We start from the raw sequence: 57671 nt of genomic DNA, 5'->3' as shown, positions 1-57671 counted from the left end.
CTAATGGGCGGTATTAAGCGTATTGCAGATGTTGCAGGTAAATTAGTACCGTTAATGACTTTATTCTATATCACGGCAGGCTTAGCGGTATTAGTGGTCTATGCAGACCAAATTCCGGCTGCATTTCAATTAATTGTTCACAGTGCTTTTAACCCCGTTGCTGCTCAAGGTGGTTTTGCAGGTGCGGCTGTTTGGGCTGCGATTCGTTTTGGTGTCGCCCGTGGTGTATTTTCAAATGAAGCTGGCTTAGGTAGTGCGCCTATCGCCCATGCCGCAGCACAAACTAATGAACCTGTTAAACAGGGGTTAGTTGCAATGCTAGGTACATTCATTGATACCATCATTGTCTGTTCTATTACAGGCTTGGCAATTATCGTTTCTGGCGCTTGGACATCAGGCGAAAATGGCGCGGCATTAACATCATTTGCCTTTTCTCATGCATTGCCTATGGGTAATTATATTGTTGCTATCGCTCTGGCTGTATTTGCATTTACCACTATCCTAGGCTGGAGTTTTTACAGTGAAAAATGTATGCAGTACTTGTTTGGTGACAAGGTAGTAAAACCGTTTAGATTAGTGTGGACTCTCGTCGTACCTATTGGCGCAGTGAGCTCTCTTGAATTTATCTGGTTATTGGCGGACACGCTGAACGCTATGATGGCAATTCCAAACTTGATTGCGCTCGCATTATTGAGCCCTGTGGTATTTGCCCTAACACGTGAGTACTTTGCTAAGCAAAAAGCGCAAGCTTTAGAAAACTAATTAACCTCTAGCTAGTTTGATGTTATGGCATACACAGGGGAGTGTATGCCTTTACTTTTAAAGGGATATTAAATGATAAAACTCAATAGAAAAGCGATACAAACCTTCAGCGGATTACTTATTGGAGCAGCACTTCTAAGTGGTTGCAATGGCGTGTCATTTAGAACCAATGCAGATCAATATATTACCTATCAAGCAGTAGCCTCTACTGTTGAGGTATATCAACCGAGCGAACTTTATAACCACGACAACGAACCATTAGGTGAAGTGGTGACAACATTTTGCGCCAGCACCCGCGAACAAATAGAATTTGGTGCGCCTAGTTTGAATACTTTGCAAAAAGAACTGAAAGTTCAAACGAAAGAAAGAGGCGGTAATGCGCTTATTATTGCTGACTGCGGTGAAATGATTTATCCAGCTTGTTCTATTTATTTAGAATGCAGTGGACTTGCTTATTTTTTAAAATCGTAATGATTAAAAGTGCAGCTAGCTTAATTAACTCACTTATAAAAATCTCGAGCAATAAGTGAGTTAATTGATTCAAAAAAACTCATCATCAAGATTTTTTCGTAATTCTGCCTGTTCTAAATAATCATCTAGACGTCGTTTAACCTGCCTTTTACGTTCAATTATTTCTGCTGAACGTTTGTTTCTAGGCGTGACCATAGCTTCAATTTCAGTGTCATTGGGAATGGTTTCAGTAATATTGGCCATCATTCTACCCTCTATGTCATTGTTAACTGACGATGCTGAGCCTGTGCTCAAACAAGTGTGAAAAGCGAAAGGTAAATCTGCCCTGAGTGTCACAGGTTACTTGGTGCCAGCAACGTCAATGTTTAGTAAAACGATAAAGTTGGGCTAATAGACATAAGCGAAAACATCAAATTAGCGACATAATTTGAATGTAGCAGCTATTTAAATATTTGCTTAGTTGTAGAATTGAAAACTTTTATTTTTGTCATTAAAAACGCCACTCAAATGAGTGGCGTTTTTTGTGCTTAACATGCTTAAATCAAGCTTTCATAATTTTGAAAGCGTTAATTAAGTCTTATAATCCAAAGCTATATGAGTAACCTAGTACAATTTTAGCATCATCTTCGTCTAAGTCAGTATCTGATGCAGTAAATGAAACTGTACCGTAATCAGTATCTGCACTGAGTGAAACATTGTATTCTGAGTAGCTATCTGTACCGAACCAGCTTGTGATGACATCACCATCTGAGTAACCGTAATGCACGCCCAGTGATAACTTTTCAGTTAATGGGAAGGTTAGGTTAGCTTGCGCATACATCATGTCTTTTGAATCTAATGGTTCAGCAGCGATATCATCTCCGCCATTCACTGTATGAGAGTATGAAACATCTAACCATTTCCATGCTAGACCAACAGTCACTTCACCAAAATCTACGCTACCAGGAGAGTCTGGGTATGCGTAATAAAGATAATTGATGTCATAGCTTAAGTCTTCTGTGATATTGCCACCGTAACCTGCGTAAATATCCAGCTCGTATGAGGTGCCGTCACCAAAGTCGACATTTGAAGCCCAACCGCCAACATAAAAACCAGAGTCTGCAGCATAATCAATGCCACCTTGAACTGCAGCGCCATTATCTGTTTGGCTCACACCACGCCATAGGTAGTTAGATGTCGCACCAATATTACCTGTAACTTCAGCTAATGCTGATCCACTGAGTAATAAACCTGTTGATAGCGCAATAGCTTTATATAACGATTTTTTCATTTTTCATTCCCTCAAGTTTTTCTTATTCATTGCACCTATTGCTTGCTCATCGGGCAGCTTGGTTCAATGTTGATTTTATCTGTATGAGGTGTTGCTAATGGTGTGCCATGTTTAAAAATTCATTAATATCATGAGGTTGGTGTATTTTGCACCGACTTGTAGCAAAAATGTTGCATTAAAATGAGGCGGAGGCGCACTTTTGTTGTGCGTTATTACAGCAGGATTCAGTAGGTAGCATTAAGTTTGAGGCATAAAAAAACCTCCAAGTAGGAGGTTTTATAATTCAAGCTGTTAAATTAATTAACGCTATCTTTTAGTGTTTTACCAGCTTTGAATTTTGGTACAGTCGCTTCAGCGATTTGAATTTCTTTGCCGGTCTGTGGGTTACGGCCAGTACGTGCTGCACGAACTGAGGTTTCAAAAGAACCAAAACCTACGATAGAAATTTTGTCACCACTTTTCATGGCTTCAGTAACAGCTTCTTCAAAAGACTTTAGTGCGCGACCAGCTTCAGCTTTAGTTAACTCAGCATTTTCTGCAATTTTTGCAATTAATTCACTTTTGTTCATGTTGATATTCTCTGCTTTCCATAGATGTGTTTATTTAAAACTAGATTAACATGCCATAAGCCATGGGGCTTTGAAAGCCTTTTATCTGATAAATGTGTAGCTATAAGGCATTTAAACGACATTTTAGGGATAAATTACCTGATTGAGCTACTTCAAAGGCGTATATGACTAGTCAATTATGTCAGTCAGCTTAAATAGCTAAAGCTAAATATTATTCCTCTAACAGTTGATACAAGAGTTGTTTAACAAGTTTGGGTTCAAAAGGCTTATCACACAAAGCGTTAACTCCGGCACTAGAGACATTGCTTAAATGAGTATCATTGGCCTCAGAGGAAACCATTAAAATGGGAATATGTGATTGCTGACTTTCGTTGCGAATGTATTGTGTCAAGGCTAAACCATCAACACTTGGCATATTGTAATCGGTGATGACCAAATCGAACATTTGCTGTTGCATTAATTCAATAGCCTGAGCGCCATCTTCTGCTTCACTGATAACTCTGATACCTAAGTTACCAATGGTACGTTTAATGACGTTACGGGCCATGCGGCTATCATCAACCACCAAAGTACGAATATCTTGGACATCAAAATGGCTCAAATCCAGCTCATCATTACTGATTAAGTCAATGGTTGAGTTCAGTGCGGTAGCGAGATGATCAGCATCAAAGGGTTTGGGTAAGATTGCAACGACACCTGATTGTCTAAATATCTCTAATTGTTCACGGCGGCATTCGCTAGAAACCAGCATAAATTGAATATCTTGGTAAGCTTTATTCTGTTTAATGAAGCTTAAAAGTTCGGTTGCTTCACCGTCTTCAAAATGTAATGCACTGACAATGAGATCTGGCGTATGGCGGGCGATAATCTCTTTTGCTTCAGTAATACTCGAAGCGGTTTGAATGCTATTAACGCCTTCTTGATTTAATCTGGCTGTGATAATTTTACGTTGAACATCAGAAGGTTCTAACAGCAAAATGGATAACTCACTGGGTGATAAATGGCTCATTTTTATTACTTCTTATTATTTGAATTGAGTCTTATAACGCCTATTTTAACTTAAGCTTGGTCCTGAATACACATCTGCGCAGTTTTCCACTAACAAACTTGCTGCAAGTATTCTTTGGTTTTTTTACTTAATGCGACCCAATACTGAAACCCAAGAATGATAAAGACTGACAATGCAATTGCTGAAATGGGAATGTTGATGCCATTAAATTCAACTTTTACATCCTCTGGGGTAATTTGATAGGCGATGACAGCAGTGGTTGTTAACGCTAATGCGGCAAGGGTTTGGATTCCAAGATAAATTTTAAATACCATTCCCGCCCAGTGACTACGTTTTATTAGCCCAAAAAGGACAGGAATAACACCAATAGTAAATAGGTCTATACCTTGAATGGAGTAAGAACGCAGTAACGCTAAAATAGAAAGCAATACGTAAAATGCCATCAAAATGATAAGCCTGCGCGGCGGTTTAATGCTGATTGTGCTGAGTTTATTCATAACGATTAGATATAGGCTGTAAGGTTTTAGATTTTATGTGGTGTAGAATAGCGCGAGTAGACTCTGTTTTGTGAGTTGTTTGAAAAGAATTTAGGAAAATTAAAATGACAGACGCAGAATTTTGGTCTCTAGTGACTCGAAGTGCACCACAACAATCCGAGCAAGAGTGCCACGATGCCTTAAAAGAGAAACTGGCTTTGCTTGATGATGAGTCATTGGCGGCATTTGATAAAATGTTTGGTCAACAGATGCGCCGCAGTTACAGTTGGGCAATCTGGGGGGCTGCATACATCATAACTGGTTGTGATTCAGATTATGCCTTTGCTGAGTTTAGAGGGTTCATACTGTCATTAGGTGAGCAGTGGTACAACAAAATCATTGCTGAACCTGACACTTTAGGTGAGTTAGCTTTGTGGCCAACTAAAGACGGCTCTGCTTACCCGTTTATTGAAGATTATGATTTAGTTGCAGGTCAGCTTTATGAAGATAGAACAGGTGATGAATTACCGTTTGTTCCTTCTGGTCAGCATACTCCTCAAGGTAAAAAGTTTAGTACCAAGAAAAAGGATTTGAGAAAAAACTATCCTAAATTAAGTGATCGTTTTCCGTTTTAGTGAACGATTGCTAAAGAATCATCTTTAATGAAGCATCTCTTATGAGTCAGCCTTAATGATTTACCCATAAAAAATGCAGCCACTGCTTAATCAGTGACTGCATTTTTTATGGTATTTGTATTCTATCTGATTAGCCTTCGCAAACCTCAGATTGGCTATCAAAGTCCATTCCACGTTGTTCGCATTTCTGGTCTAAAAACTTACTTTCAGCCGTTTTCATTTGCTTGTCGAAGTCTTGATTCAGTTCTGCAGAGTATTCTTGCTCTGCTGAAGCCATATGTTGCTCCATTAACTGGTGATGTTCTTTAATCGCTTGCTCGCCTTGAGCATCAACATCAAATTGATAAGCGAAACTTGAAGATGAAACGACTAGGGCAACGAAGAAGGTCGCGGCTAAAGAAAGTTTTTTAGTCATGCCGGCAGTAGAAAAAGTCTTTTGAGTTGCGATGTTGTTCATATTATTACTCCAGTAGTACACGTAGGTTAGTATTTGCGCTAATTCCTTGAGCGATAATGTGCAGTGACGCTAACAGATTTTTGTTTATCTGCTGCCTTGTTTGGCTCTGTGCGTTTGCTTGGGATGTATATTAGCGAAAGCTTGCTGAATAGAAACTGAACAGGTATTGGTGTTATTTCAACCATTAATTGTTTACCTTGCATGTAAATGGGGCGATTTCCTACAGCAAACCTAAACACTTTACGTTAAGCTGATATACAGGTTAGGGTTTTATACTAATGGCATAAATTAGGTTTGAGTTATATACAGCCAGGAGACGACATATGAAAATTAAACATCTACTTATTGCAGGCGCATTAATGTGTAATGTAGCGATTGCAGACGAAGAAGTGGTCCCAAATCCAGTCACTGAGGAAGGGGTAGTTAAAGTCGAATGGCAAGAGCCTAAAAATTATCGAGACTTGAAAACTGCGACAGAAGTTAAGTCGCGTTTTCAGCAGCGCTTTTTTGATACCATCACTGAAAATTTGAATAAAGAAGCTGAAAAGTTTCTTAAACCGAATCAGAAGCTTGAGATGCAAGTTTCGGATGTTGATTTAGCGGGGGATTTACGTCCTACATTTGGCGCAACAACGGCTAACGAGCTTCGTATCGTGAAGGATTTATATCCGCCAAGAATGACTTTTACCTACAGCATCACTGAAGGTGATAAAGTGATTATGGCAGGTGACGAGAAGTTAGTTGATATGAACTTTATGTATGGAACTAGCTCAAAGCGAAATCAAAAGCCATTTCAGTATGAGTCAGACATGCTAAAAGACTGGTTAAAGAAAACGGTTGAACCAAAGCTTTAACAGCTAACTCTTAGGCTTATCTATTTGATGGTTCAAGCGTTAAGCATTAAGCATTAAGTTCATCGTAGCAACAACACCTAAACGGCTTATTCATTAAGCCGTTTTTTGTTGGCTATGATTTAAGGCGTAAAAGCCATTTTTAGCAAACTTTGCTTGTTTCTTCGCTTCAGCGCTAAGCATTGATAACTCATGATCCGTTGTATTCACAGTGACTTCAGGTGATAAAACGCCAACACAAAGGGATATCAGTGGATGGTCAACCATATTGTCTTGTCGATCTTTGGCATGTATCGTTTGTGCTAGCCAATGTTCTTCACTGTAAAATGCGCGTTTACTATGCTCAAATTGTTCAATAATTGCTTGGCTATGATTTATTGCCTCAAAGCAGGTACAAATCATCACAAAATCATCCCCGCCCACATGCCCAACGAAGCAGCGTTCATGCTGATGTTGAGTTAATAGATTCGCCACTTCCATTATGACTTCATCACCACGTGAAAAACCGTAAATATCGTTATAAGGTTTAAAATGACATAAGTCGAAGTAAGCTAAGTAGAAGGATTTTTTCTGGGCTCGTAAGCGTTTTAACTCTTCTTGAATTGGCACGTTTCCAGGTAGGTTGCTGAGGGGATTGGCATGCCTTGCGACTTTAATTCGGTGTTCAGTAATACGTTGCAATAGGTCTTTGGTATGTCCTATTCCTATCAATTTATCATGGCGCAAAATAATAAATTGCTGCGCTACAGTGGTTGAATGCTCTGATGTCAGTAACTGGCTGACAGTCGATAACGGCTCACAGGCATCAATTTGTAGTACTTGTTTATCCATTACCGCATTTGCAGGGTGGTTTTCATGTAGTGCTCTGCCGTAGGGAGTACTAAATAATTCCAAGATATGATTTCGGCTGACAATACCTTGAGCTTGTCCGTTATCAGCAATAACAATGGCTTGTAACGCTGGCTGGTTAATAAATTGCTCACTAAGTTGCTTTAGTTTCGTATCTGGTGTGGCAATATTGGCTGGGACGCATAAGCTCTCAGCTGTTTCGCAGTATCGATTTTGCGGAGCCATCGGAATGGAAACCAATTCTGAATCCATATAGGTATTAGGTTTTGCATTGGGACGCCCCAGTAAGTAGCCTTGGCAATATGTGACACCGAGTTGCTTAAGCATCGTCAGTTCTGCTGGGGTTTCGATGCCTTCGGCAATAACTTTGCAGGTTAAATTTTGGCATAACTCGACGATTGAGCGGACAAACTCTTGCTTGACTGCGGTGCTATCAATTTGATGAATGAAGTGACGATCAATTTTGACATAATCCGGTGATAATTCTGACCATAAACGTAAACCTGAATAGCCAGCGCCTAAGTCATCAATTGCAGTTAAAAACCCCTGATTTCGATAATGATTTAAGCAATCTTTGAGTAAATCGATATCGTCAGCAGGGTATTGCTCAGACAACTCAATTACGACATCTTCTGGTCGCAACCCCATTTGATTTATCAGCTGTAAGGTTAAGCCTTTTGGATGCTCAGGGTCGAGTAATGCTTTTGGAGAAATATTGATAAAAAGCTTACCGTTAAGCTTACTGGTTTTAAAAGCATTGATAGAAATGCTGCGACAAAGGGTTTCTAACTCGCTGAGTTTTCCATGATGCTCTGCGGTTTTGAATAATGGAACGGGTGAATAAAGTGTGCTGTGTTCAGGGCCGCGGCTTAAAGCTTCAAAGCCATGAACCTTTTGATTGCCAATATTAAAAATAGGCTGAAAAATGGCTTTAATAGATTGCTTATTTATAATCTTAGTCAGTTCTTTTTCTAGATCTATAACGCTCATTCTATCAATCCCATCAAAAAGTAATTGGGTCAGTCTATTGCAGAAAAATGACAGAATTATGTCGGCTATGCTGAGTAAGTTATTAAAATCAGAGTATTAACTTGAAAAGTGTTCATGGTGAAATAAAGTCTTCAAGTGTGAATATGGGCGACTAAAAGTTTTTGAGTGTTTTGTATGAGTGATTTGTGCGGAGTATTTTGTTTCAGATGATAAAGCTGTCGATAAAACTAAAACGCAGCCAGAAGGCTGCGTTACGTGAATATGCTTAGTTGGCTTATTTAGTATTTTGCTTAAACAAATGCAGGGTTTGCAGTAAAGCACCAATTTTTTTCACGTGGGCTTCCAGCGCTTCAGGTGGAATATGGGTTAGGCCTTGTAGCTCTTCTAACTCATTCGCAAGTTCCTGAACATAGGGTAAAAAGCGGTTGCTTTTTTGGCTAAAGCCTTGTTCTTCTGTGAAAATTGCCACAAACTTGCCATGGCCAGCTTGACGCAACTCATCGAGTCTTTTATCGGCATCAATGGCTTGGCGGTATCCTGTTTGTAGACTTTCTTTTAATTGATGGATAACTTGGGTATACGGCATGATAGCCTCATTTAACATCATAATATTAAGCTAAATTATAAGGGGCTGGCATGGTACTAACAAGTCAAATACCGTTAAAAATCGCAATGATGCTGCAGTTTTACAGCAAAAAAGTATCCGCACTGGTGGTTTTATCATTGTTAGTTGGTGGTAGTGTCTTTGCCGCAGATTCAGATAAACCACCATTTTTTAAAGCAAACTACCAAGGCAAAGAAGTCTACTTATTAGGTTCTATTCATATTGGTAAAGCTGATTTTTATCCTTTACCACTGCAGATTGAGCAAGCTTTTGTGGAGTCTGATGCCTTAGTGATTGAAGCGGATGTGACTAGAGCTAATGTGCAACAGCTTCTGCAAGAGTATGGTTTTGCCAAAGCAAAACAGCCAGATATTGCCCGCTTATATCCAGTGTTTTGTGGCCAGAATCAAACCATGTGTGATGGATTAAAGCCTTTAGCTACTTGGCTACAAGCAAATCAAATTGGGGTATGGCGATTTGCTGCTTTAGGCTTAACACCTGAAGCGGGGGTCGATGTGACTTTTATAGCTCGGGATCCTGCAAAACCATTACTTGAACTAGAAAGCGTGGAATTTCAGTTTGACCTCATTTCTTCTTTTTCAGATAAAACCCAAGCGCAATTATTGGATGAAGCGATCAATGCAACCGATGACGAAATGCTAAAACTTGTTTCGGCGTGGCGTAGCGGCGACCATCAAGCCATTGCAGATATTATGGAGCACCAAGCAGAAGATTCTGATGAGTTACTCGACAAATTACTTTGGCAGCGAAACCATACTATGACGCAGCGAATTGTTGATATGTTAGCCCAAACCGATTACCAAAAACTGTTTGTGATCGTCGGTGCTGGCCATGTTGTTGGTCAGCAAGCCCTGCCAGAGTTGTTACAAAAATCAGGGCTAAGCGTGGTTGATTGTTGGGAAATGAGGTGTAATGCGTATTAGGAATGTGAATTTAATTCTTGATTAATTAGCAATGTTAGTCATTTTTTGACTGATGTTACCAATCTAGATGTATAATAATGCCAATGAAACAATTTATGACGCAGTGTTTAGGTTAGCTAAATACTGCGTTTTCCGTTATTTACAGAAAAGGTAACTCATTTGAGTAACGATTACGCTATAGAATTAGCTTCGATGCCATCTTTGTTGTCATTATATCGAAAGATATTACTGACCCGTAAGCCCGGTTGGGATGAACAACCTTTGCCGAATGTGAAAGTACAGGCTAAAGGGATTGAAGTCGCTGGCAAGAAAATCAACCAGTATGCTGAAGTGTGCGAGTTTGATTTTGACGGTAAAATTCTGCCGCCAACCTTCTTGTATGTGCTTGCATTTAGATTGCACGCCACGATTTTTACCGATAAAGCGATTACCTTTCCGCTGCTCGGAATGATCCATTTAAAGAACAGTATCAGCTTATATCGCCCAATTGGTGCAGATGAAGTGTTTGATGTGCATTGTGAGCTGACTTCAAGTCAAACGACAGATGCCGGTCTTGAATTCGAACTTGTTTCTAAAATTTATGTTGGTGATGAACTCGTTTGGGAAGCGTTATCAACTTACCTTTATCGTATCGAGTCAAAAGGGCGTAGAGCAAGACCACCACGGGCATCTGATATGGCATGGGAAGATGTCCAAACGTGGACATTACCGGAAGACTTAGGCCGTAAATATGCCAAAGCATCTGGAGATTATAATTTAATCCACTTACATCCTGTAGTGTCTAAACGTTTTGGGTTTGAACGTGTGTTGGCTCATGGCATGTGGTCTAAAGCACGATCGCTAGCGGCACTCATGCAATTTATTGGTCATCGTCCTTTCAAAGTCGAGGTTGAATTTAAATTGCCGGTATTTATGCCTTCGCAAGTGACATTTGCTTTTGAAAGTATGGAAAATGGTAAGCGCTTTGAAATGCGCGATATCAAAGGTCGTCGCCCACACTTACTCGGTAACATGACTTACCTTGATTAGTTGAAAGCGATTAACTGGCAAGAGTTAAATAAAACTAATTAAAAAGCCCGAGTGAATTCACTCGGGCTTTTTGTTGCAGTAGTCAAAATATTTATAAGACTAGTTACAGAGCTAGTCCGCTGCTTTCTCGTGGTAAATATGTACATCGCGCTGTGGGAATGGAATGCTCACACCTTGTGCGTCAAACTGCATTTTCACTTCGCGAGTAATGTCCCAATAAACGTCCCAATAATCGATTGGGTCTGCCCAAGGGCGAACAATAAAGTCAACTGATGACTCACCTAGTAGGTGTAACTTTATCATCGGCTCAGGGAATTGCTTCACTTTAGGGTGGGCCATAACAATATCAGTAAGAATCTTTTCAGCTTTAGGAATATCATCACCGTAACCAATCCCAAATGTCATATCCACACGGCGTTCTCGCTCTACGGTGATATTATTAATGGTATCACCCCAAATTTTGTTGTTTGGAACAATTAATCGTTGATTATCTAAGGTTTTAACTGTGGTTGACACTAAGCTCATGTGACTTACTCGTCCTGTGACACCCGCAGCATTTATCAAGTCGCCGACATCGAAAGGACGGTAGACTAAGATCATCATGCCAGACGCAAAGTTTGATAAGGTGTCTTGCAATGCAAAACCAATAATTACACCAGCAATACCGAAACCAGCCAATAATGGTGCTAACTCAAACCCAAGCTGTGATAGCGCAATCAGCAAACCCAGCACATAAATAACGTTACCTGAGATTGAGGTAAAGAAATCTTGCAGTAGCATACTGAAATTTAATTTAGATGAATTAACGGCTTTGCGAACGACCTTACGAACTAGCTTAGCGACTAAGCTTGCTAAAAATAAAATGATTAAAAAGATGATCACTTTAAACGTAATACCTGCGCCATTCTCTAATGCTTGGTTTTTAGCAATAGTCATCCATTCTTCAATTAGGCTTGACGCTACATCAAAATTAAGTACATCTTGAGTGATATCTCCTGAAACACTAAATAGGGTTTGTTTAATCTGCGTGGTATCTTCGCCTAATGATTCCATCATATTAACAGCAACATTTAAGCTTTCTGTGTGCATGGCTAGGCGATCTTTAAGCAAATTGACTTCACTTTTTTGCTCTGCGGTAATATCGGCTCCTGCATCAGATGCATCGGCTATGGCAATTTTTAACTGTGCCTGAGTATAGGTTACTAAACTTTCAAAATAATCAGCGCGGAGTAGTACTTCTGCTTTCAATGCAGCTTCAGCATTGTCGACATTAATGTTAAGGGTCTTGCCCCAATTAATGGTTTCGAGTTCAGCTTCAAGAAAATGATCGCGGTCTTCTTCTCGCTTGATGATTTTCTGCATAATTGACGCATCATTATCACCGCCTAATTGAAGCTTTAATTCATTGACTCTTTCGTCAAGGTACTGACCAACTTTATCAAGAAACACCAATTGTTTGTTTACCTGTGGTACTAGGTATCCAACATCTGGATCAGGTTGATTTACGAGGGTCGCCAATTCTTCACGTAATAAATTGGTTTTGTTTCGGATACGATATTCGCTGACGTCTTTTAATTCACCTTTAGCGGTTTTGAGCCAGATAATATCGGTATCAATCTTTTGTTGTAATTGTTGAATTTTATTATCGGTTGCTGGGCTGACTTCAGCTGCATAACTGGCACCAGAAAAGCTAATTACACTGAAAAAACAGCAAATAATAAACAGAATTCTTGGCATGGTAAAACTTCCTGTCAATATAGTAGAAATCTAATGATAAGTTATTGCGGGAAGTTTGACGATAATTTGCTAGACTTACGCACTTTTTATTTTTCGGTAGATTTAATATGGCTGTTTTGCAATGCGCTCATTGTCACAAACCCATTTCAGTGACTAAAATTACAGGAACTCGTGGCAAAGGGTTTTCTGCGCATATACAGTGTTACCACTGTCAGGCATGGTTAGGGCGCCACGGAATATTAACAGTGCTAAAAGTGATAGGGTTTTATACGGCTTTGATTGCAGCTATTACAGGATATTTTGTGGCAGGACTTGCTAATATCATTACCCCTGTGATTATGCTATCGCTGATATTAACAGGGGTAACGCATTTGATGGATCATCTTCTTGTGATAGAAGCACCTGAGGAAGATGCTTAAATCAAAAGGGCTTAAATAACAGACCCATCAATTGAATATTAGTCAACAACTTGTACTTGGTTTTCTAAAGCTGCTTCAACGTAATAAATACCGCCAAGTACAACAACACCAATGATCACCATGGTTAAAATAATACCGATGTTGTCTTTGAGCAAATTCATCATAGTTAAATCCTCTATTTAGGCTGTATAAGTTGCTATATATGGCTAATATTTTAGCTTTTTCAGCTTAAGCTAATCTTAAATAGCATAATCTTGTTCGGCTTAAGTTGCTATTGTAAGTCACAAATTTTTGTAAAAAGTGATTTGTAACATTCTATTGGTTGCTTTTTTTTAAATATTTTTTAATATAAGCACGATTTTTAAAACTAATTGAGATGTGTGCATTGATTAATTCGACGCGAATAAGACAAGGAATAGCAGTTTGGCTTTCAGCCATGCTGGTGCTTTTGTCGTTTGCGGTATCTGCACATGACTCAAGCCATCATGATGAAGGGGCAAGTACACACTGTACTTTATGCTTTCATCAACATCAGTTAAATAAAACACTTCCTAGTACTGAATTCAAACTTGCAGTAGCTAAACAAACCTTTGAGTCTGAAGTTGAGTTTATTGTTGTTTCATACAGCGTACATCAGGTCGTTTATCACAGTCGCGCCCCTCCTGTTTTCTCCTAATCAACATATTTTTAATAATTATTATGCTCATTAAACACGGCCGTTTATTGGTTTACGTGTGAGCAATTGATTCGACTATCAAAATGGATAGCCGAATACTTGTTGTATTTTGGAGATAAAATGTCTTATTTAAACAAACGCCTTTCATTGGTTGCCGCTGCGTGCGCTATCGTTTCATCACATGCGATTGCAGAAGATTCAAGTTTAACTAACCCTAATATCAGTGCTGTGCTTGATGGTTTTTATCAATCTGGCGATCGTGGCTTAGGCGGCCGTGAAGAAGGATTTGGTTTAGGTGAAACTGAACTGGCCATCAGTGCCAATATAGATGACATGTTTTACGGTAAAGTGACCGCAATATTAGAAAGCCACGATGGCGAAACTGAAATTGAACTTGAAGAAGCCTTTATTCAAACCATGGGTCTACCAGCTGGTTTAGGTATTCGTGCAGGTCGTTTCTTATCTGATGTGGGTTACTTAAATAACCAGCATTTACACACAGATGCATTCGTAGACCGTCCCGGTGCTTACCGTGCCTTTATGGGTGGCCATTATTTTGATGACGGTGTGCGTTTAACTTATGTTGCGCCAACTGATCTATATTGGACAATGGGTGTTGAAGCGTTCAAAGGTGACAAGATGCGCGCCGAAGATGAGCATGGCGAGCGCGATTTCGACACGGTAGGTGTTTATTCAGCTTTCACTAAATTTGGTGGTGATATTGGCTTATCAAGTTCATGGCAGGTGGGCTTAAGCTACTTACGTAACTCAAATGGTCAAGGTGTTGTAGAAGGCGAAGATGAGCACGAAGAACATACTGATGACGACCACGATCATGAAGGTCATACTCATAGTGCATCCTACACGGGTGAAAACACTTACATCGCCGACTTCGTCTACAAATGGGCTCCAAATGGTAACTATAAATACCAACACTTAACAGTGAGCGGTGAGTACTTCCGTGTGAATGATATCTTCTCATTTGAAGAGGAACATGATCATGAAGAGCATGATGCTCACGGTGAAGAAAGTAATAATGACTACCATGAAGGTTGGTACTTAAGCAGTGTTTACCAGTTCTCTCCTAATTGGTCAGCGGGTTTACGTTACGGTGAAGTTGATACATTCGAAGCTCATGGCGATCATTTAGATGCGCAAAAGCTTAAAGAAACCGAGCTTAGTTTAGCGTGGCATCACAGTCACTTCTCAACAGTACGTCTACAATATACTAATCAGAAGGGTACCAACTTTGATGGTTTTGAAGACGATAACATCGTCACTCTTCAGTATGTTATGACATTAGGAGCTCACGGTGCGCATCAATTCTAAGAAACTTATCGCCATAGGTGCTTTATGCAGTGCCTTTTTGGCAGGCTCTGCAAATGCAAAATTAAATGTGTTTGCATGTGAGCCTGAGTACGCTGCGTTAGCACAAGAGCTAGCACCCGATGCGAAAGTGTATTCGGCGACGAGTGCTCTACAAGACCCGCATCAAGTACAAGCTAGACCAAGCTTGATTGCCAAAATGCGTCAAGCAGACCTTGTTGTTTGTGCTGGTGCAGACCTTGAAGTAGGTTGGCTGCCGATGCTGCAAATGAAAGCATCGAATAATAAGGTGCGTTCAACAGATGCTGGTTTGTTTTATGCGGCAGAACACATTGAAACACTCGATCAACTTGAGCAAGTTGATCGCTCAATGGGGGATGTGCACGCTAAAGGTAATCCACACTTGCATTTTGATCCTCGAAGACTCTTGCAAGTCGCAGGTGCGTTATCGGCCAAGATGAGTCAACTCGATCCCGATTCGGCGGCGAGTTATCAAGCAAACCTTGCTGCATTTACTGAAAAGTGGCAAAAAGCGATTCCTCTGTGGGAAGAAAAAGCAGCAGGGCTTAAAGGTAAGAAAGTGATTGCTTACCACTCAAGCTTTCGTTACTTGTTTAACTGGCTAGGAATGGAGCAAGTTGCTGATTTAGAACCTAAACCTGGGATCCCACCTAGCAGTAGCCATTTAGCTAAGCTTGTTAGCCGTAGCCAAGAAGGTGATGTGATGGCGATATTATACACTTCATATCAAGATGAGCGCGGAGCAAATTGGCTTGGTGAAAGAACTGATTTGCCTGTGTTGATGTTACCGATGTCTGTGGGCGGTAATGATGATAGCAAGGATCTATTTAGCCTCTATGATAGCGTGCTTACGTTACTCACTGAGGTGAAATAGCTTATGCTAGATCTTGAGCTGCTTCCAATACTGTTCCCCGCATTTGTTGCGGGGATACTGGTGCTGTCTACGCATGTGGTATTAGGCCGTCAAGTGCTCAAGCGCGGAATAATCTTCATCGATTTAGCGATAGCACAAGTGGCGGCTTTAGGCGCGATTGTATCGCATATGGATCATAGCATTGAGGAGTTACCTTTCTCGCATGTATGGATGCCAGCATTGTTCGCTATAGCGGGAGCTGGCTTTATTGCTTGGCTTTCAAAACGCTTTGCTGATGAGCTTGAAGCGATCATTGGTTGCTTTTATGTGCTTAGTGCTGTGGCAGCTATGCTGCTGCTGTCAAATGATCCTCATGGAGCAGAGTTATTAAAGCAATTAATGTCGGGTCAAATATTATGGGTTAATTGGTCTCAGCTTGTGTTGCCAGCCATAGTCTCTGCTGCGATATTGCTACTTGTGGTGTTTAGACCACAAGTACTTGATGGTTCTGGGTTCTACTTCTTGTTCGCGATAGTGATTACACTATCAGTTGAGCTTGTTGGTGTGTATTTAGTCTTTAGTACTTTGATATTGCCAGCGCTTGCATTGAACAAGTATTTAGGCAAAGGGCAACTTGCTCTTGCTTATGTGGTTGGATTTGTTGGATACCTTGCAGGGCTTATACTCTCGGCCAGTTATGATCTGCCTAGCGGTGCGGCCATTGTGGCAGCGTTAGCTTTCAGTGCCATTACTATGCGGACAATTTTGTCATTTAATCAGTCTAAAGCGGTTGATTAATGGCTTATTGCAAAGCGTAGTGGTGTCGTGTTGAGCGGCCAGGTTACAGAATTAATGGTGCGTTAATGTTAACGCACCATTCTTTTATCTGGGCTAGTGTATAATATTTTAAGCTTACAAATGTAAACTGAAATTAAACAAACCATTGAGTCCAGCAACTGTGCTGGCTATACTGTCGCCACTTTCTTCGCAGGAGTCTGCTTGTGCTGTTAATTGCTCGTTCAATTATTCTTGCAGTGTTATTAACACTGGCGTTTTTTTTCGCAATAATTCTTTGTCTTGTTAGACCTATGCATCGTGATAATGTCCATGTTATCGCTAGAATTTTTTCTTCAGTTGCACCCATTCTTGGCATAAAGGTGATCACCCGTCATGCCACTGAAGAAACTCAAAAAGAACCAAAAATATATTTAGCTAACCATCAAAACAACTTTGATTTGTTTACTCATACATCTGCAGTGCCTAAAGCAACGGTGAGCCTAGGTAAGAAAAGTTTGGCGTGGATGCCGCTGTTTGGGCAAATATATTGGCTGTCGGGTAATATTTTAATCGACCGTAAAAATCGCCATAGTGCTTTTGATACGATGGCTAAAACCGTTGAAAAAATGAAAAATAAGTTACTTTCAGTGTGGATTTTCCCTGAAGGAACACGTTCTAGAGGGCGTGGCTTATTACCTTTTAAAGTCGGCGCTTTTCATACTGCTATTGCTGCCAAGGCATCTATTGTTCCTGTGCTGGCCTCTTGTCAAAATCACATTAAATTAAATCGTTGGAATAACGGTGTGGTGATTGTGGAAATGATGGCACCAATGTCTACTGAAAATGTTGATAAAGCGGATGTTAAAAAGCTCTGTGCAAAAGTGCATGAAGCCATGTCAGCACGTTTGGCGGAATTAAATCAAGAAGCATCGGCATTAATGGCTAAACCTCAGTAGATTTATCACGTATAATTAGCGATTAGCCGCATTATTTTGTTAACGGAGTTACTCCATGTCTATTGAAGGTCTATTAAAAGAGCAGTTTGCTGAGAATCGTGAAATTATTCAAGCTTTGCTTGATGATGGTTCGCAAGCCGATGCCGAATACACTATTGAGCATCACTTTTCTTCGACTAATTTTGACCGTTTAGAAAAAGCGGCGGTTGATGCATTTAAACTTGGTTTTGAAGTGAATGATGCCGAAGAAATGGAGCTCGAAGATGGCTCAATTATTTTCTGTTTTGATGCGATTGCTAACCATGCGCTTGAAGCTGACTTATTAGATAAAGCTTGTGAGCAATTAATGATTTTAGCGCAAAAGCAAAAAGTGGATTATGACGGTTGGGGGACATTCTTTGTCGGTGATGAAGAAGACCTTGATGACGAAGAAGGTGAAGAAGAGGAGTTTTAAGCGACTCTCTTAGCACCTCATCTCAAAAGATAATAAAAAGCCCACTCATATGAGTGGGCTTTTTATTTCTGCACAGGGCCATTTCATATTGTTTAGCACTAATCTTTGTATATCGACGTTTGGTTACGACCATTCTCTTTTGAAAGGTACAAGGCCTTGTCAGCACCAGATAACCAACTCGAACTTGTTTTGACGTCCTCAGTTAAGGCATTGACTCCAATACTAATCGTCACCTTAATTATTTGATTCTTGTATACCACTTGAGAAGCTTCGATTTTTTTACGTAAGCGCTCAGTAAAGTATTTTGATTCGTCAGCGTTTGTATTGGTCAGCACTACCGCAAACTCTTCACCGCCATAACGGCCAGCAAAGTCGGTTTCACGTAATGATTGCTTTAATATGTGGGCAATACTCTGAATCACTTTATCGCCTGCTGGATGACCGTATTTATCATTAACTTGTTTGAAATTATCGATATCAATCATGATCATGCTGCCGCTTTCCCCATAACGCGCAAAGCGTTCGTACTCTTTCTCAAAGCACTCTTGCCAGTGGCGACGATTGAACAGTTGAGTCAGGCTATCGGTTTGGCTGAGCTTTTCTAATTGCTCATTAGCAGCTTTTAGTTGGAGTTTGTTGATGGCGACATCTGTGACGTCATAAACAATGATGCTGATATGTGTAATATTGCCAGTGAGCGAAGCCAGTGGCAGCAAAGTGATGTTTTGGTACATGTGATCTGCACGGCCAGTAATTGGACGATAGTTTTTAAACTCGAACACATTGGGCCGTTGTTCCCAGCTGATGAATGAGCGGTTTCTAAGTAAGAAAACCGACTCCATTTTTTGGGTAAGCCACTCATTAGGTAAATCAGGAAAGGTTTCAAACAGGTTTTTACCCTTAATGGTGTTAGGCGACACACCACTGTGGTTTTCCATGAACCCGTTCCATAGTTGGATGTTGTAATTACGATCTAATACGACCAGCCCAACTTCTATGGTTTGCACCATATCAATCAGCCAGTGAAGTTCGTTCATTGCATTTTGATCAGTAGACATGAGTAACATCCAACATTTTTATTATTTTAATTATTTGCGAATTTTCGCTAATAAGTGTGATTAATCGAGTAAGTAACCCAGCTTAAAATTAAGCGTTGGTATTGAGTCTTCAGTAAATAGCAGTAATAAATCACACTGAACATCATGGTTTTCAATTTGGTAATTGATCTCCATTGCTAAGGTGCGCTGCCATTTTTCAGAGTTATCATGAATGAGTTCATTAACTGTGCAGTGACGCCCTAAAACCACAGGGTGCCCTTGGCTAAACTTCATGTCTAGTTGCTCAGAAATACCATTTAGAAACGCGCCGATAAGTACATTACCGGTGTCGATTAACACTTCAATTTCATTGTTAGCATCTTTTGGGTTTTTATGGCCCATTAGTTTTGCCATGTCTTCAAAGCTTGAATCATGGAATAACAGTAATGCTTCACCAGCCACTCCTGCACCGATAAAGCCTTGGCATAAAGCTGATATTTTTGAGCTTTCTTCGGTCGCTTTTAGCGCCATAGTGAGCTCACTCACTTCGAGGACGTTAACATTAGGGATAGGCAGCATGACAAACACATCTAATAGAGTCGCTAATAAGTCTGCGGCTCGTCCCATTGCAACGTTGGCTATTTCTTGGCAAGCATCACGTAAATCGACTTCAAACATTGGGGTGTCATTACTTGCATCTTTCAACGCTAATGTGAGAATGCCGTATTCTTCGAGGATATTACTAATGGATTCTGCACTAACAGGCTTTTGTATAAAGTCGAGTGCACCTAGAGCTTTGACTCGCTCATGGGCTTTAATTTGAATATCACCAGACACCACGATGACCAGCGCGGGTAAGTCTTCTTTTTGAATGGCTTCTAATACTTCATAACCGTCCATAACAGGCATATTAAGGTCGAGAAATACTATCTCGCCTTTACCTGCTCGAATAACCTCGAGTCCTTCAGCGCCATTGGTGGCATAACTGATATCAACGTCCCATTCTTTGGGCAAGGTTCGGGCCATTTGCTTTCTGGCTAATCCTGAGTCATCGCATATCAAAATAGGAATAGTCATAGAGACTGATGATCCTTTTACAGGGTTATTATTATTGAGTGTAGTCGACAAATTTATTAATCGAACATATTTCATTAAGCAACAGTGAGTTAGCTATTGAAATGGTCACTTTAGTGCATCCTACATTTATTAAACAATATTTTACAACTTATTGCTGACAATTAGCATTAAAATTCGACAGTTTTTTGGCGTTTGTCGTTATTTTGTATCTTTTATGGCAGTTTTTTATGTTGTGGTGGTTACATCTGTTTGGGGGTGGTGTTTTTTGTTGTTTGATTTGGTTAAATTTTTTATGGATTTAATAATGGTTAACTATTCGCCAAATTGCCTATGTGTGATAACTTGCAATCTGGACTGACCAGTAAAGGATGAACCATGGATAATAAACTCGTTGAGTTAAAGGTTGAAAATGGCATTGCCCATGTCATGTTAAATAGGCCTGATAAATACAATGCATTAAATATTGAATTATTTCAGGCTATAGATAAAACCATCAACAAACTACATAAGAATAAATCAGTAAAAGTGGTTATTTTATCGGGTGCTGAAGGTAATTTTAGTTCAGGTTTGGATGTGAAAAGTGTGTCTAAATCGATTATGCCAGCGTTGAAATTATTATTTAAGTGGTTACCAGGTAATGCTAATTTGGCTCAAAGGGTATCATTGGGTTGGCAAAAATTGCCTATCCCTGTTATCGCGGTTATCGAAGGTTTTTGTTATGGCGGCGGGGTACAAATTGCCCTAGGTGCAGACTTTAGATTTGCGAGTAAAGATGCGCAGTTATCTATAATGGAATCTAAATGGGGACTATTACCTGACATGGCGGGGCTTGCAGGGTTAAGGCAAATCATGCCTAAAGATAAGGCGCTACAGCTGACGTATACCGCAGATATTATTAGTGCCGATAAAGCCTTAGAGTTTGGTTTGGTTACCAAAGTGTATGAAAACCCGCATCAGCAAGCCTTGTTATTTGCCGAAAAGCTCATGCAACGTTCGCCTGATACCAATGCCGCTGTAAAGCTGAGTATTAACAATAACTGGTCGGGGACGTTACGCAGTTTATTAAGCCGTGAATCTTTGAGCCAAATTCGCTTACTTGTGGGAAAAAATCGTAGTATTGCTGGGCATAGAGAAATCAAAAAATCTGACAAACCTTATCAAAATAGGCAGTCAGGCTGGTAGCTAGATTCAGGATTTAAGATTTAAACTACAATTTTGAGGTAACTTCAATCGCTATAGATATATTTTAATGTTTTGAGTATTTAGCGAGTTTAAAGAATTTATGCTGGTGCAATAATTCCTTGCTAAGATCATGGCTAATACCTATATATTTTATGAGATAGAGACATGCGTGGTTTTTTTGAGAAGTTATTGTGGAGTAGCCGGCTTTCAGTAACCGTTGGAGTGGTAGCCTGTGTTGTCGGGGCTTTGGTTATTTTTGCTGTTGGCATAAAAGATGTTGTCCATTTACTCGAGTTACTTTGGAACTATCTCATTAGCGGCAGTCATGAAATTCGCAATGACATCATTATGGTGGTGGTCGAGATATTGGATACCTTCTTACTGGGATCGGTGATGCTGATTTTTGCTTTTGGCCTTTACGAGCTATTTATTAGTGATTTAAAAAATGCCAATGACACTAATAGTGGTGGTCGAATTTTAGTGATTAGCAGTATCGACTCCCTAAAAAGTAAATTAGGTAAAGTGATATTGATGATGTTGATTATAAAGGTTTTTTCTTACTTTACTGAGATGAAGCCTGAGTCGATGTTAGATTTATTGTATATGGGTATCATTGTGGTACTTGTTGCACTGTCACTGATGCTGAGCAAAGATAAAAAAGAGTAAAAACCACCGAAGTGAGATGTTGGCTGCACTAGCGGCCAACAATTTTACGGGCAAATCCTTCAATATATTCCATTGCTTCTTCCCAGCCCCCTAGATTATTCAGATCTAACTGCATAATGTATTGACGGTAAAGTTGACTCGACTTGATTTCATTTTGCTGCTTTCGGTCTTTAGCTTCAGAAATTGACACTTGGTTGGCATTCGCTGACTGTAAATCCAAAACTGGAATATCGAGTTCCTTTAACTGCATAGCAATGGACAAGTCACGGCTTTGTTCATCAACTAATTGTTCGAATTCTCGGTAAGGGTTAATCACTACCAGCAAATCAGGTTTAGCTAGCTTGTCTTGGTGAAGAAGGTTAACCACCATTCCTGCACTATCGTCAGTTGCGATTAAAATGCGTTTTCCTGGGAATTGTGCACCAATATCATCCAGCTCGGCTAAGCACTCGTTCATTATATTTTGTTGAAAGTTTCTCAATTCTAAAAGCTGACTAGAACTGTATTTAGGAGTCACTTGGTGAGGATCTAATGCAATTTGTTTTTCACCTGCTTTAGTTACTTGATCAACAGAGGTAGCAAAATTGGGACGATATAACCCTTCTGTGGGTTTTAAGCTGATACTTGCCCAGCCTTTTGCTGGAATCTCTTGCCGTAAATAACGGACAAAACCTCGACCACTGGCTTGAGTGTCGGAAGGTCCAACGACAACGACTGCGCCGCGCTGTTTTTTACCTTGCCATGGTTTAACTAATATTTCGATGGTTTTATCTTGGACGGTTATTTGTTGCTTTTCGCTGTTACTGATTGGGGTAAAAATACTTTCGGATAATAAGCTGACACTCACTAAGCTTGTACTGATTAAACGATTACTAATTAAAGCTGAACTGTGGGCATTGAATGATACTAAGCTCAGCAATATAAGTAAGCCGATAACAATCAACGTGTTGGATTGAGAGTGAAAAGGCTGCCTAGTGATTTTAGCTAGCTCAGTTAGCTGAATTAGCTTTGTTAGTCGAATTAGTCTCATCGCGATAACTTATACAAAACCTGTAGGATAAATACAAAAAAGCCCTGTACTGCATAAGAAGTACAGGGCTTTTTACTTCGTGTTAGCAGTGTATTATACGTGGCTAACTAATACCATTCTAATAGCATCTAGCTGGTATTGGCTGTCATCAATATAGCCATTCAGTTCCGCCATTTGATTACGAATGTAATCTAGCTCTGAGTCGCGAATGTTCGGGTTAACCGCTTTAAGTGCTTCTAAACGTGATAATTCGCCATTGAGTTGCAGGGTCATTTTTTCACGTGCTTGTGTCACTAATTCAGCTAAAGCCGCTTGTGCTTGTGCTTCACCTTTGGCAAGCAACGGATGCAAGATAGGCTGCGATGCGTTAACAAGTTTACTGGCAATATGACGATTCACAGCGCTAAGTTGTTTATCAAAGCTTGCATAGTCGACCTTGTCGGCAAGGTTTAAACCATTTTTATCCAATAACACGCGAATAGGTGTTGGCGGCATATAACGGTATAGCTGCGATGATTTAGGGGCTGTCACATCTGCCATATAAATCAGTTCTAAGAACAAGGTGCCAGCAGGTAATGCTTTGTTTTTAAGCACAGCTACACTGGTGGTGCCAGTTTCAGAGTCAGTGATTAAATCTAATGCAGTTTGCACCAACGGATGCTCTTGAGAGATAAAAGCAATATCATCACGAGAAAGAGCGGTTTCACGGTCAAAGGTCACTGACACACCATCTTCAGGTAACCCTGGGTAAGATGGGAATAGCATGTGTTCACTTGGGCGTAAAACGATTGAGTTCTCACCGCGATCTTCTTGATCTACACCGATAATGTCCCATAAACGGATAACAGAGCCGATTAAGTGAGTATCTGAATCTCGCTCAGCTAAACGCTCAACTAACTTTTTAGACTGCTCGCCGCCATGAGAATTGATTTCTAGTAACTTATCACGCCCTTGCTCCATCGCCTGTTTAAGCTCTTGGTAACGGCTTTGAGTGTGATTAAGCAATTGTGTCATTAATTCTGGGTCAGAATCATTAAGCACTGCAGTTAACTCATCAGCAAATTCTGAGTAAAGCACATGCCCACTTGGACAAGTGAGTTCGAATGAATTTAGACCTTGGTGATACCAATTCATTAAACGCTCTTGCGCCGTGTCCTTTAAGTAAGGCAGGTGAATTTGAATATCATTTTGCTGACCGATACGGTCTAAGCGACCGATGCGTTGTTCCAGTAAGTCTGGGTTTAATGGCAAATCGAATAACACAAGGTGACTGGCAAACTGGAAGTTACGACCTTCAGATCCAATTTCAGAACAAATTAATGCCTGAGCGCCGCCTTCTTCTTGAGCAAAATAAGCACCGGCTTTGTCACGTTCGATAATGGACATGCCTTCATGGAATACGGTTGCTTGAATACCTTCACGAGTACGCAAAGCTTCTTCAAGGCTTAAAGCTGTTTCGGCTTGGCTAGCAATAATCAGCACTTTTTTGCTGCGATGTTCTTTTAAGAAATCGATTAACCAATCAACGCGCGGATCAAACTTCCACCAACTGGCACTGTCACTTTCAAACGCTTGGTATAGCTTTTCAGGACTCAGTGATTGCTTGGCTTGATCTTGAGGTGACTTTTTAGAGCCCATCATGGCATTAACACGCTCAGCAGTAACATACTCCTGCGGCATCGCTAATGGATGTGGGTTAAAGAACCTTTGCGGGAAACCACTGACAGATGCGCGGCTATTACGATACAAAATACGGCCCGTACCATGACGGTCGAGTAATTCTTGCAATAACTCTTCGCGAGCGGTCTGTTTAACGTCATCAGCAACATCTTCAGCTTGAATTACATTGATGCTAGGCATAATGTCTTTTTCGCTAAGAAGCTCAGTTAAGCTATTTATGGCACTATCAGCTAGTTTAGTGTTGGCGGTAAGCGCTTCTGCGGCTTCAGCCACACTTTGGTAGCTTTTCTCTTCTTCAAGAAATGCTTCGTAATCGTAGAAACGATCAGGGTCGAGTAAACGTAAACGGGCAAAGTGACTTTGATGGCCGAGCTGATCTGGGGTCGCGGTTAATAGTAAGACACCTGGCACTTCTTCACTTAAGGCTTCAACGATTTGATAAGCGCGACTTGGGGCAGTTTCGCTCCACTCAAGGTGATGGGCTTCATCAACCACCATTAAGTCCCAATCAGCATCGATAGCTTGTTCTAAACGACGTTTTTTACGTAATAGCTCAAGCGAACAAATGACTAATTGTTCTGTATAAAACGGGTTGTCATTATCGGCGTAAGCTTCAACACAGCGGTCTTCATCAAAGATTGAAAACTTTAAGTTAAAGCGGCGTAGCATTTCGACCAACCACTGATGGCGTAATGTGTCAGGCACAATCACTAAAATACGCTCAGCGCGGCCAGTAAGTAGTTGCTGGTGAATAATCAAACCTGCTTCAATGGTTTTACCCAAACCAACTTCATCGGCCAGTAAAACACGTGGAGCATAACGACGACCGACTTCGTGAGCAATCCACTGCTGGTGCGGGATTAAACCGACACGAGGACCTTGCTGACCCAGTAAATCAGAGGTGGCTAATTTATGGCGTAAAAGCTGGCTTTGATAGCGAATACCAAAACGTTCTAAACGGTCAATTTGGCCTGCAAATAAGCGGTCTTGTGGCTTATTAAAACGAATATTGTGGTTCAACAAGGTTTCACGTAAACGAACACTTTCATTTGTTTCACTGTGAATGCCGATATAGGTCACTAAACCATCTTTTTCTTCGACTTCATTGACGGTAAGTTTCCAGCCTTCATGGCTTTCAATTGAGTCACCTGGATTAAAAATAACACGAGTTAATGGAGCTTCATCGCGTGAAAACAGACGGTTTTCATCAGCGGCAGCAAACAGTACTGTAACCATGCGTCCTTCGACTGCGACTACGGTACCTAAACCAAGTTCTGACTCGGTATCACTAATCCAACGTTGACCTAAAGCAAACGGCATTTTTTACTCTCATTCGGAACAGATATATACAAAGGGCGCGTATGTTATAACAAACGCTACTAGATTTAAATTCTAGCAGCGATTTAAATATTCATGATGGGCAATTTTATTTAGCTAGAGCTGAATTTGACACATTATTGTCATCTCAATGACATCTTTACCCCCCTAAACTGACCCTGTATACATCCGATTAACTATTGAGAGTTAGTAAATTTGCTGGCATAGTTTAATTGTGCACTGATGGAGATTATCTATCGTTGTAAGTTTATTATGTATTTAATATCAGGAGTTTAAATTGGATTAATCCCTTAGTTACCCCTATGCATTGAGCACTCTGGAGGCGCCATGGAACATAACGACAGAAAGTTGTTTGTACTGGATACCAATGTGTTACTGCATGAACCTTTAGCGATATATTCGTTTAAGGAACATGACGTAATCATCCCAATGACAGTGTTAGAAGAGTTAGACAATATTAAGGACAGAAAGCACGACATTAGTCGTGACGCGCGAGTCGCCATTAGGGCGTTAGAAGATATTCTCGGAGGGAAAACTTCACCAGAACAAATTCTTAACGGTGTTTCACTCCCCAGCCGCGAAGGCCATTTAGACGTTTCAGGCAGCTTATCCATTTTTCCAGACCATCAAATCGACTTTACAACTGGCACCTTACCCGGTGATAACAACGATAACCGCATCATTAATACCGCACTTCACCTCCAAAAATTACATCATCCAAGGCAGGTTGTACTCGTTACTAAAGACATTAATATGCGTCTTAAAGCGAAAGGTGCAGGTATTGAGAGGGTGGAAGACTATCGCACCGATCAGTTAATTGATGACATTCGCTTTCTTGCCAAAGGTTTTTATCAGTTCGACGGTGATTTTTGGGGCAATGTCGATAAAGTCTCAACCGATCGTGTTGGTGGTAAAACCGTTCACCAAGTGAATATTGATGAAGTGGGTAACGAGCCTTTTTACAAAAACCAGTATTTGATTGATGAAGATACCGAGTTTTGCGGTAAGGTTGCTAGTCGCACTGAAACACACCTTAATATTATTGATTATGGCCGTGATCGCTTAGAGCACTTGCAAGCTTGGGGAATTAAACCGAAAAATATCTATCAAGGTATGGCGTTAAATGCCTTACTTGACCCTGAAATCGACTTGGTAATTCTCACAGGTCCAGCAGGTTGTGGTAAAACCTTAATCGCGATGGCTGCAGCACTTGAGTTAGTGGTTGAGAAGAAGCAATACGAAAAGGTCATTGTGACCCGTAATACCCCTGAAATTGCCGAATCCATAGGTTTTTTACCCGGCACCGAAGAAGAGAAAATGGCACCATGGTTGGCTGCAATTACCGATACGCTAGAGGTACTACATAAAAACGATGTAAACCCTCAAGGCAGCATGAATTACATCATGGAAAAGGCCAATGTGCAGTTTAAGTCGATAAACTTTATGCGCGGACGCTCTATACAAAACTCGGTGGTGATTTTAGATGAATGCCAAAATCTTACGGCATCTCAAATAAAAACCATGATTACGCGTATGGGGGAGGGGACGAAGTTAGTTTGTTGCGGCAATTTATCCCAGATTGACTCCACTTACTTAACGGCAGTAACCTCAGGACTCACTTATATTGTTGAGCGTTTTAAAGATTTTGACGGTAGCGCTAATATTTATCTTAATGGAGTAGTTCGTTCACGCTTGGCTGAGTTTGCTGAGGAGCATTTATAGTCTTAGTTCTAAGCATAAGGATAAACCACAGTCTCGAAGACTGATGATATGAATCTATAGTCGCTTCAGTATTAAGCCATCTAGCTTGTAGGTGGCTTTTTTATCGCTTTTGAATCAGGGTTTAAACAATAATCGTGAGTTGGTATTACAGGCACAAAAAAACACTGACGTCCGAGCATGCATCAAGAACGGTCAGTGTTGAGTTGCCTACTGATGATTTAAGGCAAGTGCTGATCAAACAGCTTTTTTTTGTTGTTAATTTTTACATCAGCATTAACGTTTATCGCACTGAATCATCAGTGATTAAGCGACGTGAGCCACTGCTTCTTTAACTAAGCGACCAATTTCATCCCATTGACCATCAGCAATCATTTTTGGCGGTAACATCCAAGTGCCACCACAAGCCAGTACCGCAGGAATAGCAAGGTACTTATCAACATTGGCTAAGCTCACGCCGCCTGTTGGCATAAACGATACTGGATATACGGCAGTTAACGCCTTTAGCATTGGAATGCCGCCAGATGGTTCAGCTGGGAAGAACTTAACTGTTTTTAAGCCCATCTCCATAGCTTGCTCAACTAAGCTTGGGTTATTAACTCCAGGAATAATTGGAATGTTTTTATCTAAACAGTACTGAACAATTTTTGGATTAAATCCAGGGCTAACAATAAAATCTACGCCCGAATCGATAGCATCATCCACTTGTTCAGTAGTTAGAATAGTACCAGCACCAATCAACATATCAGGAAAGGCTTCACGCATATTACGAATCGCTTGTGAGGCACAAGCTGTTCTGTAGGTCACTTCAGCGCAATTCATGCCGTTTTCAACTAATGCTTTACCTAGTGGAATTGCATCATCCGCTTTTTCAATCGCGATAACTGGAATGACTTTTAATTGAGATAACTTTTCATTTAATGTTGGCACAATACTTCTCACTTATTACTTGAATTCAAAAGGCTTAACTTAGACCTAACTTAGGCATAGCTTGCGGGCTAATAATTGCGCCTGCATGCTGAATGACGGTTCCTGCTAGTAAATGTCCGGCTTTTGCTGCAGCTTCAGTGCTGCCGCCCGTCAGTCTTTTAGCTAGATAACCTGCGCTAAAAGAATCACCAGCTGCGGTAGTATCAACCACTTTGTCTACTAAAGTGGCTGCTACGCTGATACGTTCATCTGGGGTTATGACTAAACAAGGTTCACTACCAAGTTTGACTACGATCTCAGTGGCACCAAGTGCTTGAGTGCGCGAAATACATTGCTCAATATCGGTATCACCGTATAACGCTTGTTCGTCCTCAAAGGTTAAACATGCAATATCGGTAAATTCCAACATGGTTTTATAGCTTGCTATAGCTTGGGACTTGTCTTGCCATAATTGCGGACGGTAATTATTGTCAAAAATGACTTTGCCGCCTTTTTGTTTGAACTGTTTCAATACATTGAATAATACGGCAAGGCTTTCTGGGGTCAGAATCGCTATTGAAATACCACTTAAATAAATGGCATCAAACTTCAGTAGTGATTTCGCGAGTTGATTACTGTCAGCTTGTTCAAATAAATACTTGGCGGCAGCTTCATTTCGCCAGTAAAAGAATGAGCGCTCGCCATTATCATCAGTCTCAATGTAATACAAACCTGGCTGCTTACCTTCGACATGTAAAACATGCTCGGTATTGATCCCTTCGGCTTGCCAAGTTGATTTCATTGAACTGCTGAAAGGGTCATGGCCTAATGCCGTAACATAATAGGTCTCTAAATCGGCATCTTGGGTTAGTCGCGCTAAATACAGTGCGGTATTTAATGTGTCTCCACCAAAGTTTTGCGTTAGCATCTCGCCTGATGGCCTTAGCTCAACCATGCATTCGCCAATTATCGCAATTTTTTGATTTTTCATATTCAAGTGCCTATTTAGGATTATCTGTTACTTAAGAAAGTCTTCTCTAGAAGGCGAGAATACATCGACCAGTACACTGTCTTGTTCTAAAGCTACGGCACCATGTTCAAAGTGCTTACGCGCAATGAACGCATCGCCAGGATTCAAAATTTGTTTTTCGCCGTTTATTTGTGCTTCAAATTTACCTTGAACAACATAGCCAATTTGATCGTGGATTTCATGAGTGTGGGGAGTGCCAACAGCACCTTTATCAAAACACACATGAACAACCATTAGATCATCGGTAAAACCAACAATCTTTCTCTTGATCCCTTCTTCAATGACTTCCCATGGATGTTCATCAGCTTTAAAAAATACGTTCATCTTGTTGCTCCAAAGGGTGTTAAAAACATTGCTTATCATCAATATTTGTTTATCATAATGCTTACTTTTGATTTGTAATACAATATGTTTTTATTTGTGTGAGCTAAATCAAGTATTATTTATCGACTGAAAAGTCAGATATTCATCTGTAAAACGTTGTATACCTTGAATGTTGGGCTAGTGGTTGCGAATGTGATCAAGTTCATTTTTTTGATAGGATTAGATACAACAATAACGCATATTGTATTACTTTATGTCTAGCTCTTAAATTTCATGACTGTTAAAAGGTGACTAAACTTATGGCAACGCAACCTATATTGCTAACTGAAGCCGAGATTTCACTGTTAAGTAAAGAAGTCGGTCGTTCAAGCCTGATGGGCAAAACCATTGCGGCTAACAAGAAAGATGTCGATGCATTTATGCAACTGCCAATTGATATACCAGGGCATGGTGAAGCGGGCGGATATGAGCATAATCGCCATAAGCAAAATTACACCTATATGAATTTAGCGAGTCGATTATTTCTGATCACTAAAGAGCAGAAGTATGCAGACTTTGTTATTGCTGTATTAGAGCAGTATGCAGATAAGTACCTGACATTTGATTTCCACGTTCAAAAAAATACCAACCCAACAGGGCGTTTATTCCATCAAATTTTGAACGAGCATTGCTGGTTGTTTTACACCAGTATTGCCTATTCTTGTGTGGCTTCACAAATGAGCGAAGCACAACAAGAACGCATTAAAGCGCGAATTTTTGAACCTATGCTAGATATGTTCACTGTTAAATATGCCCATGATTTTGACCGCATTCATAATCATGGCATATGGGCGGTAGCCGCAGTGGGCATATGTGGCTTAGCCATTGGTAAACGTGAGTATTTAGAGCACGCTGTTTATGGTTTAGACCGTGATGATACTGGCGGTTTCCTTGCGCAAATATCACAGTTATTTGCCCCGTCGGGTTATTACATGGAAGGCCCGTACTACCACCGATATGCCATTCGTCCAACGTGTGTGTTTGCTGAAGTCTTGCATCGTCACATGCCAGAAGTTGATATCTATAAATACAAAGATGGCGTTATTGGCAATACCGTTCAAGCGCTATTATCTACTGCTTATCCTAATGGTGAATTCCCTGCATTGAATGATGCTTCTCGCACTATGGGTATTACCGATATGGGCGTGCAAGTCGCAGTCAGTGTTTACAGCAAACACTACGGCTTAGATGACAACTTACTAGGCATGGCAAAAATTCAAGATGCAGTATGGATGCACCCATGTGGTTTAGCCTTATCGCAAGCATTTGAAAAAGCCAGTGAAAAACGTGAAATTGGCATGCCATTTTGGCCAAGTGTTGAGCTTAATGAAGGCCCTGAAGGCCAAAGTGGTGCACAAGGTTTTATCCGTATGCAGGATAAAAAACAAGACGTATTCCAACTGGTGATGAACTACGGTCAACACGGTATGGGTCATGGTAACTTCGATACTTTGGGTATTACTTACTTTAACCGTGGCCAAGAAGTATTACGTGAATATGGCTTTGGACGCTGGGTGAACGTAGAGCCAAAATTTGGCGGTCGTTACTTAGATGAAAACAAATCATATGCTCGTCAAACTATCGCACATAACTTAGTGACGATTGATGAAACCTGCCAAAACTACTTTGATGTAGCCCGTGCTGATGGCGTGCATGGTATTCCTCACTTTTTCGCAGTCGACAGTGACAGCATTAAAGGAATGAGTGCTTTTGCTAATGACCATTACGATGGATTCACCATGCAGCGCAGTGTGTTTATGCTAAACATCGAAGAGTTAGAAGCGCCATTACTGTTAGACCTTTACCGCTTAAATGGCGAAGGTGAGCACCAGTACGATTACTCGCACCAATACGACGGCCAAATTATTCGTACCAACTTTGATTACACCACCCATAAAGAACTCGATACTTTAGGTGACAAAGATGGTTACCAACATTTATGGCATGTGGCAGACGGTAAAGTGAATGACACTGCATTAGTGAGCTGGCTGCAAAATAACAATTACTACACTTGGTTAGGCACAAGCTCTAACGATAATGATGAAGTTATCTTTACCCGTACAGGTGCTAACGACCCAAGCTTTAATTTACGTAGCGAGCCAGCATTCACGCTTCGTAGCAAAGGCGGCAATACTTTATTCGCCTCAGTGTTAGAAACGCATGGCTATTTTAATGAAGAGTTTGAGCAGTCAGTTAATGCGCGTGGTCAAGTTAAAAACATTAAGGTGATTGGTCACAACGAAGTGGGATCAGTCGTCGAAATTGAAACGGCTAACACTGTGGTAACAGTGATGATAAGCAACCAAGCGGATGCGACTAACAGCACTGAACATCATATTGACTTTAACGGTCAAACTTATACTTGGACAGGCTTCTATGCTGTTTCAAGTACAGCAATCTCAGCTACAGCGCAGGAGAAGTAAGATGAGCTATCAACCATTATTAATTAGCTTTGATGAAGCCATCGAGCTGCGTAAAGAGTTAGGCAAAGAAACATTATTAGGTAATGCCTTAAGCCGTGACATTAAACAAACCGATACCTACATGGCTGAAGTTGGCATTGAAGTGCCGGGCCATGGCGAAGGCGGCGGTTATGAGCATAACCGTCATAAGCAAAACTATATCCATATGGATCTTGCTGGCCGTTTGTTCTTAATAACTGAAGAAACTAAGTACCGTGATTACATTGTCGACATGCTTACGGCATACGCGACAGTTTACCCAACACTTGAAAGCAACGTCAGTAAGGACTCTAATCCACCGGGTAAGTTGTTCCACCAAACGTTGAATGAAAACATGTGGATGCTTTACGCCTCTTGCGCATATAGCTGTATTTACCACACCTTAAGTGACGATCAAAAACGTTTGATCGAAGATGATTTATTAAAGCAAATGATCGAAATGTTTGTGGTGACTTATGCCCATGACTTTGACATTGTGCATAACCATGGCTTATGGGCGGTTGCGGCAGTAGGTATTTGTGGTTATGCCATTAATGACCAAGAATCAGTAGATAAAGCACTATACGGCTTAAAGCTTGATAAAGTGAGTGGTGGTTTCTTGGCTCAATTAGACCAATTGTTTTCGCCTGATGGCTATTACATGGAAGGTCCTTACTATCACCGTTTTTCACTGCGCCCAATTTACTTGTTTGCAGAAGCCATTGAGCGTCGCCAACCTGATATCGGTATTTACCAGTTCAATGACTCAGTGATTAAAACCACATCTTATGCTGTATTTAAAACCGCATTTCCAGACGGCTCTTTACCTGCATTAAACGATTCATCGAAAACGATTTCGATCAATGATGAAGGTGTAATCATGGCAACATCAGTATGTTTCCATCGTTACGAGCAAACTGAAACCTTGCTTGGTATGGCTAACCATCAACAAGATGTGTGGGTTCATTCTTCAGGTCAAACATTATCAACAGCAGTAGCCAATGCAGACAATATTAAACCCTTTAACTGGGGTAGCTTGTTTGTGACCGATGGGCCAGAAGGCGAGAAGGGCGGCGTGAGTATTTTACGTCACCGTGATGCGCAAGACGACGACACCATGGCGCTGATTTGGTTTGGTCAGCATGGTAGTGATCATCAGTACCATTCAGCGTTAGATCATGGTCATTATGATGGTTTGCATTTAAGCGTGTTTAATCGCGGCCATGAAGTGTTAAACGATTATGGGTTTGGTCGCTGGGTTAACGTTGAGCCGAAGTTTGGCGGCCGTTATATTCCAGAAAACAAGTCATACTGTAAGCAAACAGTTGCCCATAATACGGTAACCGTTGATCAGAAAACGCAAAACAAATTTGATACAGCAACTGCAGAGTCTAAGTTTGGTCAAAAGCACTTCTTTGTAGCAGATAACCCAGCACTGCAAGGTATGAGTGGCGTTATCAGCGATTACTATGATGGCATTACTATGCAGCGCAGCGTGATATTGGCTGAGCTTGAAGAGTTTGAAAAACCATTAGTGATTGATGTTTATTTAATTGAAGCCGATGCCGAACATCAATATGACTTGCCTGTACATTACTCTGGCCAAATCATTCGCACTGACTTTGACTACCAAGTTGAAAGCAAGCTACGCCCATTAGGCGAAGACAATGGTTATGAGCATTTATGGAATGTCGGTAGCGGTAAAGTGGAAGCCAGTGCTTTAGTGACTTGGTTACACGACAGCAGTTACTACAGCTTAGTGACGAGCGCAGTTGAAAATAGCGAAGTGATATTTGCTCGCACAGGCGCAAATGATCCAGATTTTAATATGCGCAGCGAGCCTGCATTTATTATGCGTCAGTCAGGTAAAAACCATGTGTTTGCCTCAGTACTTGAAACTCACGGCTACTTTAACGAGTCTACCGAAGCATCACTAAATGCTCGCGGTGAAGTGAAGTCAGTTAATGTAATGGGCCATGACGACATTGGTACGGTTATCCGTATTGAAACAGTTAAAGGTAACGACTATTACTTTGCTATTTCAAACGAACAAGAAGCAAAACATGCTGAAACTCGCACAGTGAAGTTTGACTCGCACTACTACACTTGGACAGGCGCATTTGCTCAAATTGAGCCTACGGATGTAGAGCCTGAATAAACTGATCCAGCTTAAATAGATAATAAACTTGATACTAAAATGGGAAGCAATCGCTTCCCATTTTTTATGGATAAAATGTAGTTTTATCACTAACTATTAATCTGACATCCCAAAGGTTTTGCGAATGGATTGTGTGATCAAATCTCGAAACCATTTATGGGGCTGACTACTCAGCGTTCTTTTGTGTTCAATCAGATAAATATTGGTGATGTAAGGCTGGTGGTTAAACGATTTTATCGCTTTAAAGTTAGCCTCGTCCGTTGCATCTTGTTCAAGTAAATGCCCAGCAATCATCAACCTATCGGTTCCGTGAATTGATTCCACTAAGGTGGAAAGCTGTCCCGATTTCAAGGCCACATTCCGGCTCTTCCCTTGGGTCATGAGCTCAACATCTAAGGTGTTAAGATATTCGCCAGTAGAGCGGATATCTAAAGACAAATCGACAAATGCATACTTAAGGCAGTCATCGATACTCACGCTCTGCATTTGCAATAATGGATGATCTGCAGCGCCGTAAATTACTGGATAAGTATGACCGACCTTTTCAGAGTAGTATTCATCAGCAATGACAGTATCAGTGACATGGATAGAAAAATCTACCGAGCCTTCTTTGAGCAATAAACTGGGATCAATCGCTGAAGGATATTCTTCGAGAGTCACTTTAGGCGCAGCTGCATTTATTGCTTTAACAATAAGCGGTGTCATGAGCTTGCTCATCAACGGCGGCGTTGAGATCCTAAAGGTCTTTTCACACAATGCTGGTGAAAAGTTTGAGCTATTAACTAGGCTGTCGATGGAAAATAGGATGCTATCTAACTGACCTTCAAGCTCTAAGGTTTTAGCGGTGGGCTGCAGGCCATTAGATTCTCGATAAAACAGTGGATCATCAAAAACATCCCTTAGGCGTGCCAGTATTCGACTCATTGCAGGTTGTGATAAGTACAGTTTTTCAGCCGCTCGTGACACATTTCTTTCTTTAATCAACACACTTAACGACACTAATAAGTTTAAATCGATTCGTGAGAGTTCTTGTTCCAGTGTTTTCATTATCTTCCTTAATGCTGTGTCGGAGTAGAGATACCGCAATGCTCATCACTCGCTATTAAGCGGGGCTTCAATAGTGAAATTCATATCGTTTAAAGATATTACCTATAAGTATATCAGGTATTAAATTTTATGATTTCTGTAGATATCATTTTTTGGCTATTATTCATCCAAGCTTGAAAACAGCATCTAATTAAACAACTTCACTGGAGCTACACCATGAAACTATCACCAATTACTCGCGGTATTTTATTCAGTGCAATTGCGACTGTTAGCTTTGCTTCTGCAGCGCAAATAGCATCATCAACTACAGAAAACCTGAATGGCTTTTTTGCCGAAGATGGCAGCATAGTGACACCTGATACTTACCCTACACATGAGACTTCTCATCAACTTCTAAAAAACCAAGATTTGGTTGGAGTGAACAAGTTTTTACATAAGCGTCAGCTAACGCCAACCAATGAGCAACCCGTGGTACGCATGAACCGCGACACATACTATTCAATGGCTGTCGTTGATATTTCAAAAGGGGCAACAGTGACAATGCCTGAGCTTCCTGAAGGTAAATACATTTCAGTGCAGCCGATTACAGAAGACCATCGCATTCAACCAATGTATTACGGTGCGGGTACCTTTAACCTATCAACTCATATTGGAGAGCACTTATATTTAGTTGTGCGACTTGATGCCACCTTCACTGAAGCTGAAGCGGCTATGTATCAAGGCCAAATGAGCATTAGTGCCAATAGCGCTAATAAGTTTACCTCTGAAACGGTAGATAAAGCCTCTTTCAAACGTGTCGAAGATGAGCTTAAAGCTAAAATGCCGATGATTAATCAGCGCGATGGTAGTGACGCCCTGCAAGGTATGTTTACTGATGTTGATGATGAATCAAACCAGATATTTACCCAAGAGAAGTATGAAGTGGGCGCAGCGATAGGTTGGGGGGGAGCGCAAGCGAAAGATAACATTTACGAAGTGTCAGGTAATTTCCCTACTCAAACGTGTCATCAGGCTACTTTTGCAGACCCTAACAACCGCGCATTTTGGTCTATCACCGTATATAACAAGTCTGGATTTATGTTTAACGATGTCGCCAATGTTAGCTCTAATACCGCAAAGGTTAACAGTGATGGCACTTATACTGTGAGCTTTGGCTGCGGCGCAGATGCGATAAATAATATTGCTACGGACAATGGCTCAGGTGTGTTTAACATTGGTATCCGTCATTATCAGCCAAGCGATAAAGTAAAAGTGGATGGATTTCGTATCCTACCACTTGTACAAGCTCAGTAATAAGAGATATTGATTAAGGGCTAAGTAGTAAAATCTGACGAATCTTAAGCCTAAAATGGGAAGCAATAGCTTCCCATTTTTATAGCTGTAAGTTACACCCATATCTGTAAGTCTTTTAATTTGCTTGAAGCGATATATGGTTCAATAAATTTAAATTATCAAAATTATAAAATCTAATAATTTTTATTTATTTATTTGTGAGCTTAATATTACCTCATCGAAACAGAACACGAACTAATTAACACAATATTTGAGGTAAGTTATGAAAATGAATCACGTAGGTATCATGGTTGGCGACATGAACAAAGCTGTAGAGTTTTACACTAAAGCACTTGATATGAAAGTGGTTATGGGCAATACCAAAGTGACAGAAGAGCGTGAAACTGCCATTGGTAGAATGTGTATTGCGGTATTTGGTGAAGGCTTTAAAGGCTTTAACATCGCTCACTTACTTACTTCTGATGGCATCGGCTTTGAACTGTTTGAAATGAAAGAGCGTCAAGAGCGTCATGAAGTAGACTTTTCTCGCATTGGCATCTTCCATTTCTGTCTACAAACAGATGACTTTCATGGGGTAATTAAACGCACCCAAGAAATGGGCGGTAAAGTGCGCATGGACATTATGCGATACCACCCAGAAAGTGATAATAACACTGCGCAAATGGTGTATTTAGAAGACCCATTTGGAAACCTGTTTGAGCTTTACTCTCACACATATGAAGAAACATACGCTGCAGAATACGAGTAAAAGCCGCAATAAATAACAAAGGCCAACGCTTATACTAAGAACGAGAATTCGTGTTAGTGAGCGTTGGCCTTTCATTTTTCAGCTAAATAATTAGCTAGTTTTCGCATCAAATGAAGCAATCGCTTGCTTGAGTTTATCGATATTAGAATCACATAAGAATGGTTTCATGGCTGCAAATTTATCAGTCGTCCATTCATAAATATTGAATGATAATAATGCTTCAATCACTTGCGGCTCGAAACGATATTTAACCCGTTTAGCTGGTGAGCCTGCGACGACGGAATAAGGTTCTACATCTTTTGTAACGACACTATTTGCCGCAATGACAGCACCTTCTCCAATAGTGATACCTGGCATTACCATGGCTCTCATGCCTAGCCAAGCTCCATCGTCAATATGAGTATCCCCTTTGCCAATATACGCATCCTCAATCACATCCATAAATGGATATAAGCAGAACCAATCGGCTCGATGGGTATGATTGCCTCCCATTAATATAATGACTTCGGCTCCGATACAGACGTAATCACCAATAAACAGTTTATCTATAGTCCAGCGAGGTTCCCAATGGCGACTGATTTCGTCTCCGTGTAAATACCTGACTACTGATTCTTCAAACCCTTTATCCCAGCAGTCACTGTAGTAGCTGTGCTCGCCTTTAACGATAATATTATCGTTAGTCACAACTTCATGCAGTAATTGAAATTTTGACCAGTGTTTTTTTTGCATAACTCACCTCTAACTCGAATTAAATGTTGATAAAAATGCTCGAAGTTAGCAGAGTCAATGGATTCTTGGTTGCTTTAAAAGAGGGATGAGTTTCTTCATATTGAGGGCTTGTCGTAAACTAAATTAGAAAGAATCTTTAAAATGATAGCACAGAACAACTTTATATAGGCAATGCCATGGGATTTGGTTTGTATTACATTCTATGTGCTTTACAGCTTTTATTGAAACGATTGAAGGCCAATTAGTGACCAGTTACTATCCGCTTGTTCTTAACTACTGAACACTTAAACTCGTCGCTGAATGTTAAGAGTTGATATCAATAACTCAGCTTCTCGGCATCATGGTGACTGAACTCTTTAACCGCTTTACGAGCTAAGAACCTAAAAGGAAATGCTTTGATAATTTCTTCGAAAGGTTGAATCGCAAATGCCCAGAATATTGATGCATCAAAATACAAAATAAGTAGGGCGCATAAGGGAATTGATATTACCCACTGCCCAGTGAAGTTGATTTTAAATACTGCAGTAGTGTGTCCCATGGCTCTGAGTACATGACCATGAACTGTGTTGTAACCTCGCACGAGTGGCAAGATGATATAAATAGGCGCGATGATGGCTAGTGCTTGGTAAGTTTCGTCTGCCATATCTGGATAAATATCTGCAATCCAAAAACTTAACACGAAGAAAAAACCCATGGTAATCAGTGATATTGCCATAGCCAATCTGATGCTGATATTAACGTTTTCTTCTAAATCATGGAGCTTTTTAGAACCAATTGCTTGGCTTATTGAAATCGCTGAAGAGTGGGCCCAAGCCGTTATAAACTGCCCGCCAGCTCGCATCCAAGGTAAAACAAGGGTAATGGCAACATAAGCATTAATCGATAATTGTGAGTAGAGCAGCTGATAAACACTGACGCCAATAGAGAGCATGGTGACATTGGCGGCCACAGGGAAAATCTCAATAAAATGCTTACGCATATTAATGAGCCCTTCTTGCGGGTTTACTGCCAGTTTAAGGTTGATGTTATCAAGGGTCGATATGCACAAAGCGAGATAAATAAAGCGCACAAAAATAGCGACTAAACTACCTACTGCAGCGCCTACCACACCTAGTTCAGGGGTAATGTTAGTGCCATTTATTGCGATACCGTAAATAAAGGCATAGGACAAGGCGGCGTTGATTGGTAGCTCGATTAAATAGCCTTTGAAGGCGATTTTTGTTTTCCCTAAGCTATTAAATAAGGCAATACAAACTTGGGTGATGGCATTAAATAACACCACATATTTAGCGACACTTAAGTAGCGAAGCACCTCAGCTTGCAAGGCCGTATCGCTGGTGATGAGTTCAACAATTGATTGTTCAAACAGTAATAGTATCGACCAAAAAAGCAATGCCACAGAAAAGTTGATGCTCATGCCTGACCAGCATGATTTTGTCAGTGCGAGGGAATTTTTCGAACCTACTGCGCGGCTCATGACTAATTGAGAACCATTCGCCAACGCCATTTGAATACCCATGATAAAAGCAACGATGGTTGTCGCAATGCCCATGGCGGCTAATGGAATTTCACCGAGTGGTGAGACTAGCAAGGTGTCAATCATTAACATTGACTGCATCAGTAATGCGTTTAGCGCTAACGGCCACGCTAAAGCAATATTGTTACGTACGTATTGGTTGCGAATATAATGATTAATGAGTTGCATGTTCACCTAAATTTAGTAAAGGTTTCATCATGAATTCTTCCTTGAATTTAAGCTTCGATTGAGTCGATTATGCAATCGAAGCTTGTAACGTCAGTAATTAAGCGGCAGGCACTTCAGAGAACCTTTGATTGTCATCTTTTAATAATTGCTGACAGTAGCTGCGCGCTTGGTCGGCATCACCTGACATAATGGAATCATATATGCCTTTATGTTCATTAATACAAAAGCGGCCGCCTTCGGCTGAATGGTCAATAAACAGCTTAAAGATGGTGGTTAATATATTGCCGAACGGAATATAAAACTGGTTGTCAGTCGATAAATAGATCGTTTGATGGAATAAATGATCGTTAATGGTCCACTGTTCATAATCGAACTCTTCAGCAGCTTTTATCATGTTCTGCATTAAAACCGAGAGCTGTTTACGTTGTTCGATAGTGGCAAAGGTTGCTGCGAGGGCACAAGCTTCAGGTTCAATTGCTTTGCGTAAGCCTAAAAACTTGCTTAAAAACACTTCAGTATTTTCAAGTCCTTGGATCCAGTCTAGTAATTGTGGATCTAAAAAGTGCCAGTTAGCGCGTGCTCTGACTGTGGTGCCCACTTTAGGTCGTGACTCAATTAAGCCTTTTGCTGATAATAACTTCGTTGATTCACGTAATGCCGTTCGGCTTACACCAAACATTTCACATAATTCCATTTCACAAGGAAGCCTTTGCAAAGGTTCGATTTCACCAGACAGTATTTTACGAGCAATTTGTCTAGCGACTTGCACATGGACTCGTCTGCTTGAATCTTCTACTTGTATGAACATGATCTCTCGATCCTTTTAAATATGAAAACGGGTTCAAAAATATCGATATGCTCAGAACATTGGTTAACAAAAACGCGCCTAGCGCAGTTGATTGATGTCAGTGTCCATCACAGATAGTGATAAAAGTGGTATTTCTTGTTGGCGGCAATAAATCTATATGGATTTACTGCTTAAAAGGTTGTTATAGATCGGGGTATTGATGAATTTGAAACATATCAATTCATATTTATACCGTAACAATAGCGTGAGCATAAAACGCCTAGCATCTAGATTACTGGTGTAACGCGGTACTAAAAGGCTAACCTTGTACCGAAATATGGACCTATAACGCTCATCTTTTTCTGTTGTATTATACTACAATATGTGAGGGTTTTAGAAAACCCGTTTATGTTATCAAGGGGTATTAAAAGTTGTTGTAACTCACATATATTAATAATATTTGTATTTTTATTGATTTTTTAAAGCGTTTTTTAATTATTTTTTAATCGATAAAATTGACGATAATAGCACTATATTGTCGTACAAATTAGTTGGGTTTGGGAGCCTAATCGATGAAGATTTGCTAAGTTATTCAGTTATAACAAGTTTGTTTGGCTTGTGCTATTTAACATTCCGAAGTTACCAATTGATTAAAATTTGTAAAGTTATGATTGTTATGAAAAAGAATAAATTACTTTGGGCTGAAGCGCGTTAGTTTCATATTCTATATTGTCTTTAGCTATTTCATCTCTTAATGAACTTGCTTTTATTTGTATGATTTATGCTGGTCAACTGTGATTAAACTTGTTATAAATCAGCCGTAAAGTGCAAATCGATAGCATTTTAGTCTCATATTTATCATGCTATATTACGTCAATAATTCTTAAAATCAGCGTTGTGAAAACAAAATGTCGAATGGCTTCAATTCAATATCAGGGGCTAAACGTAGCTTGCATTTACACGTTGCCCGCGAAATCGCCCGTGCCATCCTTTCTGGCGAACTTGCTCAAGGCAGCATTATTCCAAGCGAGATGGTGCTGTGTGAACAATTTGGTATCAGCCGAACTGCACTAAGAGAAGCAGTAAAACTGCTGACATCCAAAGGCTTACTACAATCACGTCCTAAAATCGGTACTCGAGTTGTTGAAAAGAGCAACTGGAATTTTTTAGACCCTCAGTTAATTGAGTGGATGGATGGATTGACTGATATTAATGACTTTTGCAATCAGTTCTTGGGCTTTCGCCGCGCTATCGAGCCTGAAGCCTGTGCTTTAGCAGCTCAAAATGCCACGGTAGAGCAGCGCAAAGAGTTGTCGTCAGTATTCCAACAAATGAGTGAATTAAACTCAGCTCCGGAGCTGGATACTGAAGCGTGGATTAAAATTGATATTCAATTTCATCGAATTATTTTCTTTTCAACAGGTAATGATTTTTACCTGCCGTTTGGCAATATCCTTACGACCATGTTTGAGCACTTTATTGCGCATTCATCTGAAGAAGGTGGCACCTGCTTTAATGAGCATAAATTGATTTATGAAGCGATTATGATTGGGGATGCCGCTAAAGCGCGTGAGATGTCTCAAGATCATTTACAGTCGATTAATCATCGAATCGATGACTAAGTTGTAATTGTTTTACTGTTAAACATACAAAATATATGCAATAAAAAACGCAGACTAAGGTCTGCGTTTTTTTATGGCTAAGCATTATATTGGATTAACTCACTTATTACTTATTGCCTGTGAGTTAATCTTATGTCGCTTAATCTTATTTCGCTTCAGCTTCTGCTGCTGCTTCATCCTCGATTTTGCTATCAACCGCATTGACCAATAACAAGCCAACAGAGAGCACAATCGCACCACATAATACGAATATCATGCGAGACCAGAATGGATTAGGCAGAAGGAACATTGCCATAACAAAGATACCTGCTACTGCAATTAGGGTACCTAACATACGACGTTGCTTGTTATCCAATTGCTTCTGAGCGTTACCTTCAGATACTAGCGGTGTGGCTAAGTTTTCGAAGAACTTATCAACATTCTTTTGACGCTCTTCAGTCAAAGGTTTGTAGAATAAAGTTGAAGCAACAAAGAAACCAGCAGTGAACACAACGTGGGCCATCAGACCAATTGCTACCGTTAAGTCAGACCATTCACGCCCAGTTAATGCGTGCTCAAGACCCAGTGCGTTTTCAACCATTTCAGCAGTAATAACGAAACCGACAATGTAAGAAACAAAACCACCCACAACGAGCGTTCCCCAAGCTGCCCAATCAGGTGTTTTCTTAATAAAGAAACCACAGAATGCTGGAATTGTCATTGGGAAGCCGATTAAGGCACCTACATACATCATGGTATCAAATAGGCTTAACCCTTTAAGTGAGTTAATAAATAACGATACTAAGATAATGGCAATACCAAAGAAGGTTGAAGTCAGTTTAGACACTAACATCAATTCTTTTTCACTGGCATGTGGACGAACCACTGGCTCGTAGAAGTTTTTAACAAAAATGCCTGAGTTACGGTTAAGACCCGAATCCATAGACGACATGGTTGCTGCAAACATGGCAGCAATCAATAGCCCTACCATACCCACTGGCATATATTCTTGAACAAAGTATAGGTATGCGAAGTCTGCTGCTTTGCTACCCGCTTCAGGGTATATCGCTGCTAAATCGACACCAGAACCTGCTAAGTACCAGCTTGGTAGGAACCAGATAACTGGACCAATACTCATTAGAATACAGGCAAGTAATGCCGCTTTTCGTGCATTTTTAGAATCTTTTGCTGCAAGGTAACGGTACGAATTCAGCATGTTGTTGGTAATACTGAATTGCTTTAAGAAGATAAATACAGCCCAAACACCAAAGATACTTAGGTAATTTAAATCACCGCCAGAGACAAATGAATCTGTCGGGAAGTTATCAATAATATTGGTGATACCACCGCCATGAACATAAGCCATTACCGCACAGGTAATTGTCACCGCCATGATGATAACCATTTGCATAAAGTCAGATGCGATGACCGCCCATGAGCCACCAGTTACTGACATGACTAATACAACCAAGCCAGTTAGTACTATGGTGGTGGTCATATCAAAGCCGAAGATACCTGAAGCAATAATTGCCAGACCATTCAACCAAATACCAGCAGTGATGACGCTGTTAGGCATGCCTGTCCAAGTAAAAACTTGTTCATTGGCATTACCGAATCGCATACGAATCGCTTCAATTACCGTTACAACGCGGAGTTGGCGGAATTTAGGTGCGAAGTAAACGTAATTCATTAAGTAACCAAAGGCATTGGCTAAGAAAAGAATCGCGACACTAAAGCCGTCTGTGTAGGCTTTACCGGCAGCGCCTGTAAATGTCCATGCGCTGAATTGGGTCATAAAGGCAGTTGCCCCTACCATCCACCACAACATACTTCCGCCCCCACGGAAATAGTCACTAGTATTGCTTGTAAATGTCCGGAACATCCATCCTATCGCAATTAAGAATAGAAAATAGATACCTACAATGATTGTATTTAGCTCCATTTTTATAACCTTTTCTAAGAGTAAATCTATGGGAACCAACTTCAGCAGCAATGCTGAAAAACAAGTCTTTATTACCGTGCAAACTAATCATTGTGTAAATTAGTCACTATGTAATCAGACTGACTTTATTAAAAACGTTAATAACTCTTTTTGTATGAATGGCTCAATTGCCGTTCAAAAAACTGATAGCAACCGCTTACTCATTGCGTCAGTGGCTAACTTCAGTTAGACCTTTTATCAATTTTGTTAGTAAAAGGTGCTTACTCATTTGTTAGCGATAAAAGCATTAATAAGACTTAATTCATCATGTCCACTGGAACCCTATCGGCTAAACAAGGTAAGGACTGTTAACTGAATTCTCACTAAATTAATAAAATGATACTAACATAATACAATATCAATTGTGAGATGCGGGTCATATTTCATTGCAGTATTTATCAAATTAGAACGTCATTTTCTTTAAGTTGCTGTTATTTATGATTTAATGTTTTATTTTTGAATTATGGATTGTGATTTTTCATGATCGAAATCACTGAATTGCTTTTACCTTGTGCTATATTTGTATTACTTAATAGTTGGAGGTAGCAAATGAAAGTCCCAAAATCTTTATGTGCAGTCGCCTTAATGGGCGTTTTTGCCAATAGTTCTGCATGGGCTGCAAATTTTGTTTTTTTAGACGAGGCCACATTGGCGACTAATCGTGCTTTATTACAGTCAGATAATGCGCCAAAAGCTATGCAACACAGTTATCAGCAATTAATAGAAGAAGCGGAAATTGGTAAGCAAGTAGGCATTTTTAGTGTTGCACATAAAGGGTTCACTCCTCCTAGCGGTGATAAAAATGACTATATGAGTATTAGTCCTTATTGGTGGCCTGATGAAACTAAAGTGGATGGCCTGCCTTGGATACGTTTTGATGGGAAAACGAATCCTGCGTCTAAATCTGACGAAACGGATTCAGTGCGTATTGGTACTTTTACTCGTACTGTGCGTGCGTTAGCGTTGGCTTATTACTTCAGTGAAGATGAGGCTTATGCCAATAAAGCTATTGAGCTAGTTCGAGCTTGGTATATAGATGATGCGACTCGGATGAATCCGAATGTTAATTTCGGTCAAGGTGTTCCTGGTGTTGCCGATGGAAGACGCAGTGGCTTGATTGATACCCGAACGCTGGTTGAACGAAACTTAGATGCGATAGCTATTTTATCTCAATCCCCTGCTTGGACAGACAAAGATGAGCAAGGGATTAACCAATGGTATAGCGATTATCTTGATTGGTTGATTGAAGATGACTTAAGCGGCGGACCAAAAGGTGAAGCTTATGCCCCTAATAATCATGGCACTTGGTACGATTATCAAATGGCAGGTATTGCTTATTTCCTTGGGAATGCACATTTAACTAAGCAAATGGTACAAAAAGGTAAGGTGCGAGTTGATACTCAGTTTGCTGAAGATGGCTCGCAGCCCCATGAGGCCCAGCGTACTCGTTCGTATCACTATCATTACTTTAGCTTAGATCCACTAGTGGGCATTGCTCAGCTTGGCGATAAAGTGGGGGTTGATTTATGGCACTATGAAAATCAACAAGGAGTGTCATTATCAAAAGGCATCGATTTTATGGCGAAGTATAACGACCCTCAAGCAAAGTGGCCGTTTCCTGAAAAAGATAGCCGCAGGATCGCGCGTATGTCGCCAATATACTTAAAAGCGGGTCAGGTATTAGATAATAATCAGTGGATTAAGTTAGCTAAAGACACTGACTTTAGCCAATATACTGTGAGTAAAAACTTGGCAGAAGTATGGGCTCAACGTGAAATTGAATTGTTGTATCGTGCTGAGTAGTTGCTAATAACAGTTTTAAGCGAGTTTAATAAGCCTCTTAATCAAAGTTCAGGTTAAATAAAAAAGCGAATACCTAGGAGTTGAATTCAGGGGGTATTCGCTTTTTGTTATTTGCTCTTTTGGTTGTCAGCCATTTGTCATGTCTAACTTTTACATACTTCTATTTACGTTGACTGAGCCTATATAAGCGGGCAAAGCTATCACGACTGCCTCTTGATAGTCTTTTTTGTTGAGCTAATAACAATTCTGCTGCGCCGAGGGCATCGACTAAGGCATTGTGGCTATTATATTCAGGTAATCCGTAGCGTTTTCGGGTTCCAGCTAATGTTAAGTCGACATCTGAATAATGATCGATTGCAGTAGCAAAGTGCTTTTCTAAGCATAAGGTGTCGAGCCAAAGTAAGGGTAGGGTTGGTAGTTGCCAATATTTTTTTGCGTAGTAATTGATAAATTCAGCTTCAATCACCGAACCGTGAGCCACTAACACCTTGTCGCTAAGATGAGTGAAGAAGTAACTCATGGCTTCATGAAGCGATACTCCGTTAGCCAACATTTGCGGCGTGATATGGTTAATCACTGCTGACTCAGGTTTTACCTTATCAAAATGCTTTATATAAACATGCTGGCTATTGGCTAAATCAATTTGTTGATTTTTTATCACTACCCAGCCCATGCTGAGTATTTCATCTTCGACAGGATCAAACCCTGTGGTTTCAATATCAAGTACCACGTAACTCTGTTCACTGCACAAGGCGTTAAGCTCAGGTAATGGCGCTGAGGTTGGCTCGACTAAACTACTAATTAAGCTGTCTTTAATCTTAAAATTTTCACGCTGCCTTTTTAAAGCTGACAGGGGATGAAAGTAATCTAAAAGACTCATTAGATATTTCCAAAGCGCAATTTAGCCGCATCTTGTTGATCTGCAATGATCCTAAAGGCATCTTTTAAATGTTTACGCTCGAAGCTGCCAAAGGTGTCTGGATTAATGTGATTGTCTGGAACTTTGCCTTCTTTTAAAGCGGTTAATTGATGGCTATATCTGAACGATAAAATAAACCGATAAGCCCCCATGATATTTTTAAAGGCGTCATCGCTTAACACTCCAGCTTTATTGGCAGCCTCAAATCTAGCCTCGGTTTGTAACGCATCACTGCCCACAGCTAAAGCGTAAATCCGCGCTAAATCGATAATTAAATTAATCGCGTATTTCTTAATATTGAGGGTTTTATTGTTCTCACCACTTTTTTCTAAAACCAAGGAATTAAAAATACCGAGTGGTGGACTCGTGTTGGTGGCATCTTTTACCAAAATACCCAAGAACTCGGCATTGTTGCGAATGTGGCTATGCATTGACTGATGCAGTTCTTGCTCATAGGTTGGGTTACCAAATACAGTTCTGATTTCTAAAAAGACACTGATATTTAATAGGCGTTCGTATTCAGGATTAGCGACCCACTTCTTATAATACTGTTTCCACATTAATAAAGGTTGGCGCCACTTCTCGGTAGTCGGCATGTAATGACCAGTACATAATGGGAAGTCACAGCGATCAAGCCCTTGAGTGACAAAGTCAGCCAAATGTTTAAAGTAAATACGATCATTATCGGTGGCATTGTCTGCTAAAACGATCGCGCTATCTTGGTCTGTTAAACAATGAACCTCATTACGGGCGTGGGAACCTGCGACAATCCAGGCAAAATCACAAGGCGGCGCACCAAGTTGATCAATCATAATATTGATTAACCTTCGCGTGTAAGCATCAAAAATCATTGCCATCACTTTACCTATGGTTTCAGGAACGACTTTTCCTTCAACTAAGGCTTCGAAAATAGCTTGGCGCTCAGGGTTTAACTCGGCTAATTCTTTAACGCTGACGGCATACTTAATCTTTTCTATTAGGAAGATTGCCTGCATGCGGTGATTTTGCACCAAGTGAGTGGTGGTTAATAAGCCCACTACTTTATTGTTTTCAACTACAGGTAGGTTTCGCACATTGTATTGCATCATAAGTGATGCAGCTTGCAACACAAGATCGTCTGGGGTGACCGTTAACGGGTTTGACGTCATCACATCTTTAATAGGGTTATCAATTGGATAGCCTTCAACGATGACGCGTTTGGTCATGTCTCGATCGGTAATCAAACCAACAATTTTTTCATTCTCATAAATCACCGCGCATGAGGTGCGCTTAATCATACGCATTTCATGGGCAACAGCCTGAATGCTCATATCTGCGGTAACCACCGCGATACGGCCACTGGCCACATCTTTAACTTTACGTATAAAGAGCCCTTTTTCCTTATTCGACCATACAACATCTAATGCTGAGTTTAAGCGTACCTGAGCTTGAGATGCGAAATGCTCGGCATATTCTGGGGTCTTAGTGAATAAGGATTGAAGCGCAGAGTGTGGGATTAGATACAGTAAGCAAGGTTCAATGGCGGTGGCTTGATATCCTTGATCATCATCAACATCAGAATCTAGAAAGGTAAAACCGAATAAGTCTTCAGCTTCTAAACGGGCGCGAAGTACGCCACTTTTTTTACGTTGCTCCATGGCACCTGAACGAACAATATAAAGGTGCTTTTCTTCATTATCAGCAGATAAGTCGACCACTTCGCCTTGGGCTACATAGATAATTTTTACCACTTCAGCGAGATCGCGCACCACGGTTTTAGGCAGTTTATCAAATGGATCGATTTGTCCAATAAATTGGATGACATTAGGAAGTAAAGATTCGTCCATTTCTGTACCTTAAATATTAAATAACTAATGATCTAACCTAGCTTAAACTCTATTTTCTCAAGCTGCATGAAAATTTAAGCAGCCTGAGCAGTTACGGCTATAGCCTAACTATGGAGCATGAGTCACCTTGAGTTCGGTAAAGCCAACTTCAAAAATTTGTCCAGCATAATCTGATGAAGTGACAATTTGCGGATAAATACCGGCTTTAAAGTAATATTCTTCATTAAGCCAAGCTGTATCTAAAGTGTACTCTTTACCATCGTTAGCAATGACGGGCTCGCCCCACTTTAATAATTTCTGAGTGCTAATGCCTGAAATTATCGTTGTCAGTGTTATGCCAGCAGTATCGACTTCAATTGCATATTGCCAATCTTCGTAAGCTTTAGCTGTACCAAGCTCAATACTAAATGGTTGGCAGCTATCACAAGTTTGATTATCGGGTTTAAAACTATCATTTAAGATCACCCTGACAGGCTTCTCGCTACCTTCCCATAGGACTTTAACTAATGCTTGTTTGATATCTTTACCATGTACTTGGCCGACGATGACTTTAGGACTAACCGACGTTATCTGTGGGTACTGGATAATATTAAGCGAAGACTCTAATTGGTGTTTACCGCTGATCGCCCAATTCTGATTGGTCGCAGAACAAGGGTTTTCTGTATCAAATCGATAAAGCTCTCGTAATTCTGAGCGAACATATTGAGTATTAGGCGTGGTCGCGCCATCCATTCCTAAATCAACATTAAACACCATTTGCTGTGGACTTTTCTCAGTCCAGAAATAGGCAATGTCGGTATCGTTAGATAAGGTTTGATTATTACTGCATGTGGAGGGTTTGAGTTCTGCTGCGCTTGTCCCCCCTGAACCATAAAAGCTGTCTTTACTCTCAGGAATAGTCAACTTCCATTGCTCAATGGTCCAATTACACGTTTCGCAAGGAGGCTCTTCAGGAGGCGTTTCAGGAGGCATTTCAGGAGGCATTTCAGGTGAATCAGAAGAACCTGAACAACCTAAAAGGAGTATAAGTAATACATTAGAGATGAATATACGCATTAACATAACGACAACCTTCCTTATTTGTAAGACAATATATCTTACTTTTTAAAACAAATTTGTGGGAGAAATTTTTAATATTATACTCAATTAGTAATCAATTAATGAGATTATTGTTAATTTCTGTGGTTAAAGTTTACCCTGAAAGCTCTGTTGTTAAGGTTTTTTTCGCTTGGGTGACAAAAGATAATCAATTTTATACTCCTAATTAGTTAGTTTATGAACAATCTCACAGTTTTTCCTACCAAAAGATTAATAATACAAATAAGCTTGTGTTAAATAATACAAATGGGAAAGGGGAAAGTATGAAAAAGCGTATTATCGCTTCAGCTATTTCTTTGGTATTGCTGGCAGGTTGTGCAGCTACCGAGCCTGCGGTTGATGTTGTGGGGACAGCAACAATCACAGGACCAATGGTTGAGCAAAATAATAAAAGTGCTATTGATGCGACATCTTTGCAAACAGCAGATGCTGCCGCATTAAAAGATAAATTGCTCACACTCCAAGATGGCGAAACACTCGTCATTGATGCTGGCAAATATGCCAACCTTGGTAAGTTTGATATCAAAGCAAACAATGTCACCATTAAAGCGGCGAATCCTGGCGAAGTTTGGTTTACAGGGTTAGTGCAATTTAATTTACGTGGAAATAACATTACTTTAGACGGTGTCGTATTTACCGACGGTGGCCCAGCTGAAAGAATGGGCGGTGTGGTTTTCCGTGGTGATAATAATACGCTGACCAACTCTACTTTCTACTTCTTCAACGACGATTACCTTTATCAGCCAGACGATAAACGCGCTGAATACCCTAAATACTTGTGGATTTCTTTATATGGCAAGCACAACAGCCTAATTAACAATACTTTTGAAGGTAAGCATAAACGTGGCACCCTGATTGGCGTGCAGAAAAAGAAAGGTGATACCACGCCTGATCACCACACCATCAAAGGTAACCTTTTTTATAATCAGCAACATAACCAGTTTAATGAGTTCGATAACCCTGATGCGGTGCGTTATAACTCAAACAGCTGGGAAGCTATTCGTTTAGGTGATTCAAAGAGTTCTATTTATGCTTCGAAAACCTTAATTGAAGACAACTTATTCCTCAAGTGTGACGGCGAAACTGAGTTAGTTTCTCTTAAATCTGGTGGCAATACATTAAGAGGCAATACCTTCGTTGATAACGCTTCGATGATTTCTTTGCGCCACGGTACTAATAACGTTGTCGAAGATAATGTGATTTTAGGTAATAACAAAAAGCAGTCAGGCGGTATCCGCTTTTACGATGCAGGCCATATCATTCGAAATAACTATATTGAGCGAGTCATGGGGACTGGTGACGTCCGTGGTGGCATTGCGGTAAATACAGGTATTACCGATGTCGAAAATGGCGAGACCTTAAATAACGATGTCAAAGGGAAAGAGCTAAATAAGCAAGCTACGCCTTATAAGGTCAGCATCGAAAACAACACCATTGTCGACTCTCGTCAAAACATTCTTTACTCCACCAAAACTCATCGTGTCAGCCTATATGACAACGCTAAAGTCAGCACCATATTTGCAGGGACTGATATCAGTTTTAAGAACAATTTGTCTTATGCCAAAGCGTCTAGAACACTGACGTTAAAAGGCAACGATAGTGTGGCGCCGCTCATAAATCCTACCTACGAGAATGACTTATATTTTGGCCCAGTGTCAGGTATTGAGCTTCCATGGGATGGCGTAATTTACCGAAATCCTAAGCTACAACGTGCTGAAAATGGCTTGCTAGAAGCGACCAATTTTGATGGTGGCGCAAAAGGCTTAAAAGTTTTAACCACTCAAGATACAGGCGCTAGTTACCGTATCAAATAATAACAAGATGAACATTAAACTCATTAATGGGGCAGTAAAATGAGAATTAAAAAACTATCGGCTTTAGTGGCCATTGCTTTATCTACAAGTTTATTAGCAGGTTGTGATTTTTATGATGAACCACCAGGAGACGGCGGTACTGATCCTGGGTTACCACCAGTAGAAACACCAGATGTGGCTGATGTTGTTGCATCAAGCTCTGCTGAATTATTAGCGGCCATTGATACAGCAACTGCGGGTGATGTGATTGGTTTAAACATTGCTGGCACGTTCAAAAATGTCGGCACTGTGATCATTGATAAAGCGATTACCTTAATTACCTCTGATGCAGAAGGTGCAATTGATGATCCTGTTGCTGGGGAGCAAGCTGTATTATCGGGCGCAATTTGTATTGATATTCCTACAGAAGCCGCTGAAACATTACGTGGTGGCAGCCAAGCACGCATTTCAAATATTGGCTTTGAAAACATTACCATGGACAGCTGTGGTAGCGGTGAAAGCACATCAAATTCAGTTATTAACATAGGTAAAGTCGGTAAAGATAAAACGCCGGTGATTCTTGATAATTTAACCTTTGATGGCACAGGCTTTGAAGAGTCTACAAGTGACAGCGCAGCTTGGGTTTACTCTCGTGGGTTAGTGAATATCTCTAACAGTGTTTTCAGTAATAAATCTACCGATGCACAAAGTATGCTTTACCTGAACTGTGGTAGCTCTGCATCACGCGGTGGCAGTTACGCCAATGATACTGGCTCAATAATGACGGGTAATACTTTTGCTCTCGCAGAAATTAATGCCAATGATGCAACAAAAGCCGCCACTATTGGTGTGCCAAGTAACTTAGGTCAAGAAAATAAAAACTGTGCAGCAACATTCACAGACAATACTTTTGAGAAGTTTGGTTTCTTAATAAGTGAATCAAGTGACCAATCAACTGCACTTTACGATGTGTTTGGTGATACTACTCAGTCAGATAACCTTTTACCTGATGAAGAGACGGACCCTGGCCTTCCACCTGTTGACCCAGGAGTGGTCAAAACTGTTGATGAATTAGTTGCGGCTATTGAAGCTGCAAGTTCAGGTACCACAATCAATTTAGATGTTGCAGGTGACTTTGCTAATGCTGGCACCATCGTTATAAACAAAGCGATCACTTTACAATCTACCGATGCTGAAGGTGTGGTGAGCGAAACTGAGCAAGCGGTATTCTCTGGCGCTGTTTGTATCGATATTCCTACAGAAGCTGCTGAAGAGTTACGTGGTGGTAATCAAGCCAAACTGACGAATATCGCTTTCGAAAACATCGTGATGAGTGATTGTGGTTCAGGTGAAAGTGCCTCAACCTCTATCATTAACATTGGTAAAGTCGGTAAAGACAAAACAGCGGTTATCCTTGATAACTTAGCTTTTGATGGCAGTGGTTTTGAAGAATCAACGGGTGAAAGTGATGCTTGGGTTTATTCACGTGGTTTAGTGGATATCTCTGACTCAGTATTTGCTAATAAATCTGCTGACGCGCAAAACATAGTTTACCTCAACTGTGGTAGCTCAGCCTCTCGCGGTGGTGATAACACAGACCCTCGCGGTTCAATCATTTCTGGCAGTACTTTTGGCTTAGCTGCAGAAAATACTTCAGGGATGACCATCGCTGCAACTATCGGTGTGCCAAGTAACTTAGGCCAAGAAAATAAAAACTGCGGCGCAGAGTTCTCTGAAAACACCTTTGATAATTTCAATGAGTTAATCAGTGAAACCAATGACATCTCTACTGCACTTTACGATGTGTTTGGTGACACCACTGAAACCAATAACACAGTGACTGGCGGCGGCACAGATCCAGAGCCAACATACCCAGAAAACGTTGAAGAAGTGAATGCTGCAATTCAAGCTGCAACAGCAGGCACCACCATTACTTTAGGCGCAAGCTTTGAGTATTCAACAGGCGTTATCACTATCGATAGAGCGATTACATTAACAGGTCAAGATGGGGCAGCTATTTCTGGTAGTGCTTGTATTGATGTGATTGATGGTGCTGCAGGCGCATCAATCTCTAACATCGCATTCAATAATGATTCTATTGCTAAATGCGGGATTACAGATGATGCCAAAGAAGCGGTAATTAACATTCAAAAAGTCGGTGAAGATAACATGCCGATAGTGCTCAATAACCTTTCATTTGATGCTTCAGGTATTACTGAGCAAGATCAAATTGAAAACAAAGGTGCTTGGATACGTTCATACGGTTTCATCAACTTAACAGGTAGCGAATTCCTTTCTCAAAGCCGTAACTTACAAAACGACATGGTCAAATTGACTTGTAGCTCAAGTAAAGGCCGCATGGGTACGCTAATTGACGGCAATACGTTCAGCATCATCGGTGACGGCAATAAAGAAACCGCTGCAGTTAAAATCGGTGACTCAAGTGGCGGCATTATTAAAGATGCAGACAACGAGAACACCTGTGCAGTGACGGTGAGCAATAACACCTTCACTGACTATACCCTTGAAGCAGTTAATGACGTAGGTACAGGTGAACGCGATGCAGCCATTTTTGCTCGCCTGCCAGCAGAAAGCACCAACGTATTCACTGATAACACTCACAACTAACTATTCCGAGAATTGTTAATTGATATTGAAAAGGCATGTGCTGCGCACATGCCGGGTATTTAACTACCTACAGGAAGATATTTTAAGATGAAAAAATCAATTTTAGCCTTAAGCGTATTAAGTTTAGTGAGTGGTTCAGCATTAGTCAGTGGCTCTGCATTAGCGAATAGCACCATCACAATGAAGTGGGAACATAAAGTCGTGGATGGTCGTACTGATCGTCCTAAAGTCGAATTCAGTCACCGAATGGACAATGGTTTCATGTTCGGCTTTGAACAAGTTTGGCAGTATGATCGCAGCAAATCAGAACTTGAAACAGGTTATGCACCTGAGCAGTATGAGTTCACGATCAAAACAGGTTACCGTCATCGCTGGGGCGATCGTAATGAGCATGAAGTCGGCCCTATTCTTGATTATCAAATTAAAGAAAACGCTAAGAAAATCCGTTATGGCGCATTTTATGGTTATCGTTTAACAGAAAACTTCCGCATGAAAGTACGAGCGCGTTACTCTGAAGATTTAGATCGTTTGAGCCTTAGCAGTGGCGTTTACGATGACGCTGTGGGTAAAGAGATGCGTTACGATCTTTGGTTAACTTATACGTGGAATGACTTCAGATTTGTCTGGGATGCGATTTACAAAGACAAGCTAGATGATAACGTCTTTGATAACAATGAAGGCAATGTTTGGGAGCATGAATTAAGTGCCGAATACCGTTTACCTGATGCTCGTGCCCATGCTTTTTATGGCAAGTTTAAATATAAAGCTGAATTGCTCAAAAATAGTCACTTAAACAGTGAATATGATTGGTATGGCAAGCGTGATAACGCAATAGAAATTGGTTATAAATACCGCTTCTAATCCTGTTTAGCGATATCTAAAATTATCAACCGATGATGCTTGGGCATCATCGGTTTTTTCGTTTCAAGCTAGGATCTTTTGTTCTTTACAGTTTAGATTTCGTTCTAAATAAAGGCTAGCTAAACGAGGTGAGTGGATTGCCGCCTAGTTATCTAAGCAAATTTGCTTCAAAAACAACAATGAAAGACCATCTTGCCAATGTGATTGATAAAGGCAAAGCTTGCACTCTGATGCGGGATAATTTTAAAATTTGAAGGTGAACTTGCATAAATAAGACATTCAATTTGGTGGTTTCATCTATCACGATATTAGGAATCAGATTTCTTGGTATTAAAGACTATTTGACCATGAATCTATGGCGATAATTTGCTATGTTTTAGTAGCCATGAATAAACTCAGTAAAGTGACACATTTTATAACGATTGATCTAGGTTATTCATGTGCTTAAGAATGCCTTCCTGATAACATGTATTAATCAATAAGAATTAAATAAAAATAAACTAGAGTAGCGCTTCTCCATTTTTAGAACATCGACGCTATTGAGTAAACCAAAGGGATTTCAATGAAATCGACCGAGCCAGATTTACATTTAAAATCGCTTATTCAACGAAAGTATAATCGAGCCGTTTTTTATACCTATATTGGTGTAATTGTGATGGCGCTATTATCGGCTTGGATGCTGTTTGAACGCCAAAAAACACAATTAATTAAAGAGCGTGAAGAACAGGTTTTACGCCATGTACTGCAAATCGATTTATTGCTTGAGTCTAGTATTCGCGCGGTAAAAAGCTTGCGAAATGTGGCTGTTGATAACTTACGTTTGGGAGAGCTCGTTCGTAAAGACCGCTTACCTCAATACGAAAAGTTCAATGAAGATGGTCAATTCTTTACCTTAGAACCTAGCTATGCAATCAGTGGTGAACCGTTCACTAACATGGGACGCATCACTGGAATGGGCTCGTTAGATGGTCGCAGTGACGCTTTCTATCAAGAACTAGAAATGCTATTTGAATTATCGTTATCTTTTCCGGTTGCCAAAGAAGCTGCGCCAAAAGCATCGTCAATTTATTACATCTCGAAACAGCGGATTATGTCGTCGTTCCCTTGGTCTACAAACGAATCACGCTTTAGAGAAGAACTGCTAAACAAGAAACAATTCCAACTAGCGACACCAGCGATGAACCCCCAACGCAGTGTATTTTGGCGTGAAGCCTATGTAGATTTAGCTGATCAAGGCTTGCTCACCACCCTTGGTTTGCCGGTATACCTTGAAGATGATTTTATCGGTTCAATTAATCTAGATATGACACTGGCATCCCTTGCTAAGCAAATGCGGATGTACTTTAAAATGCCTGGAACAGTGATATTGCTGGATCAATACAACAATATCCTCTCTCATAGTGATTTTGACGCTAAAGATATGAACCGTGTTTATCATATCAGTCAACGAATCCCATCAGAGCTTCATTCTCTACCTGAATCAGAGCTATTCGATGCCCACGATGGCATATTGCGCAATGGTTATTATATTCACTCAGTTGCCCTGCAAAACCCGCCTTGGCGTTTACTGTATCTACAAGATGAAGACGTGTTATTCCAAGATGCTTGGGACAAGCTAAAGCTGACCTTCTTGCTAGTGGTTTTAGCGCTGTCGGTATTGGTGACGATTGTTCACTGGCAGACCCGCCGCTCATTCGTAAACCCAGCGTCTCGTTTATTAACTCACTTAGAAGCGTGCTCTCGTGAACCCATTGCTGCACCGAAAAAAATCACTGAAGGTTGGGAGCCGTGGTTTTTATTGGTGAGTCGAATTTTTGAAGAAAACAAACAATACACTCGACACTTAGCTGAGCAAAACAAACGCTTGGATAATTTGGTGGCGCGGCGCACACAACGTTTACGTGACACCACCGAACGACGTGAACGAGAGTTTGCATTACTGCGTTCGCTGATTGATTCGATCCCAGAGGCTATTGTTTATAAAGACAAGGAAGGTAAGTATTTAGGTTGTAACAAATCTGCTGAATACATGCTGGGTTGTAAAGAAAACGACATGGTTGGCCAGATGTCATTAGCGACTACCCATG

At 40.5% G+C, this 57671-nt stretch carries 51 protein-coding genes (2 of these 51 cut by a window edge); 26 read left to right on the top strand and 25 right to left on the bottom strand.

Annotated elements, in window-relative coordinates; translation table 11 throughout:
* Both K5Q58_RS04665 and K5Q58_RS04660 read left to right on the top strand, forming a co-directional pair.
* A protein-coding gene (locus K5Q58_RS04665; protein ID WP_220752708.1) for a sodium:alanine symporter family protein crosses the window boundary here: on the top strand, positions 1-762 show its 3' portion. The gene continues 603 nt to the left of window position 1, outside the view; the window shows 762 of its 1365 coding nt (coding positions 604-1365); its start codon lies off the left edge, out of view; its stop codon occupies positions 760-762.
* Between the two features lie 72 nt (positions 763-834).
* The gene (locus K5Q58_RS04660; RefSeq protein ID WP_220752707.1) at positions 835-1233 is read left to right on the top strand and encodes a hypothetical protein; all 399 of its coding nucleotides are present in this window, start codon (positions 835-837) and stop codon (positions 1231-1233) included.
* Between the two features lie 69 nt (positions 1234-1302).
* Here the strand turns inward: K5Q58_RS04660 and K5Q58_RS04655 are convergent, their stop codons facing one another.
* From K5Q58_RS04655 to K5Q58_RS04635, 5 genes are all read right to left on the bottom strand, one after another.
* Complete coding sequence (locus tag K5Q58_RS04655; RefSeq protein WP_220752731.1) at positions 1303-1479, bottom strand: hypothetical protein; 177 nt, start codon at positions 1477-1479, stop codon at positions 1303-1305.
* Between the two features lie 331 nt (positions 1480-1810).
* A complete protein-coding gene (locus tag K5Q58_RS04650; protein WP_220752706.1) occupies positions 1811-2503 on the bottom strand; it encodes a TorF family putative porin in 693 nt (230 codons plus the stop codon).
* Between the two features lie 296 nt (positions 2504-2799).
* Complete coding sequence (locus tag K5Q58_RS04645) at positions 2800-3072, bottom strand: HU family DNA-binding protein (protein ID WP_102526648.1); 273 nt, start codon at positions 3070-3072, stop codon at positions 2800-2802.
* Between the two features lie 211 nt (positions 3073-3283).
* Positions 3284-4081 (bottom strand): response regulator, encoded by a 798-nt coding sequence (locus K5Q58_RS04640; RefSeq protein ID WP_220752705.1) that lies wholly within the window; start codon positions 4079-4081, stop codon positions 3284-3286.
* A gap of 89 nt (positions 4082-4170) precedes the next feature.
* On the bottom strand, positions 4171-4524 hold the full coding sequence (locus tag K5Q58_RS04635; protein WP_259651235.1) for a hypothetical protein: 354 nt from the start codon (positions 4522-4524) through the stop codon (positions 4171-4173).
* A gap of 158 nt (positions 4525-4682) precedes the next feature.
* Between K5Q58_RS04635 and K5Q58_RS04630 the strand changes: the two genes are divergently transcribed.
* On the top strand, positions 4683-5192 hold the full coding sequence (locus tag K5Q58_RS04630) for a DUF4240 domain-containing protein (protein WP_220752703.1): 510 nt from the start codon (positions 4683-4685) through the stop codon (positions 5190-5192).
* 130 nt (positions 5193-5322) lie between these two features.
* Here the strand turns inward: K5Q58_RS04630 and K5Q58_RS04625 are convergent, their stop codons facing one another.
* Positions 5323-5649 (bottom strand): hypothetical protein, encoded by a 327-nt coding sequence (locus K5Q58_RS04625; RefSeq protein ID WP_220752702.1) that lies wholly within the window; start codon positions 5647-5649, stop codon positions 5323-5325.
* Between the two features lie 323 nt (positions 5650-5972).
* Between K5Q58_RS04625 and K5Q58_RS04620 the strand changes: the two genes are divergently transcribed.
* Positions 5973-6503 carry a DUF3016 domain-containing protein gene (locus K5Q58_RS04620; RefSeq protein ID WP_220752701.1) on the top strand — a complete coding sequence of 177 codons (531 nt, stop codon included), beginning with the start codon at positions 5973-5975 and terminating at the stop codon, positions 6501-6503.
* A gap of 93 nt (positions 6504-6596) precedes the next feature.
* On the opposite strand, the gene K5Q58_RS04615 is transcribed toward K5Q58_RS04620, so the two are convergent.
* Positions 6597-8339, bottom strand: a complete 1743-nt coding sequence (locus tag K5Q58_RS04615) for a bifunctional diguanylate cyclase/phosphodiesterase (protein ID WP_220752700.1) — start codon at positions 8337-8339, stop codon at positions 6597-6599.
* Between the two features lie 274 nt (positions 8340-8613).
* Positions 8614-8925 carry a prephenate dehydrogenase gene (locus tag K5Q58_RS04610; RefSeq protein WP_220752699.1) on the bottom strand — a complete coding sequence of 104 codons (312 nt, stop codon included), beginning with the start codon at positions 8923-8925 and terminating at the stop codon, positions 8614-8616.
* Between the two features lie 50 nt (positions 8926-8975).
* On the opposite strand from K5Q58_RS04610, the gene K5Q58_RS04605 reads away from it, so the two are divergent.
* Entirely contained in the window at positions 8976-9887 is a 912-nt protein-coding gene (locus tag K5Q58_RS04605; protein WP_220752698.1) for a TraB/GumN family protein, read from the top strand.
* A 159-nt stretch (positions 9888-10046) separates the two neighbouring features.
* Positions 10047-10916, top strand: coding sequence for a MaoC/PaaZ C-terminal domain-containing protein (locus K5Q58_RS04600; protein ID WP_259651234.1), 870 nt, complete (start codon positions 10047-10049; stop codon positions 10914-10916).
* A 111-nt stretch (positions 10917-11027) separates the two neighbouring features.
* On the opposite strand, the gene K5Q58_RS04595 is transcribed toward K5Q58_RS04600, so the two are convergent.
* On the bottom strand, positions 11028-12653 hold the full coding sequence (locus tag K5Q58_RS04595; protein WP_220752697.1) for a mechanosensitive ion channel family protein: 1626 nt from the start codon (positions 12651-12653) through the stop codon (positions 11028-11030).
* Between the two features lie 107 nt (positions 12654-12760).
* Here K5Q58_RS04595 and K5Q58_RS04590 point away from each other — a divergent pair, with 107 nt between their 5' ends.
* Positions 12761-13072, top strand: coding sequence for a hypothetical protein (locus K5Q58_RS04590; protein ID WP_259651233.1), 312 nt, complete (start codon positions 12761-12763; stop codon positions 13070-13072).
* A 38-nt stretch (positions 13073-13110) separates the two neighbouring features.
* On the opposite strand, the gene K5Q58_RS21085 is transcribed toward K5Q58_RS04590, so the two are convergent.
* Positions 13111-13236, bottom strand: a complete 126-nt coding sequence (locus tag K5Q58_RS21085) for a hypothetical protein (RefSeq protein ID WP_259651232.1) — start codon at positions 13234-13236, stop codon at positions 13111-13113.
* A gap of 272 nt (positions 13237-13508) precedes the next feature.
* Between K5Q58_RS21085 and K5Q58_RS04585 the strand changes: the two genes are divergently transcribed.
* The 6 genes from K5Q58_RS04585 (at position 13509) to rraB (ending at position 18135) form a co-directional block, all read left to right on the top strand.
* Positions 13509-13748, top strand: coding sequence for a DUF2946 family protein (locus K5Q58_RS04585; protein ID WP_374758478.1), 240 nt, complete (start codon positions 13509-13511; stop codon positions 13746-13748).
* A gap of 120 nt (positions 13749-13868) precedes the next feature.
* Positions 13869-15077, top strand: coding sequence for a hypothetical protein (locus K5Q58_RS04580; protein ID WP_220752695.1), 1209 nt, complete (start codon positions 13869-13871; stop codon positions 15075-15077).
* On the top strand, positions 15061-15969 hold the full coding sequence (locus K5Q58_RS04575) for a metal ABC transporter solute-binding protein, Zn/Mn family (RefSeq protein WP_220752694.1): 909 nt from the start codon (positions 15061-15063) through the stop codon (positions 15967-15969). The genes K5Q58_RS04580 and K5Q58_RS04575 overlap by 17 nt, the downstream gene beginning before the upstream one ends.
* Before the next feature lie 3 nt (positions 15970-15972).
* The gene (locus K5Q58_RS04570; RefSeq protein WP_220752693.1) at positions 15973-16746 is read left to right on the top strand and encodes a metal ABC transporter permease; all 774 of its coding nucleotides are present in this window, start codon (positions 15973-15975) and stop codon (positions 16744-16746) included.
* Between the two features lie 203 nt (positions 16747-16949).
* Positions 16950-17681, top strand: coding sequence for a 1-acylglycerol-3-phosphate O-acyltransferase (locus K5Q58_RS04565; protein WP_220752692.1), 732 nt, complete (start codon positions 16950-16952; stop codon positions 17679-17681).
* Positions 17682-17736: 55 nt separating this feature from the next.
* On the top strand, positions 17737-18135 hold the full coding sequence (gene rraB / locus K5Q58_RS04560) for a ribonuclease E inhibitor RraB (RefSeq protein ID WP_220752691.1): 399 nt from the start codon (positions 17737-17739) through the stop codon (positions 18133-18135).
* 98 nt (positions 18136-18233) lie between these two features.
* On the opposite strand, the gene K5Q58_RS04555 is transcribed toward rraB, so the two are convergent.
* Positions 18234-19193 (bottom strand): sensor domain-containing diguanylate cyclase, encoded by a 960-nt coding sequence (locus K5Q58_RS04555; protein WP_220752690.1) that lies wholly within the window; start codon positions 19191-19193, stop codon positions 18234-18236.
* 60 nt (positions 19194-19253) lie between these two features.
* Positions 19254-20249, bottom strand: coding sequence for a response regulator (locus tag K5Q58_RS04550; RefSeq protein WP_220752689.1), 996 nt, complete (start codon positions 20247-20249; stop codon positions 19254-19256).
* A gap of 375 nt (positions 20250-20624) precedes the next feature.
* Between K5Q58_RS04550 and K5Q58_RS04545 the strand changes: the two genes are divergently transcribed.
* Together K5Q58_RS04545 and K5Q58_RS04540 are read left to right on the top strand one after the other, a co-directional pair.
* A complete protein-coding gene (locus tag K5Q58_RS04545) occupies positions 20625-21431 on the top strand; it encodes a crotonase/enoyl-CoA hydratase family protein (RefSeq protein WP_220752688.1) in 807 nt (268 codons plus the stop codon).
* A 165-nt stretch (positions 21432-21596) separates the two neighbouring features.
* Positions 21597-22097: a YqhA family protein gene (locus tag K5Q58_RS04540; protein ID WP_220752687.1), complete on the top strand. Its 501-nt coding sequence runs from the start codon at positions 21597-21599 to the stop codon at positions 22095-22097.
* A gap of 28 nt (positions 22098-22125) precedes the next feature.
* Here K5Q58_RS04540 and K5Q58_RS04535 read toward each other — a convergent pair whose 3' ends face one another.
* The gene (locus tag K5Q58_RS04535) at positions 22126-23127 is read right to left on the bottom strand and encodes a DUF3530 family protein (RefSeq protein WP_220752686.1); all 1002 of its coding nucleotides are present in this window, start codon (positions 23125-23127) and stop codon (positions 22126-22128) included.
* Positions 23128-23220: 93 nt separating this feature from the next.
* Positions 23221-26127, bottom strand: a complete 2907-nt coding sequence (gene rapA / locus K5Q58_RS04530; protein WP_220752685.1) for an RNA polymerase-associated protein RapA — start codon at positions 26125-26127, stop codon at positions 23221-23223.
* A 345-nt stretch (positions 26128-26472) separates the two neighbouring features.
* Between rapA and K5Q58_RS04525 the strand changes: the two genes are divergently transcribed.
* A complete protein-coding gene (locus K5Q58_RS04525) occupies positions 26473-27867 on the top strand; it encodes a PhoH family protein (RefSeq protein ID WP_220752684.1) in 1395 nt (464 codons plus the stop codon).
* 303 nt (positions 27868-28170) lie between these two features.
* On the opposite strand, the gene K5Q58_RS04520 is transcribed toward K5Q58_RS04525, so the two are convergent.
* The 3 genes from K5Q58_RS04520 to K5Q58_RS04510 are packed head-to-tail and all read right to left on the bottom strand — an operon-like array spanning position 28171 to position 30127.
* Positions 28171-28794: a bifunctional 4-hydroxy-2-oxoglutarate aldolase/2-dehydro-3-deoxy-phosphogluconate aldolase gene (locus K5Q58_RS04520; protein ID WP_220752683.1), complete on the bottom strand. Its 624-nt coding sequence runs from the start codon at positions 28792-28794 to the stop codon at positions 28171-28173.
* 34 nt (positions 28795-28828) lie between these two features.
* Positions 28829-29764, bottom strand: a complete 936-nt coding sequence (locus K5Q58_RS04515) for a sugar kinase (RefSeq protein ID WP_220752682.1) — start codon at positions 29762-29764, stop codon at positions 28829-28831.
* A gap of 27 nt (positions 29765-29791) precedes the next feature.
* Positions 29792-30127 (bottom strand): cupin domain-containing protein, encoded by a 336-nt coding sequence (locus K5Q58_RS04510; RefSeq protein WP_153914153.1) that lies wholly within the window; start codon positions 30125-30127, stop codon positions 29792-29794.
* Positions 30128-30426: 299 nt separating this feature from the next.
* Here K5Q58_RS04510 and K5Q58_RS04505 point away from each other — a divergent pair, with 299 nt between their 5' ends.
* Complete coding sequence (locus K5Q58_RS04505) at positions 30427-32589, top strand: heparinase II/III family protein (RefSeq protein WP_220752681.1); 2163 nt, start codon at positions 30427-30429, stop codon at positions 32587-32589.
* A 1-nt stretch (position 32590) separates the two neighbouring features.
* A complete protein-coding gene (locus K5Q58_RS04500) occupies positions 32591-34765 on the top strand; it encodes a heparinase II/III family protein (protein WP_220752680.1) in 2175 nt (724 codons plus the stop codon).
* A 96-nt stretch (positions 34766-34861) separates the two neighbouring features.
* Here the strand turns inward: K5Q58_RS04500 and K5Q58_RS04495 are convergent, their stop codons facing one another.
* On the bottom strand, positions 34862-35812 hold the full coding sequence (locus K5Q58_RS04495; RefSeq protein WP_220752679.1) for a LysR family transcriptional regulator: 951 nt from the start codon (positions 35810-35812) through the stop codon (positions 34862-34864).
* 216 nt (positions 35813-36028) lie between these two features.
* Between K5Q58_RS04495 and K5Q58_RS04490 the strand changes: the two genes are divergently transcribed.
* Positions 36029-37105: a DUF1254 domain-containing protein gene (locus K5Q58_RS04490; RefSeq protein ID WP_220752678.1), complete on the top strand. Its 1077-nt coding sequence runs from the start codon at positions 36029-36031 to the stop codon at positions 37103-37105.
* 262 nt (positions 37106-37367) lie between these two features.
* Positions 37368-37853 carry a VOC family protein gene (locus K5Q58_RS04485; RefSeq protein ID WP_220752677.1) on the top strand — a complete coding sequence of 162 codons (486 nt, stop codon included), beginning with the start codon at positions 37368-37370 and terminating at the stop codon, positions 37851-37853.
* A gap of 90 nt (positions 37854-37943) precedes the next feature.
* On the opposite strand, the gene K5Q58_RS04480 is transcribed toward K5Q58_RS04485, so the two are convergent.
* The 3 genes from K5Q58_RS04480 to K5Q58_RS04470 all read right to left on the bottom strand — a co-directional run bounded on the left by K5Q58_RS04480 (position 37944) and on the right by K5Q58_RS04470 (position 41095).
* Positions 37944-38582: a CatB-related O-acetyltransferase gene (locus tag K5Q58_RS04480; RefSeq protein ID WP_220752676.1), complete on the bottom strand. Its 639-nt coding sequence runs from the start codon at positions 38580-38582 to the stop codon at positions 37944-37946.
* Positions 38583-38898: 316 nt separating this feature from the next.
* Positions 38899-40287 carry an MATE family efflux transporter gene (locus tag K5Q58_RS04475; protein WP_220752675.1) on the bottom strand — a complete coding sequence of 463 codons (1389 nt, stop codon included), beginning with the start codon at positions 40285-40287 and terminating at the stop codon, positions 38899-38901.
* A 97-nt stretch (positions 40288-40384) separates the two neighbouring features.
* A complete protein-coding gene (locus K5Q58_RS04470; RefSeq protein ID WP_220752674.1) occupies positions 40385-41095 on the bottom strand; it encodes a FadR/GntR family transcriptional regulator in 711 nt (236 codons plus the stop codon).
* Positions 41096-41982: 887 nt separating this feature from the next.
* Here K5Q58_RS04470 and K5Q58_RS04465 point away from each other — a divergent pair.
* Positions 41983-42696: a FadR/GntR family transcriptional regulator gene (locus K5Q58_RS04465; RefSeq protein WP_220752673.1), complete on the top strand. Its 714-nt coding sequence runs from the start codon at positions 41983-41985 to the stop codon at positions 42694-42696.
* 145 nt (positions 42697-42841) lie between these two features.
* On the opposite strand, the gene K5Q58_RS04460 is transcribed toward K5Q58_RS04465, so the two are convergent.
* On the bottom strand, positions 42842-44557 hold the full coding sequence (locus tag K5Q58_RS04460) for a transporter (protein ID WP_374758477.1): 1716 nt from the start codon (positions 44555-44557) through the stop codon (positions 42842-42844).
* A 648-nt stretch (positions 44558-45205) separates the two neighbouring features.
* On the opposite strand from K5Q58_RS04460, the gene K5Q58_RS04455 reads away from it, so the two are divergent.
* On the top strand, positions 45206-46459 hold the full coding sequence (locus K5Q58_RS04455) for an alginate lyase family protein (protein WP_220752671.1): 1254 nt from the start codon (positions 45206-45208) through the stop codon (positions 46457-46459).
* A gap of 160 nt (positions 46460-46619) precedes the next feature.
* On the opposite strand, the gene K5Q58_RS04450 is transcribed toward K5Q58_RS04455, so the two are convergent.
* From K5Q58_RS04450 to K5Q58_RS04440, 3 genes are all read right to left on the bottom strand, one after another.
* Positions 46620-47339, bottom strand: coding sequence for a 3'-5' exonuclease (locus K5Q58_RS04450; protein ID WP_220752670.1), 720 nt, complete (start codon positions 47337-47339; stop codon positions 46620-46622).
* Positions 47339-49204: a putative nucleotidyltransferase substrate binding domain-containing protein gene (locus K5Q58_RS04445; protein ID WP_220752669.1), complete on the bottom strand. Its 1866-nt coding sequence runs from the start codon at positions 49202-49204 to the stop codon at positions 47339-47341. The genes K5Q58_RS04450 and K5Q58_RS04445 overlap by 1 nt, the downstream gene beginning before the upstream one ends.
* A gap of 108 nt (positions 49205-49312) precedes the next feature.
* Complete coding sequence (locus tag K5Q58_RS04440) at positions 49313-50266, bottom strand: polysaccharide lyase family 7 protein (RefSeq protein ID WP_220752668.1); 954 nt, start codon at positions 50264-50266, stop codon at positions 49313-49315.
* A 299-nt stretch (positions 50267-50565) separates the two neighbouring features.
* Between K5Q58_RS04440 and K5Q58_RS04435 the strand changes: the two genes are divergently transcribed.
* From K5Q58_RS04435 to K5Q58_RS04420, 4 genes are all read left to right on the top strand, one after another.
* On the top strand, positions 50566-52116 hold the full coding sequence (locus K5Q58_RS04435; protein WP_220752667.1) for a polysaccharide lyase 6 family protein: 1551 nt from the start codon (positions 50566-50568) through the stop codon (positions 52114-52116).
* 39 nt (positions 52117-52155) lie between these two features.
* The gene (locus K5Q58_RS04430) at positions 52156-54723 is read left to right on the top strand and encodes a hypothetical protein (protein WP_220752666.1); all 2568 of its coding nucleotides are present in this window, start codon (positions 52156-52158) and stop codon (positions 54721-54723) included.
* Positions 54724-54810: 87 nt separating this feature from the next.
* Complete coding sequence (locus K5Q58_RS04425; protein WP_220752665.1) at positions 54811-55584, top strand: hypothetical protein; 774 nt, start codon at positions 54811-54813, stop codon at positions 55582-55584.
* Positions 55585-56146: 562 nt separating this feature from the next.
* Positions 56147-57671: the 5' portion of a response regulator gene (locus K5Q58_RS04420; protein ID WP_220752664.1), read on the top strand. It continues 2183 nt past the right edge of the window; only the first 1525 of its 3708 coding nucleotides appear in the window; the start codon lies at positions 56147-56149; the stop codon falls past the right edge of the window.

The sequence above is a fragment of the Shewanella sp. KT0246 genome, assembly GCF_019654955.1.
Classification (GTDB): domain Bacteria; phylum Pseudomonadota; class Gammaproteobacteria; order Enterobacterales; family Shewanellaceae; genus Shewanella; species Shewanella goraebulensis.
Note: the sequence above shows the minus strand (reverse complement) of the source record. Positions and strands in the feature narration are given on the sequence as shown.

What these genes read in the sequence shown, in the direction of transcription:
- K5Q58_RS04660 (WP_220752707.1), top strand. Translation starts at nt 835, where the DNA reads ATGATAAAACTCAATAGAAAAGCGATACAAACCTTCAGCGGATTACTT.
- K5Q58_RS04655 (WP_220752731.1), bottom strand. Translation starts at nt 1,479, where the DNA reads ATGATGGCCAATATTACTGAAACCATTCCCAATGACACTGAAATTGAA.
- K5Q58_RS04650 (WP_220752706.1), bottom strand. Translation starts at nt 2,503, where the DNA reads ATGAAAAAATCGTTATATAAAGCTATTGCGCTATCAACAGGTTTATTA.
- K5Q58_RS04645 (WP_102526648.1), bottom strand. Translation starts at nt 3,072, where the DNA reads ATGAACAAAAGTGAATTAATTGCAAAAATTGCAGAAAATGCTGAGTTA.
- K5Q58_RS04640 (WP_220752705.1), bottom strand. Translation starts at nt 4,081, where the DNA reads ATGAGCCATTTATCACCCAGTGAGTTATCCATTTTGCTGTTAGAACCT.
- K5Q58_RS04635 (WP_259651235.1), bottom strand. Translation starts at nt 4,524, where the DNA reads ATGGCATTTTACGTATTGCTTTCTATTTTAGCGTTACTGCGTTCTTAC.
- K5Q58_RS04630 (WP_220752703.1), top strand. Translation starts at nt 4,683, where the DNA reads ATGACAGACGCAGAATTTTGGTCTCTAGTGACTCGAAGTGCACCACAA.
- K5Q58_RS04625 (WP_220752702.1), bottom strand. Translation starts at nt 5,649, where the DNA reads ATGAACAACATCGCAACTCAAAAGACTTTTTCTACTGCCGGCATGACT.
- K5Q58_RS04620 (WP_220752701.1), top strand. Translation starts at nt 5,973, where the DNA reads ATGAAAATTAAACATCTACTTATTGCAGGCGCATTAATGTGTAATGTA.
- K5Q58_RS04615 (WP_220752700.1), bottom strand. Translation starts at nt 8,339, where the DNA reads ATGAGCGTTATAGATCTAGAAAAAGAACTGACTAAGATTATAAATAAG.
- K5Q58_RS04610 (WP_220752699.1), bottom strand. Translation starts at nt 8,925, where the DNA reads ATGCCGTATACCCAAGTTATCCATCAATTAAAAGAAAGTCTACAAACA.
- K5Q58_RS04605 (WP_220752698.1), top strand. Translation starts at nt 8,976, where the DNA reads ATGGTACTAACAAGTCAAATACCGTTAAAAATCGCAATGATGCTGCAG.
- K5Q58_RS04595 (WP_220752697.1), bottom strand. Translation starts at nt 12,653, where the DNA reads ATGCCAAGAATTCTGTTTATTATTTGCTGTTTTTTCAGTGTAATTAGC.
- K5Q58_RS04590 (WP_259651233.1), top strand. Translation starts at nt 12,761, where the DNA reads ATGGCTGTTTTGCAATGCGCTCATTGTCACAAACCCATTTCAGTGACT.
- K5Q58_RS21085 (WP_259651232.1), bottom strand. Translation starts at nt 13,236, where the DNA reads ATGATGAATTTGCTCAAAGACAACATCGGTATTATTTTAACCATGGTG.
- K5Q58_RS04585 (WP_374758478.1), top strand. Translation starts at nt 13,509, where the DNA reads ATGCTGGTGCTTTTGTCGTTTGCGGTATCTGCACATGACTCAAGCCAT.
- K5Q58_RS04580 (WP_220752695.1), top strand. Translation starts at nt 13,869, where the DNA reads ATGTCTTATTTAAACAAACGCCTTTCATTGGTTGCCGCTGCGTGCGCT.
- K5Q58_RS04570 (WP_220752693.1), top strand. Translation starts at nt 15,973, where the DNA reads ATGCTAGATCTTGAGCTGCTTCCAATACTGTTCCCCGCATTTGTTGCG.
- rraB (WP_220752691.1), top strand. Translation starts at nt 17,737, where the DNA reads ATGTCTATTGAAGGTCTATTAAAAGAGCAGTTTGCTGAGAATCGTGAA.
- K5Q58_RS04555 (WP_220752690.1), bottom strand. Translation starts at nt 19,193, where the DNA reads ATGTCTACTGATCAAAATGCAATGAACGAACTTCACTGGCTGATTGAT.
- K5Q58_RS04550 (WP_220752689.1), bottom strand. Translation starts at nt 20,249, where the DNA reads ATGACTATTCCTATTTTGATATGCGATGACTCAGGATTAGCCAGAAAG.
- K5Q58_RS04545 (WP_220752688.1), top strand. Translation starts at nt 20,625, where the DNA reads ATGGATAATAAACTCGTTGAGTTAAAGGTTGAAAATGGCATTGCCCAT.
- K5Q58_RS04540 (WP_220752687.1), top strand. Translation starts at nt 21,597, where the DNA reads ATGCGTGGTTTTTTTGAGAAGTTATTGTGGAGTAGCCGGCTTTCAGTA.
- K5Q58_RS04535 (WP_220752686.1), bottom strand. Translation starts at nt 23,127, where the DNA reads ATGAGACTAATTCGACTAACAAAGCTAATTCAGCTAACTGAGCTAGCT.
- rapA (WP_220752685.1), bottom strand. Translation starts at nt 26,127, where the DNA reads ATGCCGTTTGCTTTAGGTCAACGTTGGATTAGTGATACCGAGTCAGAA.
- K5Q58_RS04525 (WP_220752684.1), top strand. Translation starts at nt 26,473, where the DNA reads ATGGAACATAACGACAGAAAGTTGTTTGTACTGGATACCAATGTGTTA.
- K5Q58_RS04515 (WP_220752682.1), bottom strand. Translation starts at nt 29,764, where the DNA reads ATGAAAAATCAAAAAATTGCGATAATTGGCGAATGCATGGTTGAGCTA.
- K5Q58_RS04510 (WP_153914153.1), bottom strand. Translation starts at nt 30,127, where the DNA reads ATGAACGTATTTTTTAAAGCTGATGAACATCCATGGGAAGTCATTGAA.
- K5Q58_RS04505 (WP_220752681.1), top strand. Translation starts at nt 30,427, where the DNA reads ATGGCAACGCAACCTATATTGCTAACTGAAGCCGAGATTTCACTGTTA.
- K5Q58_RS04500 (WP_220752680.1), top strand. Translation starts at nt 32,591, where the DNA reads ATGAGCTATCAACCATTATTAATTAGCTTTGATGAAGCCATCGAGCTG.
- K5Q58_RS04495 (WP_220752679.1), bottom strand. Translation starts at nt 35,812, where the DNA reads ATGAAAACACTGGAACAAGAACTCTCACGAATCGATTTAAACTTATTA.
- K5Q58_RS04490 (WP_220752678.1), top strand. Translation starts at nt 36,029, where the DNA reads ATGAAACTATCACCAATTACTCGCGGTATTTTATTCAGTGCAATTGCG.
- K5Q58_RS04485 (WP_220752677.1), top strand. Translation starts at nt 37,368, where the DNA reads ATGAAAATGAATCACGTAGGTATCATGGTTGGCGACATGAACAAAGCT.
- K5Q58_RS04480 (WP_220752676.1), bottom strand. Translation starts at nt 38,582, where the DNA reads ATGCAAAAAAAACACTGGTCAAAATTTCAATTACTGCATGAAGTTGTG.
- K5Q58_RS04475 (WP_220752675.1), bottom strand. Translation starts at nt 40,287, where the DNA reads ATGCAACTCATTAATCATTATATTCGCAACCAATACGTACGTAACAAT.
- K5Q58_RS04470 (WP_220752674.1), bottom strand. Translation starts at nt 41,095, where the DNA reads ATGTTCATACAAGTAGAAGATTCAAGCAGACGAGTCCATGTGCAAGTC.
- K5Q58_RS04465 (WP_220752673.1), top strand. Translation starts at nt 41,983, where the DNA reads ATGTCGAATGGCTTCAATTCAATATCAGGGGCTAAACGTAGCTTGCAT.
- K5Q58_RS04460 (WP_374758477.1), bottom strand. Translation starts at nt 44,557, where the DNA reads ATGTTCCGGACATTTACAAGCAATACTAGTGACTATTTCCGTGGGGGC.
- K5Q58_RS04455 (WP_220752671.1), top strand. Translation starts at nt 45,206, where the DNA reads ATGAAAGTCCCAAAATCTTTATGTGCAGTCGCCTTAATGGGCGTTTTT.
- K5Q58_RS04450 (WP_220752670.1), bottom strand. Translation starts at nt 47,339, where the DNA reads ATGAGTCTTTTAGATTACTTTCATCCCCTGTCAGCTTTAAAAAGGCAG.
- K5Q58_RS04445 (WP_220752669.1), bottom strand. Translation starts at nt 49,204, where the DNA reads ATGGACGAATCTTTACTTCCTAATGTCATCCAATTTATTGGACAAATC.
- K5Q58_RS04440 (WP_220752668.1), bottom strand. Translation starts at nt 50,266, where the DNA reads ATGTTAATGCGTATATTCATCTCTAATGTATTACTTATACTCCTTTTA.
- K5Q58_RS04435 (WP_220752667.1), top strand. Translation starts at nt 50,566, where the DNA reads ATGAAAAAGCGTATTATCGCTTCAGCTATTTCTTTGGTATTGCTGGCA.
- K5Q58_RS04430 (WP_220752666.1), top strand. Translation starts at nt 52,156, where the DNA reads ATGAGAATTAAAAAACTATCGGCTTTAGTGGCCATTGCTTTATCTACA.
- K5Q58_RS04425 (WP_220752665.1), top strand. Translation starts at nt 54,811, where the DNA reads ATGAAAAAATCAATTTTAGCCTTAAGCGTATTAAGTTTAGTGAGTGGT.